At 64.4% G+C, this 56,014-nt stretch carries 56 protein-coding genes and 1 riboswitch (2 of these 57 only partly in view); of the genes, 26 read left to right on the forward strand and 30 right to left on the reverse strand.

Going from position 1 to position 56,014, the window contains the following annotated elements; all coding sequences use genetic code 11:
* Positions 1-411, forward strand: partial view of an SDR family oxidoreductase gene (locus QCE62_RS00820; RefSeq protein WP_309913209.1) — the 3' portion only. Its footprint begins 135 nt before the window's first position; 411 of the gene's 546 nt are visible here — the last part of the coding sequence; the start codon falls outside the window, past its left edge; the stop codon is at positions 409-411.
* A gap of 57 nt (positions 412-468) precedes the next feature.
* Here QCE62_RS00820 and QCE62_RS00825 read toward each other — a convergent pair whose 3' ends face one another.
* The 9 genes from QCE62_RS00825 to QCE62_RS00865 all read right to left on the reverse strand — a co-directional run bounded on the left by QCE62_RS00825 (position 469) and on the right by QCE62_RS00865 (position 9,333).
* A complete protein-coding gene (locus QCE62_RS00825; RefSeq protein WP_309913212.1) occupies positions 469-1,410 on the reverse strand; it encodes a glyoxylate/hydroxypyruvate reductase A in 942 nt (313 codons plus the stop codon).
* Between the two features lie 12 nt (positions 1,411-1,422).
* Complete coding sequence (bioB, locus tag QCE62_RS00830) at positions 1,423-2,490, reverse strand: biotin synthase BioB (protein WP_309913215.1); 1,068 nt, start codon at positions 2,488-2,490, stop codon at positions 1,423-1,425.
* Positions 2,491-2,494: 4 nt separating this feature from the next.
* Positions 2,495-3,196, reverse strand: a complete 702-nt coding sequence (gene bioD / locus QCE62_RS00835) for a dethiobiotin synthase (protein WP_309913218.1) — start codon at positions 3,194-3,196, stop codon at positions 2,495-2,497.
* On the reverse strand, positions 3,193-4,383 hold the full coding sequence (gene bioF / locus QCE62_RS00840; RefSeq protein WP_309913222.1) for an 8-amino-7-oxononanoate synthase: 1,191 nt from the start codon (positions 4,381-4,383) through the stop codon (positions 3,193-3,195). Before bioF ends, bioD begins: the two co-directional genes overlap by 4 nt.
* Positions 4,380-5,687 (reverse strand): adenosylmethionine--8-amino-7-oxononanoate transaminase, encoded by a 1,308-nt coding sequence (locus QCE62_RS00845; protein ID WP_309913225.1) that lies wholly within the window; start codon positions 5,685-5,687, stop codon positions 4,380-4,382. The genes bioF and QCE62_RS00845 overlap by 4 nt, the downstream gene beginning before the upstream one ends.
* Positions 5,688-5,984: 297 nt before the next feature.
* Positions 5,985-7,241 (reverse strand): prolyl oligopeptidase family serine peptidase, encoded by a 1,257-nt coding sequence (locus QCE62_RS00850; RefSeq protein WP_309913227.1) that lies wholly within the window; start codon positions 7,239-7,241, stop codon positions 5,985-5,987.
* A 339-nt stretch (positions 7,242-7,580) separates the two neighbouring features.
* Positions 7,581-8,015 carry a YchJ family protein gene (locus QCE62_RS00855; protein ID WP_309913229.1) on the reverse strand — a complete coding sequence of 145 codons (435 nt, stop codon included), beginning with the start codon at positions 8,013-8,015 and terminating at the stop codon, positions 7,581-7,583.
* On the reverse strand, positions 8,012-8,617 hold the full coding sequence (locus tag QCE62_RS00860; protein ID WP_309913232.1) for a glutathione S-transferase family protein: 606 nt from the start codon (positions 8,615-8,617) through the stop codon (positions 8,012-8,014). Before QCE62_RS00860 ends, QCE62_RS00855 begins: the two co-directional genes overlap by 4 nt.
* A 38-nt stretch (positions 8,618-8,655) precedes the next feature.
* A complete protein-coding gene (locus QCE62_RS00865; protein WP_309913235.1) occupies positions 8,656-9,333 on the reverse strand; it encodes an SDR family oxidoreductase in 678 nt (225 codons plus the stop codon).
* Between the two features lie 180 nt (positions 9,334-9,513).
* Between QCE62_RS00865 and QCE62_RS00870 the strand changes: the two genes are divergently transcribed.
* From QCE62_RS00870 to QCE62_RS00880, 3 genes are read left to right on the forward strand one after another with little or no spacing between them, the layout of a single operon-like run.
* Complete coding sequence (locus QCE62_RS00870) at positions 9,514-9,780, forward strand: hypothetical protein (protein WP_309913237.1); 267 nt, start codon at positions 9,514-9,516, stop codon at positions 9,778-9,780.
* Complete coding sequence (locus QCE62_RS00875; RefSeq protein ID WP_309913241.1) at positions 9,780-10,037, forward strand: hypothetical protein; 258 nt, start codon at positions 9,780-9,782, stop codon at positions 10,035-10,037. The genes QCE62_RS00870 and QCE62_RS00875 overlap by 1 nt, the downstream gene beginning before the upstream one ends.
* Positions 10,024-10,443: a type II toxin-antitoxin system VapC family toxin gene (locus tag QCE62_RS00880; RefSeq protein ID WP_309913244.1), complete on the forward strand. Its 420-nt coding sequence runs from the start codon at positions 10,024-10,026 to the stop codon at positions 10,441-10,443. The genes QCE62_RS00875 and QCE62_RS00880 overlap by 14 nt, the downstream gene beginning before the upstream one ends.
* A gap of 51 nt (positions 10,444-10,494) precedes the next feature.
* Here the strand turns inward: QCE62_RS00880 and QCE62_RS00885 are convergent, their stop codons facing one another.
* The 4 genes from QCE62_RS00885 to QCE62_RS00900 are packed head-to-tail and all read right to left on the reverse strand — an operon-like array spanning position 10,495 to position 14,757.
* Positions 10,495-11,688: an acetyl-CoA C-acetyltransferase gene (locus tag QCE62_RS00885; RefSeq protein WP_309913247.1), complete on the reverse strand. Its 1,194-nt coding sequence runs from the start codon at positions 11,686-11,688 to the stop codon at positions 10,495-10,497.
* Complete coding sequence (can, locus tag QCE62_RS00890) at positions 11,681-12,472, reverse strand: carbonate dehydratase (protein ID WP_309913249.1); 792 nt, start codon at positions 12,470-12,472, stop codon at positions 11,681-11,683. The genes QCE62_RS00885 and can overlap by 8 nt, the downstream gene beginning before the upstream one ends.
* A gap of 31 nt (positions 12,473-12,503) precedes the next feature.
* Positions 12,504-14,306: a bifunctional isocitrate dehydrogenase kinase/phosphatase gene (gene aceK / locus QCE62_RS00895; RefSeq protein ID WP_309913252.1), complete on the reverse strand. Its 1,803-nt coding sequence runs from the start codon at positions 14,304-14,306 to the stop codon at positions 12,504-12,506.
* Positions 14,307-14,334: 28 nt separating this feature from the next.
* Positions 14,335-14,757 carry a MerR family DNA-binding transcriptional regulator gene (locus QCE62_RS00900; RefSeq protein WP_309913256.1) on the reverse strand — a complete coding sequence of 141 codons (423 nt, stop codon included), beginning with the start codon at positions 14,755-14,757 and terminating at the stop codon, positions 14,335-14,337.
* Between the two features lie 104 nt (positions 14,758-14,861).
* On the opposite strand from QCE62_RS00900, the gene QCE62_RS00905 reads away from it, so the two are divergent.
* Positions 14,862-15,935, forward strand: coding sequence for an MBL fold metallo-hydrolase (locus QCE62_RS00905; RefSeq protein ID WP_309913259.1), 1,074 nt, complete (start codon positions 14,862-14,864; stop codon positions 15,933-15,935).
* Between the two features lie 7 nt (positions 15,936-15,942).
* Here the strand turns inward: QCE62_RS00905 and QCE62_RS00910 are convergent, their stop codons facing one another.
* A complete protein-coding gene (locus QCE62_RS00910; protein WP_309913263.1) occupies positions 15,943-17,538 on the reverse strand; it encodes an ABC transporter substrate-binding protein in 1,596 nt (531 codons plus the stop codon).
* A 247-nt stretch (positions 17,539-17,785) separates the two neighbouring features.
* A riboswitch (yybP-ykoY riboswitch) is annotated at positions 17,786-17,963 on the forward strand.
* 97 nt (positions 17,964-18,060) lie between these two features.
* Here QCE62_RS00910 and QCE62_RS00915 point away from each other — a divergent pair.
* Positions 18,061-19,071: a sodium:calcium antiporter gene (locus tag QCE62_RS00915; RefSeq protein WP_309913266.1), complete on the forward strand. Its 1,011-nt coding sequence runs from the start codon at positions 18,061-18,063 to the stop codon at positions 19,069-19,071.
* A 131-nt stretch (positions 19,072-19,202) separates the two neighbouring features.
* Here QCE62_RS00915 and QCE62_RS00920 read toward each other — a convergent pair whose 3' ends face one another.
* From QCE62_RS00920 to QCE62_RS00930, 3 genes are all read right to left on the reverse strand, one after another.
* Positions 19,203-19,502 (reverse strand): flagellar protein FliT, encoded by a 300-nt coding sequence (locus QCE62_RS00920; RefSeq protein WP_309913269.1) that lies wholly within the window; start codon positions 19,500-19,502, stop codon positions 19,203-19,205.
* A gap of 9 nt (positions 19,503-19,511) precedes the next feature.
* Complete coding sequence (gene fliD, locus QCE62_RS00925) at positions 19,512-21,038, reverse strand: flagellar filament capping protein FliD (protein ID WP_309913272.1); 1,527 nt, start codon at positions 21,036-21,038, stop codon at positions 19,512-19,514.
* A 182-nt stretch (positions 21,039-21,220) separates the two neighbouring features.
* The gene (locus QCE62_RS00930; protein WP_309913275.1) at positions 21,221-23,014 is read right to left on the reverse strand and encodes a flagellin; all 1,794 of its coding nucleotides are present in this window, start codon (positions 23,012-23,014) and stop codon (positions 21,221-21,223) included.
* Between the two features lie 244 nt (positions 23,015-23,258).
* On the opposite strand from QCE62_RS00930, the gene QCE62_RS00935 reads away from it, so the two are divergent.
* Together QCE62_RS00935 and rpsU are read left to right on the forward strand one after the other, a co-directional pair.
* Positions 23,259-24,209 carry an aldo/keto reductase gene (locus QCE62_RS00935; RefSeq protein ID WP_309913278.1) on the forward strand — a complete coding sequence of 317 codons (951 nt, stop codon included), beginning with the start codon at positions 23,259-23,261 and terminating at the stop codon, positions 24,207-24,209.
* 377 nt (positions 24,210-24,586) lie between these two features.
* A complete protein-coding gene (gene rpsU / locus QCE62_RS00940) occupies positions 24,587-24,799 on the forward strand; it encodes a 30S ribosomal protein S21 (RefSeq protein ID WP_309807007.1) in 213 nt (70 codons plus the stop codon).
* Positions 24,800-24,908: 109 nt separating this feature from the next.
* On the opposite strand, the gene QCE62_RS00945 is transcribed toward rpsU, so the two are convergent.
* From QCE62_RS00945 to QCE62_RS00955, 3 genes are all read right to left on the reverse strand, one after another.
* On the reverse strand, positions 24,909-25,274 hold the full coding sequence (locus QCE62_RS00945) for a hypothetical protein (RefSeq protein WP_309913280.1): 366 nt from the start codon (positions 25,272-25,274) through the stop codon (positions 24,909-24,911).
* Positions 25,275-25,303: 29 nt separating this feature from the next.
* Positions 25,304-25,729, reverse strand: coding sequence for a hypothetical protein (locus QCE62_RS00950; protein WP_309919520.1), 426 nt, complete (start codon positions 25,727-25,729; stop codon positions 25,304-25,306).
* A gap of 464 nt (positions 25,730-26,193) precedes the next feature.
* Positions 26,194-26,799 carry a DNA-3-methyladenine glycosylase I gene (locus QCE62_RS00955; RefSeq protein ID WP_309913282.1) on the reverse strand — a complete coding sequence of 202 codons (606 nt, stop codon included), beginning with the start codon at positions 26,797-26,799 and terminating at the stop codon, positions 26,194-26,196.
* 114 nt (positions 26,800-26,913) lie between these two features.
* Here QCE62_RS00955 and QCE62_RS00960 point away from each other — a divergent pair, with 114 nt between their 5' ends.
* Both QCE62_RS00960 and QCE62_RS00965 read left to right on the forward strand, forming a co-directional pair.
* The gene (locus tag QCE62_RS00960) at positions 26,914-27,843 is read left to right on the forward strand and encodes a BadF/BadG/BcrA/BcrD ATPase family protein (protein WP_309913284.1); all 930 of its coding nucleotides are present in this window, start codon (positions 26,914-26,916) and stop codon (positions 27,841-27,843) included.
* Between the two features lie 114 nt (positions 27,844-27,957).
* Positions 27,958-28,797, forward strand: a complete 840-nt coding sequence (locus QCE62_RS00965; protein ID WP_309913286.1) for a Cof-type HAD-IIB family hydrolase — start codon at positions 27,958-27,960, stop codon at positions 28,795-28,797.
* A gap of 94 nt (positions 28,798-28,891) precedes the next feature.
* Here the strand turns inward: QCE62_RS00965 and QCE62_RS00970 are convergent, their stop codons facing one another.
* From QCE62_RS00970 to QCE62_RS00980, 3 genes are all read right to left on the reverse strand, one after another.
* Positions 28,892-29,173 carry a hypothetical protein gene (locus QCE62_RS00970; RefSeq protein ID WP_309913288.1) on the reverse strand — a complete coding sequence of 94 codons (282 nt, stop codon included), beginning with the start codon at positions 29,171-29,173 and terminating at the stop codon, positions 28,892-28,894.
* A gap of 289 nt (positions 29,174-29,462) precedes the next feature.
* Positions 29,463-30,242 carry an aquaporin Z gene (aqpZ, locus tag QCE62_RS00975; RefSeq protein WP_309913291.1) on the reverse strand — a complete coding sequence of 260 codons (780 nt, stop codon included), beginning with the start codon at positions 30,240-30,242 and terminating at the stop codon, positions 29,463-29,465.
* A 253-nt stretch (positions 30,243-30,495) separates the two neighbouring features.
* On the reverse strand, positions 30,496-31,560 hold the full coding sequence (locus QCE62_RS00980; RefSeq protein ID WP_309913293.1) for a glycosyltransferase family 4 protein: 1,065 nt from the start codon (positions 31,558-31,560) through the stop codon (positions 30,496-30,498).
* Positions 31,561-32,279: 719 nt separating this feature from the next.
* Between QCE62_RS00980 and flhD the strand changes: the two genes are divergently transcribed.
* The 15 genes from flhD (at position 32,280) to QCE62_RS01055 (ending at position 46,827) form a co-directional block, all read left to right on the forward strand.
* A complete protein-coding gene (flhD, locus tag QCE62_RS00985; protein ID WP_309807015.1) occupies positions 32,280-32,603 on the forward strand; it encodes a flagellar transcriptional regulator FlhD in 324 nt (107 codons plus the stop codon).
* Positions 32,604-32,622: 19 nt separating this feature from the next.
* A complete protein-coding gene (gene flhC, locus QCE62_RS00990; protein ID WP_309913296.1) occupies positions 32,623-33,198 on the forward strand; it encodes a flagellar transcriptional regulator FlhC in 576 nt (191 codons plus the stop codon).
* A 141-nt stretch (positions 33,199-33,339) separates the two neighbouring features.
* Positions 33,340-34,200, forward strand: a complete 861-nt coding sequence (motA, locus tag QCE62_RS00995; RefSeq protein WP_309913300.1) for a flagellar motor stator protein MotA — start codon at positions 33,340-33,342, stop codon at positions 34,198-34,200.
* 40 nt (positions 34,201-34,240) lie between these two features.
* Entirely contained in the window at positions 34,241-35,239 is a 999-nt protein-coding gene (gene motB, locus QCE62_RS01000; RefSeq protein ID WP_309807018.1) for a flagellar motor protein MotB, read from the forward strand.
* A gap of 115 nt (positions 35,240-35,354) precedes the next feature.
* A complete protein-coding gene (locus QCE62_RS01005) occupies positions 35,355-35,732 on the forward strand; it encodes a response regulator (protein WP_309913303.1) in 378 nt (125 codons plus the stop codon).
* Between the two features lie 75 nt (positions 35,733-35,807).
* On the forward strand, positions 35,808-38,114 hold the full coding sequence (cheA, locus tag QCE62_RS01010; protein ID WP_309913305.1) for a chemotaxis protein CheA: 2,307 nt from the start codon (positions 35,808-35,810) through the stop codon (positions 38,112-38,114).
* Between the two features lie 78 nt (positions 38,115-38,192).
* Positions 38,193-38,675, forward strand: a complete 483-nt coding sequence (gene cheW / locus QCE62_RS01015) for a chemotaxis protein CheW (RefSeq protein WP_404987344.1) — start codon at positions 38,193-38,195, stop codon at positions 38,673-38,675.
* Positions 38,676-38,704: 29 nt separating this feature from the next.
* Positions 38,705-40,576 carry a methyl-accepting chemotaxis protein gene (locus QCE62_RS01020; RefSeq protein WP_309913311.1) on the forward strand — a complete coding sequence of 624 codons (1,872 nt, stop codon included), beginning with the start codon at positions 38,705-38,707 and terminating at the stop codon, positions 40,574-40,576.
* A gap of 201 nt (positions 40,577-40,777) precedes the next feature.
* Entirely contained in the window at positions 40,778-41,704 is a 927-nt protein-coding gene (locus QCE62_RS01025) for a CheR family methyltransferase (RefSeq protein WP_309913313.1), read from the forward strand.
* Positions 41,701-42,453 (forward strand): chemoreceptor glutamine deamidase CheD, encoded by a 753-nt coding sequence (gene cheD / locus QCE62_RS01030; protein WP_309913316.1) that lies wholly within the window; start codon positions 41,701-41,703, stop codon positions 42,451-42,453. Before QCE62_RS01025 ends, cheD begins: the two co-directional genes overlap by 4 nt.
* On the forward strand, positions 42,450-43,571 hold the full coding sequence (locus QCE62_RS01035) for a chemotaxis response regulator protein-glutamate methylesterase (protein ID WP_309913319.1): 1,122 nt from the start codon (positions 42,450-42,452) through the stop codon (positions 43,569-43,571). Before cheD ends, QCE62_RS01035 begins: the two co-directional genes overlap by 4 nt.
* A gap of 50 nt (positions 43,572-43,621) precedes the next feature.
* Positions 43,622-44,017, forward strand: a complete 396-nt coding sequence (gene cheY, locus QCE62_RS01040) for a chemotaxis response regulator CheY (protein ID WP_309913322.1) — start codon at positions 43,622-43,624, stop codon at positions 44,015-44,017.
* A 23-nt stretch (positions 44,018-44,040) separates the two neighbouring features.
* The gene (gene cheZ / locus QCE62_RS01045) at positions 44,041-44,733 is read left to right on the forward strand and encodes a protein phosphatase CheZ (protein WP_309811318.1); all 693 of its coding nucleotides are present in this window, start codon (positions 44,041-44,043) and stop codon (positions 44,731-44,733) included.
* 249 nt (positions 44,734-44,982) lie between these two features.
* Positions 44,983-45,504, forward strand: coding sequence for a DUF2844 domain-containing protein (locus QCE62_RS01050; protein ID WP_309913325.1), 522 nt, complete (start codon positions 44,983-44,985; stop codon positions 45,502-45,504).
* Positions 45,505-45,522: 18 nt separating this feature from the next.
* A complete protein-coding gene (locus tag QCE62_RS01055; RefSeq protein ID WP_309913328.1) occupies positions 45,523-46,827 on the forward strand; it encodes a DUF3443 domain-containing protein in 1,305 nt (434 codons plus the stop codon).
* A 54-nt stretch (positions 46,828-46,881) separates the two neighbouring features.
* On the opposite strand, the gene QCE62_RS01060 is transcribed toward QCE62_RS01055, so the two are convergent.
* From QCE62_RS01060 to argS, 4 genes are all read right to left on the reverse strand, one after another.
* On the reverse strand, positions 46,882-47,667 hold the full coding sequence (locus tag QCE62_RS01060) for an SDR family oxidoreductase (RefSeq protein ID WP_309913331.1): 786 nt from the start codon (positions 47,665-47,667) through the stop codon (positions 46,882-46,884).
* Between the two features lie 22 nt (positions 47,668-47,689).
* Entirely contained in the window at positions 47,690-48,337 is a 648-nt protein-coding gene (locus tag QCE62_RS01065) for a thiol:disulfide interchange protein DsbA/DsbL (protein ID WP_309913334.1), read from the reverse strand.
* A gap of 178 nt (positions 48,338-48,515) precedes the next feature.
* Positions 48,516-49,277, reverse strand: coding sequence for an SPOR domain-containing protein (locus QCE62_RS01070; protein WP_309913336.1), 762 nt, complete (start codon positions 49,275-49,277; stop codon positions 48,516-48,518).
* A 141-nt stretch (positions 49,278-49,418) separates the two neighbouring features.
* The gene (argS, locus tag QCE62_RS01075) at positions 49,419-51,203 is read right to left on the reverse strand and encodes an arginine--tRNA ligase (protein WP_309913339.1); all 1,785 of its coding nucleotides are present in this window, start codon (positions 51,201-51,203) and stop codon (positions 49,419-49,421) included.
* Positions 51,204-51,517: 314 nt separating this feature from the next.
* On the opposite strand from argS, the gene QCE62_RS01080 reads away from it, so the two are divergent.
* Positions 51,518-51,844, forward strand: a complete 327-nt coding sequence (locus QCE62_RS01080; protein WP_309913342.1) for a DUF1840 domain-containing protein — start codon at positions 51,518-51,520, stop codon at positions 51,842-51,844.
* Positions 51,845-51,981: 137 nt separating this feature from the next.
* Here the strand turns inward: QCE62_RS01080 and QCE62_RS01085 are convergent, their stop codons facing one another.
* The 3 genes from QCE62_RS01085 to QCE62_RS01095 all read right to left on the reverse strand — a co-directional run.
* Entirely contained in the window at positions 51,982-52,170 is a 189-nt protein-coding gene (locus tag QCE62_RS01085) for a hypothetical protein (RefSeq protein ID WP_309913344.1), read from the reverse strand.
* A 198-nt stretch (positions 52,171-52,368) separates the two neighbouring features.
* On the reverse strand, positions 52,369-55,086 hold the full coding sequence (metH, locus tag QCE62_RS01090; RefSeq protein WP_309913347.1) for a methionine synthase: 2,718 nt from the start codon (positions 55,084-55,086) through the stop codon (positions 52,369-52,371).
* 28 nt (positions 55,087-55,114) lie between these two features.
* Positions 55,115-56,014, reverse strand: the 3' portion of a protein-coding gene (locus tag QCE62_RS01095) for a homocysteine S-methyltransferase family protein (protein ID WP_309913349.1). Its footprint extends 159 nt past the window's final position; only the last 900 of its 1,059 coding nucleotides appear in the window; its start codon lies beyond the right edge, outside the window — the gene reads right to left on this strand; the stop codon is at positions 55,115-55,117.

Raw genomic sequence — 56,014 nt, forward strand, 5'->3', positions numbered from 1 at the left:
GAGATGACACCCGTCGACGTGCTCGCGCGAGCGCTTGGCGCGCTTGCGCTCCATCCGCGTGCCGGATTGCACGTCGCGAACCTGCAGAACCCGGCGCGGATCGGACAGCGTGAATGGTTCGACGCGTTGAGCAAACTCGGGCTCGTCGCGAAGGCGGAAGCACCCGGCGAGTGGCAACTGCGTCTTGCGGGGCAGGATGCGTCGAGTGGCCTCGCGCTGCTGCGCGAGTTCTACACCGGCGACCTGTCCTGGCACGACACGCCGGTTGAGCAGGCCGGCACGATCGCCTTGCTCGCGCAATTCGACATCGATCTGACGGCGGACTACGCGCGCCTGATTGATGTCTATACGTGCTATTTGCTGGGCGAGCGGTTCTTCACGGTGAAGGAGGCGGCTCTCGCCGCTACGTGATCATCGCCCGGGCAAGAGGGGTGGGCGCGGTCTGTTCGGCCGGTCCGCGCCCCGGTCTTAATATCCGCGCCCGATATCGACGATGCCGCTGATCGGTTCGCCGCGTGCCAGCGCCCGGATCTTGCCGGCGATCTGCACGATGCTCTCCTTCTGCAGCGTTTCCGCCGCAATGTGCGGCGTGACCGACACGCGCGGATGCGTCCAGTACGGATGATCCTGCGGCAGCGGTTCGGTGTGGAACACATCGAGCGTCGCGGCGGCGATCTGGCCGCTGTCGAGCGCGGCGAGCAGATCCGCATCGACGAGATGCGGGCCGCGCGCCAGGTTCACCACGTAGGCGCCGCGCGCGAGCCTGCCGAACGTGCGAGCGTTCAGGATACCCTCGGTGTCCGGCGTATGCGGCAACAGGTTGATGAGCACCTGTACGGTGTCGAGGAACGTGTCGAACTGCTCGTGTCCCGCGTACACCTGCACGCCTGCGATGTCCTTGGGCGAACGACTGTAGCCGCGCACCGGCACGCCGAGCGCAAGCAGGCGCCGCGCGACTTCCGCACCCAGCACGCCGAGACCCAGCACGCCGACCGTGAACGACTCGCGCGCGTGCTGCTCCAGCTTCTTCCAGCGCCCTTCGCGCTGCAGCAGATCATATTCGTCGAAGCGGCGCAGATAGCGCAGCACGCAGTAGACCGCGTACTCGATCATCTGCTGCGACATGCCCGTGTCTTCCAGGCGCACGAGCTGCGCATTCGGCGGCAGCGTGCCCGGCTGCTGGCGCTCCACGTCGAGGATCGCATCGACGCCGGCGCCGAGATTGAACACCGCCTTCAGGTCCGGACGGTTCGCGAACAGCTCGCGCGGGGCGCGCCAGACGATTGCGTAATCGGCGGGCGCGGTGTCGCCGGGCGTCCAGACGCGCAGGTCCGCGTCCGGCAACTCTCGTCGCAGGCCGCCCAGCCAGCCGTCGAGATCGGCGTTCTGCTCGTAGAAGATGATTTTCATGAGCGCGCCTGATCAGTTCGCGTGCGTGTGCGCATGCGAGTGCGCAGGCTCGTGACCGCAACCGCGTTCCGCCTGCTCCGCGCCGGCATGCTGCGCGTGCTGGGCGCGCATGCCCAGCCGCTCGATCAGCTTGCGGTCGGCTTCCGCTTGCGGATTGCTCGTGGTCAGCAACTGATCGCCGTAGAAGATTGAATTCGCGCCTGCTGCGAAGCACAGCGCCTGCAGGGCTTCGTCCATTTGTTCGCGGCCGGCGGAGAGGCGCACCATCGCCTTCGGCATCGTGATGCGCGCAACCGCGATCGTGCGCACGAACTCGAACGGATCCAGCGCTTCGGTGCCGGTGAGCGGCGTGCCCGCGACCTGCACGAGATTGTTGATCGGCACGGATTCCGGATACGGGCTCAGGTTGGCGAGCTGCGAGATCAGCCCCGCGCGTTCGCGGCGCGATTCACCCATGCCCACGATACCGCCGCAGCACACGTTGATGCCCGCGTCGCGCACGTGTTCGAGCGTATCGAGGCGGTCCTGATAGGTACGCGTCGAAATGATCTGGCCGTAGAACTCGGGCGACGTATCGAGGTTGTGGTTGTAGTAGTCGAGGCCGGCGTCGCGCAGCCCTTGCGCCTGATGCGCTTCCAGCATGCCGAGCGTCACGCAGGTTTCGAGGCCCATCGCCTTCACGCCGCGGATCATGTCCTTGATCGGTTCGAGGTGACGGTCCTTCGGATTGCGCCACGCGGCGCCCATGCAGAAGCGCGTCGCGCCGTTGGACTTGGCGATTTCGGCCGACTTCAGCACCTCGTCGACATCCATCAGCTTCTCGGCCTTGAGGCCGGTGTCGTGATGCACCGACTGCGGACAATAGGCGCAGTCTTCCTCGCAGCCGCCGGTCTTGATCGACAGCAGCGTGGACAGCTGCACGGCGTTCGGATCGAAGTGTTCGCGATGCACGGTCTGCGCGCGATACAGCAGGTCGTTGAACGGCAGGTCGTACAGCGCGACGACATCGGCGACGCGCCAGCGTTGCAGCGGTTGCGGAGTGAGCGTGGCGGTCGTCTCGGTGGCGGTGTGCTGGGTCATGAAATCAATCCTTGTGTTGAAGCGGGTGTGTCAGGGCGCCGATGTCGAGCGCGGCGGCGGCGCGGCTCGCATCTGCCGGCGCGAGATGCGGGATGACGCCGAGCAGCGGCGCGTGCAGGCGTTGTTCGAGTGTGGCGATGTTCTCGTCGGGGTAGAGCATGTCCGGGTCCACGCCGTTCGCGACCCAGCCGGCGAGCGTCAGGCCGCGCGCGGCAATCGCTTCGGCGGTCAGCAGCGCATGGCTGATGCAGCCGAGCCGCATGCCGACGACGAGCACCACCGGCAGATTCAGCGCGACGGCGAGATCGGCGGTGTCGTGCGTGTCGTCGAGCGGCACGAGAAAGCCGCCGACGCCTTCCACCACGACGACATCCGCCTGCGTCACGGCGAAGCGATGCGCCTCGACAATGCGCCCGATATCCAGCGCGATGCCTTCGCGCGCGGCGGCGATATGCGGCGCGATCGGCTCGCGCATCATGAACGGCGTGCGGATCTCGTTCGGCAACGCGACGTTCGCGGCTGCGTCCAGTTGATCGGCGTCTTCGTTGTGCAGCACGCCGTCGCGCAGGACGGCGCCCGAAGCGATCGGCTTCATCGCGGCGGCGCGCAGTCCGGCGCGCGCGAAGCCGTGCAGCAACGCGGCGGAGACGAGTGTCTTGCCGATCTCCGTATCGGTTCCGGCGACGAAAAAGGACAAGGCGGTCATAGCGTGGTCAAGGCGTGGTCGAGGCGCGCGAGATCGTCCTCGTTGTGCGCGGCGGACAGTGAAATGCGCAGGCGCGAGGTGCCGGCGGGCACGGTCGGAGGACGGATCGCGGGTACCCAGAGGCCCTGGCGGTCCAGCGCAGCGGCAATGTCGAGGGTCTCGTCGTTGCCGCCGATCACGAGCGGCTGCACGGCCGTATGGGAATCGACCGGCAGCCAGCGCGTGCGTTTCAGCATCGCGCGCGTGGTGTCGATGAGCGCGGCGAGAAGCGTGCGGCGCGCGTCGCCTTCCTCGCCCGCGATGATCTTCACGCTCGCCGACACCGCATGCGCAACCGCCGGCGGCGACGCGGTCGTGAAGATGTATGGACGCGCGCGCTGCACGAGCCATTCGATCACCGTCTCATGCGCGGCAACGAACGCGCCGGAGACGCCCGCGGCCTTGCCGAGCGTGCCGACATAGACGAGATGCGGCGAACGCAGCGCGAGTGCGGCGAGCGCGCCGCGCCCTTGCGGGCCGAGCACGCCGAAGCCGTGCGCATCGTCGACGATAAGCCACGCGCTGTAGCGTTCCGCCAGCTCGACGAGACGCGCGAGCGGGGCGATGTCGCCGTCCATGCTGAACACGGTGTCGGTCACGATGAGCCGGGTCGCGGCTTCGTCGCGCGAGGCGTCGAGCATGGCGTCGAGCGCTTCCATGTCGGCGTGCGGATAGATCTGCGTCTGCGCGCGCGCCAGCCGCACGCCGTCGATGAGTGACGCGTGGTTCAGCGCGTCCGAGAACACCAGCGTGCCGCGTCCGGCGAGCGCGGTGACGATCGCGAGATTGGCCATGTAGCCGGTGCTGAAGTACAGCGCGCGCGGGTTGTCGACGAAGCCGCCCGAGAACGCGGCAAGCTCGTCCTCCAGACGCGCGTGCGCCCGGGAATGGCCGCCGAGCAGGTGCGAGCCGCCGCTGCCCGCGCCATACAGCGCCGCGCCTTCGGCCAGCGCCGCCCGCAGCGCTTCATGCGCGGCGAGACCGAGATAGTCGTTGCTCGCAAATCCGATGATGTCGCGGCCATCCACATTCAGATGCGCCGAGCACGCGCCGTCGATGATCTTGCGGCGACGCCGCAGACCGCGCGCGTCGATGTCGGCGAGGCCTTGGTTCAGCGTGTGATAAAGCGCCTGCGAGGTGTCCTTCATGCGGCCTCTCCGGCCAGCGTGGCATCGAGCGTCTCGCGTGTGCGGCTTGCGAGCAGCAGCAGTTCGTCATCGCTCAGGATGTACGGCGGCATCAGATAGACCGTCTTGCCGATCGGCCGCATCAGCAGTTCGCGCTGCAAGCCTTGCGCGAAGAAACGGCGCGAGAACGTGGGGTCGTCGGTGCTCACGTCGAACGCGAAGATCGTGCCGCGCTCGCGCAGTTTGCTCACGCGCGGATGCGCGGCGAGCGGCTGCAAGGCTTCGCGCAGCAAAGCCGACTTGCGGCGGTTCTCCGTCAATACGGCGTCGCGCTCGAACAGGTCGAGCGTGGCGAGTGCCGCGCGGCAGGCGAGCGGATTGCCCGTGTACGAATGCGAATGCAGGAAGCCGCGCGTGACGTCGTCGTCGTAGAAGGCGGCGTAGATCTCGTCGCGGGTCAGCACGATGGACAGCGGCAGGTAACCGCCGCTGATGCCCTTCGACAGGCAGATGAAATCCGGCCATATGCCGGCCTGCTCGCACGCGAAGAACGTGCCGGTGCGGCCGCAGCCGACCGCGATTTCATCGGCGATCAGATGCACGTCGAACGCGTCGCACAGTGCGCGCAGGCGCGTGAGATAGGACGCGTCGTACATCGCCATGCCGGCGGCGCACTGCACGAGCGGCTCGACAATCACCGCCGCCAACTGCGGCGCGCGTTGTTCGAAGAGCGTGCGCATGGCGTCGAGCGCCGCGTCTTCGCCGACCGCCGCCGGCGACGCCACCACATGCGCGTGGCGGACCAGCGGGTCGTAGGCGTCCTTGAAAAGCGCGACATCGGTCACGCCGAGCGCGCCGATGGTTTCGCCGTGATAGCTGTTCGCCAGACATGCGAACTCGCGCTTCTCGCTCCGGCCGCGATTGCGCCAGGCGTGAAAGCTCATCTTCAGCGCGATCTCGACGGCCGACGCGCCGTCCGATGCGAAGAAGGCGTGGCCGAGCGTGTGCTGCGTCAGTGCCGAAAGACGCTCGGCCAGTTCGATGGCGGGCGCATGCGTGCAGCCCGCGAGCATCGCGTGTTCGAGCGTGTCGAGTTGCTCCTTGAGCGCCCGGTTGATGTCGTCGTTCGCGTGGCCGAAGAGATTGACCCACCACGAACTGATCGCATCGAGATAGCGCGTGCCCTGCGGATCGTAGAGCCACGCGCCCTTGCCGCGCGCGATCGGTACGAGCGGCACGCGCTCGTGATGTTTCATCTGGGTGCACGGATGCCACACGGCTGCGAGCGAGCGGGCAACCCAGTCCTGATTGGCTTCGATAGTCAAAAACAGCTCCAGGGCCCGCGCGCGCAGCGGGCCGGATGCGTCGCGCAGGCGTTGGGCGCCTGCGTGGCGGTTGAATTGCGGGGGAAAACTGCGCCCGTCAATTATCGCTAAAAGCGCCGCCACCTTCCGTAATCGGAAGGTTTTTGGGCCGCGCACCTGCGCGCAATGGAAATGCAAGAAAACGCTATGGCCCGTAACTTCGCCGATTTCGTCGCCTAACCGGACGATCGGGCGCTGAAGATGTGAAAACGCCGGCGCGGAGGCCGGCGTTCGAAAGACAGCAGAAGCGGTGAAGCGTCAGCGCGATGCGGTCTGCGTCTGGGCCTGCTGATCGTTCCAGACCACACGGTTGTTCACCGCGTACAGCTTGCACGGGTCGGCGCTTTGCCGTTCGCAGCTGGCAATGGCCACGGCCATCGGGTCGTCACCGCCTTCGGCCCACGACCACGCGCCGGAATCCGACACGGCGAACGCGCGGCTCGAGTACTGCGACAGGAAATTGCGATAGCCCGCACGGCCGTTTTCGTCGATGAACGGCACGGCTTGCACCGAGTCGAGGTTGGCGAAGTCGCTGGCCTTCGGCATGCTCGGCTCCGACACCTGGTACTGCACGGCAGTCGGCATGCCGATCTGCGTGAGAAAGGTCTTCACGCGCGGCCACCAGATCTGCACGCCGTCGCGGTCGCCGACCAGACGATGCGCGTCGTTCTTGTAGTTGCCGAAATCGATCAGGTTGGCGCGCGCGCCGTGCGACGTGAAGGCCGTGAACATCTGCGCCGACAGATCGCCTTGCCAGACCGAGTCGTTGTCGCCGTAGAGCCACAGCGACGGCAGGCGCACGTTCTGGCCGTAGTCGCCGAACGCGCTGACGAGATTTTTCTGCCAGCCTTCGCATTCGTCCTGGCGCAGGCCGCCGGAGAAGTTGATGAGGCCGCGCACGCCCGGGGCGGCGATGGCGTCGCGCGCGCCGTAGGCGATGGTCGTCAGGCCGCCGTGCGAGGTGCCCGCCACGACGATATGCGTCTTGTCGACGTACGACTGCGCGCTCATGTAGGCGACCGTCGCGGCGACGTCCTCGGCCTGCGCGAAGCCGTTTGCTTCGACATCGCAGCCGTGACCCGCGTAGTCGCCGCCCGAACCTGCGAAGCCGCGACGGTTCGGCACGACCACGACATAGCCGTGACGCACGAATTCACGGGCCAGCGCGACCGGCCGGTTGCGCGGCTGCGCGTGCGAGTCGCCGGGAAGCTTGCCGTGATTGAAGACGATCATCGGGAACGGGCCCGCGCCGTCCGGCTTGAACACGGTGGTCTGGAGCGCGATGTCGGCTTCGGGGATCTCGATGACGGCTTCGTTCAGGCCGCTCGCGGCGGCGGGAAGGCCGGCATCGAGGGAATCGGGAATCTGCGGAAGCGCCTGGCCAAATGCGGGAGCCTGGAGACCTTCGGACTGACGTACCCCGCCGATGGGTTCGGCGCGCGCGCCGGATGTGACGAACGACGTCGCGAGCGAGCACACCACGCTGCATCCGACTAACCAGGTTCTGATCGCCATCCGTGAACTCCGACCGCACTTTCCAAAGAGACATTGATACGGCTTGGCCCCAACGTGCGTTTTGAAGTCACAAACCTGTCGCGCTGCTCTGCTTGAGCAGTATCGGTTGCGGTGTCCGGGAGTCATGCCCTGAACAGGCATGACAAATGGTTTCAAAACAGGACTTCAGTACGGGGCTTCGCTGCGAGCGCCGGGCGCGAGAATGACTGCGCCCTGACCTGAACAGATTAACTGTTCAAAATTGCGCTGCACAATAAGCGTTACCCCGTAACTGTTTAATCTGAAAGGATTATCAGGAAATTAATACCGTGGTATGGCGCACATTTCTTAAAGGCATATTTACTTTTCACTAACCTGGCCGTCGACGTAAATCCAGTCGCCGGCGCTGTTCCGCTCGAAGCGGCTCGCCTCATGAAGACGATGCGCCCGGCCACCCGTCTTGTAGCGTGCGACGAACTCTACTTCCGCGTGCGCTTCGTCGATCTGCTGGTGGCGCCGGATCTGCAAGCCGAGCCAGCGGGTGTGGGTGGTGTCGGAGGCATCGAGGTCGGGCGGGCAGGTCGACGCAGCCCAGGTGGCGCGCAGCCAAGCCGTGTTGCCGAGCACGTAGGCGGTGTAGCGCGAACGCATTAGTTCCAGCGCGGTGGCGGGCTTTTCTCCCTGTTCGATAAAGCGGCCGCAGCAGGTTTCGTAACGCGGCGCGGGCGCCTTTGGTGCGTTAGGTCGAGCATCTGGCGCCGCGCCGCCGCAGGGGCATTCCACAGGCGCAATCATTCGACCCCCGGCATCGCAACGTAACGCGGCTGCGCGCGCACGCGTTCGAGCCACGCGCGGATGGCCGGATAGTGCGACAGGTCTACGTTCGCTTCATCGGCGACATGCGTGTAGGCGTAGAGCGCGATATCGGCGACCGTGTAGCGCTCGCCGACGAAGAACGTCCGCGTCGCGAGATGCTGTTCCATCACGTCGAGCGCGCGGTAGGAGCCGGCGATCCTGTCGGGAAGGCGCGCGTCGTCGGGCTGCTTCAGGAATTGCAGGATGAAGCGCGCGACCGCGATATACGGCTCATGGCTGTATTGCTCGAAAAACATCCACTGCAAGACCTGCGCGCGTTCCAGACGGTCATCGGGCAGGAGCGGCGTGCCATCGGCGAGATAGCACAGGATGGCGTTCGATTCGGACAGGATCGTGTGTTCGTCGATGATGAGCACCGGCACCTTGCCGTTCGGATTGATCTTGCGAAAGGCCTCGGTGCGGGTCGCGCCGTTCATCATGTCGACTTCATGCCAGACATAGGGCAGGCCCAGTTGTTCGAGCGCGAGGCGCACCTTGTGGCAATTGCCGGACGGCGAGACGCCGTGTACTTGATAGGTCACGAGCGGGTTTCCTTTCATTACCTTCGAATTTTGTCTGATCACCACTCGAGCTTCGTGCCGTCGTACTGGACGAAGGTTCCGTTGAACTGATCGCGCATGGCGCCGGCTTCGGCGATCACGGCGCGCATGCCGGACACGCTGTGCGCGACGTCGATCGCCGCGCTCGACCCGCCCATTTCCGTACGCACCCAGCCGGGATGCAGCGCGATGCAGGTCGAGTGCCGCGATTCGAGCGACGCCGTCTTCAACGCCGAATTGAGCGCCGTCTTGCTCGCGCGATAAAGCCAGCCGGTCGTGCCGCTCGCCTCGCCGATGCTGCCCATCTTGCTCGACACGACCGCGAGCACACCATGGGCGGCGTCGGTGAGCGGCAGGAGCACGGGGATCAACTGCATCGGGCCGCGGACGTTGGTGTGCATGACCTGATCGAAATCGTCGGCGCTGATCGTCTCGACGCCTTCGCTGCGCGGTCCGTAGACGCCCGAGACGAGGATCGCGACATCGATGCGCTCTTCGTCGAGCTGCCACGCCAGGGCGCCGATCTGCTCGGGCTGGGTGACGTCGACGGAGAAGGTCTGCGCGCCGAGCGCGTCGAGGGCGGAGAGCGCGGCCTTGTCGCGGGCGGTGGCGAGCACGCGCCAGCCGTCGCGGCAATACTCGCGTGCGAATTCGTGGCCGAGGCCGCGGGAAGCGCCGACGATCAGGACGGTTTTCATGGGCGAAGTTTTCCTTGGGGAGTTGGATTTTCGGAATATAGCGCGTGAGAAGCGCTTGCGCTTCGGCTAGGATGCGTCGGGGGATGAACGGGGCGGAACCTGGCCGTCCGGATGACTAGTCATGCTGATTGATTTCGCGAAAGATGAAGCGTCCGGGGCCGCTTTGGGGGGAGGAAGGTGATGGATAGAGTGGAATTCAAGGTTGTGCAGAGTGAGTGGCCGGCTCACATCAGGAAGGAATGGGTCGAGGAGTTGCGCGCGGAGGTCAAGGCCGAGCGCGAAGCGCTGGCATTGGCTCGGAAAATTCTGGGAAAGGAGGATCCGCCGGATCTGAACGAGCGCTTCATCGACCATCTCATAAATTTTCCTGGGATCGATTGTGAGGACGAGATCTTCGCGCGGTATCCGAATGAACCGTCCGTGGTTGCCACGGAAGGAGGAAAGTAATGGATAGAGTGGAATTCAAAGTTGTGAAGGGTAAGTGGCCGTCTTGGCTCAGCAAGGAATACGTTGAAGAGCTTCGCGAGCGCGGGAAGCCCAGGCGTGAAGCGCTGGCATTGGCTCGGAAAATTCTGGGCAAGGAGGATCCGCCGGATCTGAATGAGCGCTTTATCAACGCTCTTTTGAATTTTCCCGAGATCGACTGCGAAGACGACATCTTTGCAAGACATCCCGGCCGGGGAGACTCGGATGTATCTGGCTGACACGAACGTCATCAGTGAGACGGGACGACTGCATCGCGCGAACAAAGGCGTTCGCGCGTTCTTCCGGCAGGCTGAGATCGACAAACGTGACATTCACCTGTCGGTTATCACCGTTGGAGAACTTCGCCGTGGCGTGGAGCAGCTCCGTCGGCGAGTCGACTCTATGCAGGCCGGGAGGATCGAAGCCTGGGTGAAGAATGTCCTGGTCGAATACGAAGGCGAGTTTCTGTCGGTCGATCAGGAAATCGGTGACCTGTGGGGCAAGATTCGTTCGCAGCATCCGGAGCCTGCTGTGGACAAGCTCATCGCTGCGACGGCAATCTTCCATGGCCTCACCGTCGTCACGCGTAACGTCCGGGACTTCGATGTAACGGGCGTAGACGCGATCAACCCCTTCGACGACTGACGCGACTGGGGGCCGGTCCGGCACGCACTCCAACCAGACCGGCCGCGACACTCAAACCATCTCCAAGCCCATCGCCGTCGCTTCCCCGCCGCCGATACACAGACTCGCCACCCCGCGCTTCAACCCGCGCGCCTTCAACGCGCCGAGCAGCGTTACCAGAATCCGCGCCCCGGACGCACCGATCGGATGCCCCAGCGCACACGCACCGCCATTCACATTCACCTTGTCGTGCGGCAGATCGTGCTCGCGCATCGCGGCCATCGTCACCACGGCGAAGGCTTCGTTGATCTCGTACAGATCCACGTCCCCCGCGCGCCAGCCGTTCTTCTCGAACAGCGCGCGAATCGCCCCAACGGGCGCCGTCGTAAACAGCGCCGGCTGTTGTGCGAACGTGCTGTGCCCGACGACCCGCGCGAGCGGCGACACCCCCAGCCGCTCCGCCGTCGATTCACGCATCATCACGAGCGCGGCCGCGCCATCGGAGATCGACGACGAATTGGCCGCCGTCACCGTGCCGTCCTTCGCGAACGCCGGCTTGAGCGACGGGATCTTCTCCACGTTCGCCTTGAACGGCTGCTCGTCGCGCTGGATCACGACGTCGCCTTTCCTGCCCTGCACCGTCACCGGCGCGATCTCCCAGCCGAACGAACCGTCTTCGTTCGCCCGCCGCGCGCGGTTGAGCGATTCGATCGCGAACGCATCCTGCGATTCGCGCGAGAACGCATACGATGACGCACACTGCTCCGCGAACGTGCCCATCAGACGGCCTTTCTCATACGCGTCCTCGAGTCCGTCGAGGAACATGTGGTCCAGCACCTGGCCGTGTCCCATGCGCATGCCGCCGCGCGCCTTCGGCAGCAGATACGGCGCGTTGGTCATGCTCTCCATCCCGCCCGCGACGATCACCTCGGCCGAGCCCGCCAGCAGCATGTCGTGCGCGAACATCGCGGCGCGCATGCCCGAGCCGCACATCTTGTTGATGGTCGTGCAGCCGGTGGCGAGCGGCAGGCCGGCGCCGAGCGCCGCCTGACGTGCGGGCGCCTGCCCCTGTCCGGCCGGCAGCACGCAGCCCATGATCGCTTCCTGGATCTGCTCGGGCGCGATGCCGGCACGCTCGCGCGCCGCGGCGATCGCCGCCGCGCCCAGCTGCGCCGCCGTCAGCGACGCGAATTCGCCCTGAAACGCGGCCATCGGCGTACGCGCCGCTGCCACGATGACTACCGGATCCCTGCGTGTCTCACTCATGTTTGAGCTCCTTGATGACGCCTTGAATGACGGAGGGAACGTCGCCCAGACGCGCGGCCTGCGCCGCATCGGACGCGAGGACGTCGTTCTCCGCGGAATGCGCGCCGCTGCGGCTCATCGCGGCGATGCACGACTGATACACCGGATCGACCTCGGCCGGCGCGCTGATCATCATGCCCATGTTGCGCAGCCGGCCATCGTGCACGCCGTAGGTCCAGCCATGCACGGTGAGCGTCTGGCCGCGCGCCCATGCATCGCCGACGATGGTCGTGCGGCACACGTTGATGGCCTGCTCGATCGTGTTCAACTCCACCAGCCGGCGATGCCGCGCCTCGCCCATCGGCCATTCGTCGAGCAGCGCGGCGTGCTTCTCGCGCACGTCCTCGACATGACGCAGCCAGTTGTCGGCAAGGCCCACGCGCCGGCCCACCAGCGCCGCGCCCACGCCCGAGCAGCCGTAGTGACCGACGACCATGATGTGCTTCACCTTCAGCACATCGACGGCGAACTGGATCACCGACAAGGCATTGAGATCCGAGTGCACCACCACGTTCGCGATGTTCCGGTGCACGAACACCTCGCCCGGCGGCAAGCCGATGATCTGATTGGCCGGCACGCGCGAGTCCGAGCAGCCGATCCACAGATACTCGGGCGCCTGCTGATGCGCGAGGCGCTGGAAGAACTCGGCGTCTTCCGCCAGCTTGCGCTCGACCCAGCTCTGGTTATTCGAGAACAGATGGGCGAGGGGATTGGAAGCGTCGTCGTGGTCGTGATTGGAGTTCATGTTCGATAGTCGATGCAGGGATGCGCGGCCTTCAGGCGCCGGGCGCATCCGTTCGACCGGATGCGCCGAACCGTTCCGGATAGCGGACGCAGAATCGGACATCCCGGTCATAGGGAAAAAAGTCGGCGAGTTCGCCACGCAGCAACTGCTCCTTGTGACGCTGCCAGAGCGCGGGATCGAAGAAATCCGCGTGATGGCGCATGAACGCTGCGCGCACGCGCGGATCGCCGAGCAGAAACGTGCCGTACGTCTCGGGAAAGATGTCGTGCGGCCCGACGGTATACCACGGTTCGCCGGACAGCTCGTCTTCCTCGTGGCGCGGCGGCGGCACGCGGCGGACGTTGCAGTCAGTCAGGTACTCGATTTCATCGTAGTCGTAGAACACCACGCGGCCATGACGCGTCACGCCGAAGTTCTTGTACAGCATGTCGCCGGGGAAGATGTTCGCCTGGATCAGCTGCTTGATCGCGTCGCCGTATTCCTTGATGCCGTGCTCGATCGCTTCGTCGCTGCCGTTCTGCAGGAACAGGTTGAGCGGCACCATGCGGCGCTCGATATATACATGGCGGATCACCAGGTTGTTCCCTTCATATTCGATCATCGACGGCGCGTCGCGCTCCAGTTCGCGGATCAGCGCGTCGTCGAGGCGCGCGAGCGGCAGCGCGACGCTCGAATATTCGAGCGTGTCGGCCATGCGGCCGAGGCGGTCGTGCCGTTTCACGAGCTGATAGCGGTCCTGGATCTTTTCGCGCGTGGTTTCCTTCGGCGGCGGGAACGCGTCCTTGATGAGCTTGAACACATACGGAAACGAGGGCAGCGTGAAGACGATCATCACGAGGCCCTTGATGCCGGGCGCGACGATGAAGCGGTCGCTCGAATGCGACAGATGGTGCAGCAGGTCGCGATAGAAATCGTTCTTGCCCTGCTTCTGCAAGCCGACCGACGTGTAGATCTCGGCCTTCGGCTTGCGCGGCATGATGGTGCTCAGGAACTGCACGAACGCGGACGGCACTTCCATGTCAACCAGAAAATACGAGTGCGAGAAGCTGAAGATGATCAGCACCTGCTCGGGCGACAGCAGCACGGTATCGAGCGCGAGCTGCCCGGGGTGCGCATGACGGATCGCGATGGTGAACGGCAGCAGCGCATCGCCGTTGATGATGCGGCCCACGATATACGCCGCCTTGTTGCGGAAGAACAGCGACGACAGCACATGAATCTGGAAGTTGGGCGCGGGCGTGAGCGTGCCGAATGCGTCGCGCAGCGCCGCCAGGATGCACTGCACGTCGCGCGTCAGGTCCTCGAACGGCGTCTCCAGCTGGAAGTTCGTGACGATGCGTTCGAGCGTCCCGGCAAGCCCGTCCTTCTCCGGGTAATACGCGCGATACGTGGGCTTCGCGGCGGGCTCGTCGTTCTCGATGTATTCCGTCGAGATTGCGGGCCGCACGAAGATGAAGTCGTTGTTGAAGTACGAGCGATGCAGGATCTTGCAGCACACCGAGTTGAAGAAGGTCTCGGCGCACTCGGGTTGACGGTGTGTCGTCAACAGGCCGATGTAGTGCAGCTTGATCTGCTGCCAGACGTCGTCATCGATGTTCTCGGCGTCATATTCGTCCTCGAGCCGCATCACGCATTCCGCCACGCGCTCGTCGTAGGACGCGATGCGATCGCGCGCCAACTGCTGCAAGGCCGGCCAGTCGCCGCGCTCGAACAGCGGCTTGGCGCGGATGGCGGCGTCGCGGAACACGCGGTAATGGCGATCGAATCCTTCGAGCATCGTCTGCGCGACGTCGAAGCCGATTTGCGACGAGAGCAGCTTGGGGAAGTGATTCATGCCGGCGTGCGCCTCCGATGCAATCAGTTCATGCCGCCCTGGGCTTGCGCGGACGCTTTTCCGTGCCCGCCGTGAGCAGCGCGCGGCCCTGTTCCTCGTAGGCGGCGAGTTCGGCCAGCGTCGTGTTCAGGTCTTCCAGCTGACGTTCGAGCACTTCCCGGTGCGCCGCGATGGTATCGACGAAAGCCTGCAGCTGCGTGTTCGTGCCGGTGGGCGAGTCGTACAGATCGAGCAGCGTGCGGATTTCCGATAGCGTGAAGCCGAGGCGCTTGCCGCGCAACGTGAGCTTCAGACGCGTGCGGTCGCGCGGCGAATACACGCGCCGCAAGCCGTTCGACCCCGCGCGCTGCGGCGCGAGCAAGCCCTGATCTTCGTAGAAACGAATGGCGCGCGGCGTGACGTCGAACTCGCGCGCCAGGTCGGTGATGGTGTAGTGCGTCGGTTGAGTCATCGCGGCCGGCAGCGCAAAAGCGCACGCAACGTTAGAATGGACGTTTACGTTATCGTCAACTTCGCCAGATTGCAACGCGGCGCAAACCCGGAGGCAAGGACCGAATGAACGCACTCGAAAGCCAGCTCGACTATGTTTTTGCGGACGAATTGCCGGAGGCCGGCGGCGTCAAGGAAGTCGCGCCGGGTGTGTTCTGGCTGCGCATGGCGTTGCCGTTCGCACTCGATCACATCAACCTCTGGCTGCTGCGTGACGAGATCGACGGCGAGCAGGGCTGGACCGTGGTCGATTGCGGGATTTCGAACGAGACCATTCGCGCGAACTGGGAACGGGTGTTCGATACCGTGCTCGATGGCCTACCGGTGCTGCGTGTGATCGTCACGCACTGTCATCCGGACCATCTTGGCCTCGCCGACTGGATCTGCAAGGGCGGCGACAGGCAGCGCTGGAACGTGCGCTTGTGGATTTCGCTCGGCGAGTATGCGATGGGCCGCGTGATGGCCGCGGGCGACGGCTCGAATGCGGGCGGCGAGCGCGCGGCGGCGCATTTCGCGGCGCACGGCCTGACCGACGAAGCCTCGCTCGACGCGCTGCGCAAGCGCGACAGCTACTATCCGACCCTGGTCCCTTCCATTCCGCATGAATACCGCCGCATTCGCGACAACGATGTCATCCGCATCGGCGGGCGCGACTGGACGGTGGTCGCGGGCTTCGGCCATTCGCCGGAGCATAGCGCGCTGTTCTGCGCGGCGGACAAGCTGCTGATTTCAGGCGACATGGTGTTGCCGCGCATCTCGACGAACGTCTCCGTGTTCGCGCTGGAACCGGAAAGCAATCCGCTGGCGCTGTTTCTGGAATCGCTTGGCCGCTACGAGCCGATGCCCGCGGAGACGCTCGCGCTGCCGTCACACGGCAAGCCGTTTCGGGGCGTGCGGACGCGCATCGCGCAACTGCGCGACCATCATCGCGCGCGTCTGGCGGAAGTGCGCGAGGCGTGCATGGAGAAGCCGTGCAGCGCCGCCGATATCGTGCCGTTAATGTTCAAGCGCAAGCTCGACATCCATCAGATGACGTTCGCGCTCGGCGAGGCGCTTGCGCACCTGCATGTGCTCTGGCTCGATGGAACGCTCAGGCGCCAGACCGGCGATGACGGTGTGATCCGCTTCGCGCCGGCCTGACCGGCATTTACTGCACCGACACGCCACCCAGGTTCAGCCGCCCGAACGGGCTCACGTTGAAGCCGCTGACGTTGGCGCGCGTGAGTGCGGCGGCAGTCGGATAGACGAGCGGAATCCACAGCGCCTGATCGTGAATGATCTTCTGCGCGCCATCGTACGACTGCGTGCGTTTGGCGACATCCGGCGTCGCCTTGCCGTCGGCGATGAGCTTGTCGAGTTGCGGGTCGCAGTAGCGCGCGAAGTTGATGCCGGACTTCACCGCGTTGCAACTGAACAGCGGCGACAGATAGTTGTCGGGGTCGCCGTTGTCGCCCGCCCAGCCCATGAAGAGCATGTCGTGCTGGCCGAGCTTCGCCGAGCGGATCAGCTCACCCCACTCGATCACTTTCACCTGCGCCTTCACGCCGATCTTCGCCAGGTCGGCCTGCAGCAACTCGGCGCCGACCTTCGGATTCGGGTTCAGCACGCTGCCGTTCGGACGCACCCAGATGGTCGTGTCGAAGCCGTTCGGAAAGCCCGCTTCGGCGAGCAGCTTCTTCGCGGCATCGGGCGAGTATTTGTAGGCCGCGATGTTCTTGTCGTAGCTCCACGTGTTCGGCGGATACGGATTCACCGCGGCCGTGCCGGTGTTGTCGAACACGGTCTTCATGTAGGTCGTGCGATCGAACGCCATGTTGATCGCCTGCCGCACCTTGGGATTGTCGAGCGGCTTCTTCTCCGTATTGAGCGCAACGAACGCGGTCATGAAGGCCGGCGTTTCGCTCACTTTCAGCGCGTGGTCCTTCTTTGCGTCGGTGACGTCCTGCGGCTTCGGCGAAAGCGCGATCTGGCATTCACCCGCCTTGATCTTCTGCGCGCGCACGGCCGCGTCCGGCGTGATCGCGTAGATCAGCCGGTCGATCTTCGGCTTCGGTCCCCAGTAGGCCGGGTTCACGTCGTAACGGATCACCGAGTCCTTCGTATAGCTCTTCAGCGCGAACGGACCGGTGCCCACCGGCTTGCTGTTCAGGTCGGTCTGCTGGTTCGCCTTCAGCAGCTTGTCAGCGTATTCGGCCGAATAGATGGAGGCGAAACCCATCGTGAGGATCGGCACGAAGGTGGCGTTGGGCTCGTTGAGTTCGAATTTCACGGTGTGGTCATCGACCTTCGTCACGGCCTTGATGAGCTTCACGAGGCCCATCGACTGCGCATGCGGAAAACCGCTTGCGCCCGCGATCTTGTGCCACGGATTGCTGTCGTCGAGCATGCGCGAGAAGGTGAACACGACGTCGTCGGCGTCGAGCGCCCGCGTCGGCTTGAACCATTCGGTCGTCTGGAACTGCACGTTCGGACGCAGATGGAAGGTGTAGGTGAGGCCGTCGCTGCTTACGTCCCACTTCTCGGCGAGCGCGGGCGCGACCTTCTTCGCGGCTTCGTCGTAGGCGACGAGCGTGTTGAAGATGACATCGGCGGAAGCGTTGGTGGTCACGAGCGAATTGAACTGCACGACGTCGAAGCCGTCCGGGCTCGCTTCGGTGCAGATGGTGAGCGGCTTGGACAGCGCGATGCCCGGCGCGGCGAGCAGGATGGCCGCGGCAGCGGCGGCGACGAGTGTCAGGCGCATGAGATCTCCCGTGACCCGATGGTCACACGGCGTTTCGTTCTTGTTGGCGGATCAGGTCCGATGACGGTCGGCAGGCGCAGCAAGCAGCGCGCCCGGCGCGGCCGGCGCGGCCGGCGCGGCCGGCGCGGCCGGCGCGGCCAGCATAGCGAATGCTCGTTGCATCGACAACGATTCGATCCGCATACGCATATTCCTGCCATGAGCCAGGCGAGAAGGCGCGGCTTGCCGAAACCGGAGGCATCGGGCTACACTTGCGCCGTCTTTGGGGAGTAGCCTTCCTTCGTGCGCGAAGGAGAACGCGTCAACATCCTCGGCCCTGCTGCCGTGGCGCGTTCGACCGGACCGGTTTGGCGAGACCATCGATGCACTGCGTCGTTCCTGGCCGGACGGCGCGTGGTGCATCGTGGTTCGCTCAGCGTCCGGCCGTGGAAAGATCGTGTCCCTACAACTACAACGTCTCCTTCTCACGCGTCTTTCGGCGCTTCCGCCGCGTTCGTCGCATTGCTTCATGCGAGGTGCCGCATGACGATGCTCTTCATCGAACTCGCACTGATGCTCGCGATCATCCTGATCGCGTCCGAACTCTTCACCAACGCGCTCGAACATCTCGGCGAGCGGCTCGGCATTTCCGAAGGCGTGACCGGCTCGCTGTTCGCTGCCGTCGGCACCGCGCTGCCCGAAACCACGGTGCCGATCATCGCCTTGCTCGGCGGCACGCCCAGTCGCGCGGTCAACGAGGAAATCGGCGTCGGCGCGATTCTCGGTGCGCCGCTGATGCTCGCAACGCTCTCCACCTGCCTGATGACGATTGCGGTGCTCAAGTCGCGCGGCTTGCAAGGACGGATCGTGCCGGAGCGCAGCGGCTTCACGCGGGATCTCAACTTCTTCCTGTTTGCGTTTTTGATCGCGTGCGCGGCGATGTTCGTCCCGCATCACGCATGGCCCGTGCGGGCGATGTTCGCGGCGGGCCTCGTCGGGCTATACGTCTTGTATGTCATCTCGACGTTCAGGGCCTCGGCGAACCTGGTCGAAAGCGGACACGGCACCGAAGCGCCTGAGGCGCTGTTCGCTTCGCGCCTGGGATTGAAGACGTCCATGGGCAGCATCATGCTGCAGTTCCTGGTCGGCATCGTGTTGCTGGTGGGCGGCGCGAAGGGCTTCATTCACGGCGTCGAAGGGGTGTCGCAGGCGCTTGGAATCTCCGCGCTGCTGCTGTCGCTGATCATCATTCCGATCGCCACCGAATTGCCCGAGAAGGTGAACAGCATCCTGTGGGCGCGCAGAGGGAAGGACACGCTCGCGTTCGGCAACATCACGGGCGCGATGGTGTTCCAGGGCACCTTGCTGCCCGCGATCGGCATCATGCTGACGCCGTGGGAACCGCGTGTCGAAGTGCTGACCGGCGTGTTGATCACGCTGGCGGCGGCGGCGTGGCTGCGCCTCAATGCGAAGCCGAATGGCGTGGTGCTGTGGGCGCTGCTCGGGAACGGCGTGCTGTATGCGGCGTATCTGGCGCTGACGCTGGGTCGATAAAGCCCGACAGCTCAAGCCCCGCCACAAATAAGAATGCCCGCGCGAGGCGGGCATCAAGAGCGAAGCAGCGCGCCCGACATCGGCGCGTTGTTCTTGTTGTTCTTGTGTTATCGGCGCGGCAGCTGAAAACTTTAGAAGCGCGCGGCTTGTTGATAGCGGCTTGCGGCCTTGGCGCCGTCCATCGAACGGCGATAGTTCGCGGCGAGCGCCGTCTGCGCCATCTGCGCGCGCGATGCAACGGCATCGATGCTCGCCTGGATCTTGCGGATGACCGCGAGCGACTCCGCCGGCTGCTCGGCCCGCAGCGCCATGACGAGCGGTGCGCGCGCTTCGGTCAGCTCGGCGGCGCGCGCCCAGTCTTCGTTGCCCACTGCCGTTTCGATGGCCTCGGTCAGCGACCAGGCTTCCTGAATCAGTTCGTGCTGGTTCATGTCCGGTCCTTAGCTCTTGTTGGTGGCCAGCGCGCCGGCGCTGTTGGTGCCGCCGAAGAGGGCGGTCAGATAGCTCGACTGCGTGGCCATCGACGACATCAACGAGTTGAGCGCCGTGAACTGGTCGTTGTACGAGGTGGTCAGCTGCGCGGTGTACGCGGTGAGCTGCGTCTGCTGATCGGCGATGCTGGTCAGGTCGTCGTTGAGCGCGGTCGTGCGCGTGTCGATGATGCCGCCGGTCTGCAGGAACGCCGTCAGGCTCGTGTTCAACTGCGCGGCCACGCCGTCGGTCGTGTTGAAGAGCGAGGCGACCGTGCCGCTGCTGTTGGTGAGCGCGTTGGTGAGCGCGTCTTCGTCGGTCGAAAGCGTGCCGTCCGGCTGCAGCGTGATGCCGATCGACGCCAGGTTCACCTTGCCCGTGCCGACGCCGATGCCCTTGCTGATCGTGCTGGAGATCGTATTCTTGATGGTGTTCATCATCGAGTCGCCGAGCAGCGCGCCTTGCGAGCTGGCGGTCGAATCGAACGACGTCAGCGACGACGCCGTGCTGATGAAGTTGTTGTAGGCGGTGACGAAGGCATCGATGGCGGTCTTCTGGCCGGTGACGTCCTGGCCGATCGTGAGCGTCTGCGTCGTGCCGACGGAGTCCGCGGTGATGTTCATCGTGACGCCCGTCACCGCTTCCTTGATCGTGTTGCTCGAACTCGTGACCGGCGTGCCGGCCACCGTCAGGTGCGAGTCCACCCCCGCGCTGGATTGCGTCCAGCCGTTGGTGCTGCTGATGGTGGTGTGTTCGGGAACGGTGATGGTCTTGGTCGGGTCGGTCGGGTCCGGATCGGTGGTCGTGGTGGACGAGCTGACCTGAAGCTTGTTGATGGCGGAGGTGCTGCTGTCCGCGGTGACATCGACGCCGATCTGATTGCCGAGACCCGTCGACGTGGAGCGCAGCACGAGGTGCGCGCCGTCCGAGCCGTTGACGATGGTCGCGGTGACGCCGGGATTGTCGGACGCCGAGTTGATCGCCGACACGATGCCCGACAGCGTGTTGTTGCTGCTGTCGAGCTTGATGGTGCTGCTGTTGTTGCCGACCTTCAGCGTGATCGAGCCGGTGCCGAGCGCGTCGGTGGTCGAGAACGTGCCGGACGTGAGCGATTGCGCCGAAGCGATGTTCTGTACGTTGACCGCATAGCTGCCGGCGACGGCCGTGGTGTCGGCGCTGCCGGTGAGGCCCTTGCCGTCGGCGGTGGCGGTGAACGAGCCGAGCGTCTTGCCGTTGGCGAGATTCGTGATCGAGCTTTGCAGCAGCGACAGCACGGACTTGAGCGTGCCGATCGCGGTGAGCTGCGTATTGTCGGCGGTCTTCTTGTTGTTGAGCGCGTCGGTCTGGCCTGCGACCTTCGCGTTGACGATCGCGGTGACGAGCGAGTTCACGTCCATCGTCGAGTTGGTGGAACCGCTGATGATCGACTGTGCGGCCTGTTGTACGGCGCTGGTCGGATCGACAGTGGAACCCGATGTCGTGGCTACGGTGGTCATGTGTGCTCCGCTCGTATTACTTCGCGATCGTTTGGAATGAGGCGGAAGTCGTCATCTTCCGAAAACGCGCACAGGGAGACGAGCTCCCTTTGCGCTGACTGCTTTGCTGCTTTGCTGCTTTGTTGCTTCCGGCGCGCATTGTACTGGCTGATGCGCGCCGGTTACAGCGTCGGCCGTGATGCTTAGCCGAGGAGCTTCAGAACTTGCTGGGGCATCGAGTTCGCTTGAGCCAGCACCGAGATACCAGCTTGTTGCAGCACTTGAGCCTTCGACAGGTTCGCGGTTTCCTGCGCGAAGTTCGCGTCGGTGATCTGCGACTGTGCCGACGACAGGTTGGTCGACTGAGCCGTCTGCGTCGAAGCGATCGACGAGAAACGGTTCTGTGCGGCGCCGAGGTCAGCTTGAATCGAGTTGACGCTGTCGAGGGCGTTGTCGATCGATTCGATCGCCAGGTTCGCGCCGTTGGCCTTCGTCAGGTCGATGTCGGAGACCTTCGGGGGAACGTTCTGCGCATTGGCTTGAGCGATGCCGTCAGCGGCGCCCGTGGCGTTTGCGTTGTCCGCAAGCGCGCCCTTGCCGGTCAGCGTGCCGCCGGTCGTGTCGAACAGACCGGTCACCGACGCGCTGATGTCGGTTTCCGCGCCGTTTGCATCCACACCCTTGAAGGTGAAGCCGCCAGCGCCGTCGCCATAGATGTTGACGCTGCTGTAGGCCGGCGTGTCTGCCGAGCCAGCGACCGTGCCATCGGCCTTGAGCGAGATCGACACGCTGCCGAGCTTGGTCGTCGGCGAGGTCGTGGTGGCGGTGGCGACGTTAGCTGCGTCGTTCTGAACGGCCGTGATGTCCGTTTGGTCCGCGCCGCCGGTGGTCGTCGTCAGCGCCGTGCCCGTCAGGGTTGCGACACCGCCGGCATTGGGCGTTTGCGTGAAGAGCTTGCTTGCGTCGGCCGTGGACAGGTACGAGCCGCTTTCCGTGCCGTTGGCGACCGTCTTGAACTTGTAGCCGCCGTTGCCATCGGCATAGACATTGATGCCGGTGATGTCCGTGGCTGCACCCGTGCCCGCGCCCGACAGATCCGGAAGCAGACCGTTCGCATCGAGGTCGATCGTTGCGCCGAGCTTCGTGTCGGCGGCGGCATACGTCGTCGTCGTCGTTTGCACGTTCGCAGCCGAGGCGGCCTTGATTGCAGCCGTTTGGGTCGTCGAGGCGCCAACCAGCGCACCCTTTGCCGTCAGCGAGAGCGCCGTGCCCGTGCCGGTGGTCGTACCCGAGAACAGGGCGGTCGTTGCCGCGCTCGACAGCGCCTGGTTGTTCTGGTCGGTGAACGTGAAGCCGCCCTTGCCGTCAGCCAGCACGTTGATCGACGTGATGTCGGCCTTGGCCGTACCCGTCGTTGCAGCACCCGCGCTCGTCAGGCTCAGGCCCGACAGCGTGCCGATCGTCGCGCCCTTCTGCGGCAGACCGCCACCGAGTTGAGCAGCCGACACGCCGTTGCTCAGATCGATACCGATGGTCTGGCCGACGTTCGCGCCAACCTGGAACGACACGGTGCCAGCCGAGCCGTCGAGCACGTTCGTGCCGTTGTAGGTCGTTTGCGAAGCAATACGGTTCACTTCAGCGATACGCTGCGTCACTTCCTTTTGCAGCGAAGCCTGGTCGCTCGACGAGAGCGAGCCGCTCGAAGCCTGCACGGCCAGCTGGCGAATACGTTGCAGGTTGTCCGAGATCTGCGACAGGCCCGAAGCAGCCGTCTGGGTCATCGAGACGCCGTCGTTGGCGTTCGACACACCTTGGTTCAAACCGTTGATCTGCGAGGTCATGCGCGAGGCGATGGCCTGGCCTGCTGCATCGTCGGCCGCGCTGTTGATGCGCTTGCCCGACGAGAGGCGGGTGATCGCCGAAGACAGCGCGCTTTGCGTGCTGTTGAGGTTCTGCTGAGCAACCAGCGAGTTGATATTGCTATTGATACCGATCATTTGTTCTCTCCTGGGAGACTAATCTGGCTTTGGCTAATGGCACCGAGTTGTTGCCTGGCGGTCCTGCGCTCGGTGATAGCCGGCCGCCTACTTGAGGTTATCGGGCCACTCGAAAAAAACTTAAGGCCGGGCTAACCGATTTGTGTAACGAATAGTGTCGAAAGCCTTCGAAGGCCCGCCCAGCAAGCCTTCCGAATCACGCGTATGCTTTTTAGTCCCTCTTCCACGCGGATTCGGAGCATTCATGCAGACACGTAATGTCGGTATATCGGAATTGAAAGTTGCGCCTTTAGTTTTTGGCGGCAATGTATTTGGCTGGACCGCCGATGAACGCACGTCGTTTTCCATCCTCGATGCATTTGTCGACCACGGTCTCAATTTCATCGATACCGCCGACGTTTATTCCGCCTGGGTCGAAGGTCATCAGGGCGGTGAATCCGAGACGATCATCGGCAAGTGGTTCAAGGAGAGCGGCAAGCGCCACAAGATCGTGCTCGCGACGAAGGTGGGCAAGCTCAGCACGCGCCCGGGGCTGACGGCGGCGAACATCGCCGCGGCCGTCGACGATTCGCTCCGACGCCTGAAGACCGATTACATCGATGTCTATTTCTCGCATCACGATGACGAGGCCACCCCGCTCGACGAGACGCTCAACGCCTATCAGAAGCTGATCCAGGCGGGGAAGGTGAGGGTGATCGGCGCGTCGAACTATACGGGCGAGCGCCTGGAGGAAGCCTTGAAGGTCGCGAAGGATTCGGGCCTGCCCGCCTATCAGATCCTTCAGCCGGAATACAACTTGTACGATCGCGAAGGCTATGAGACCGGACTCGAGCCGGTCGTGCAGAAAAATGACGTGGCAGTCGTGCCTTACTACGCGCTCGCAAGCGGCTTTCTGTCGGGCAAGTACCGCTCGAAGGCGGATACGCAGAACAAGGCGCGCGGCTCGCGCGTCGAGAAATATCTGGATGCACGCGGCCTGAAAATCCTTGATGCACTCGACGAAGTCGCGAAGCGCAACGACACGACACCCGCGACGATCGCGCTCGCGTGGCTCATCGCGCGGCCAAGTATCACGGCGCCGATCGCGAGCGCCACGTCCGTGGCACAACTGGAAAGCCTCGCGGCCGCGACGCGCCTTGCGCTGTCGGGCGAGGATGTCGAACTCCTCGACGAAGCCAGTGCGTGGCAGAAATAATCTGTCACATCAAGGAGTTGGGCGGTGTGAAGAGTTGGCAGCGGCGCGCTGTTCTGGTAACATCGCGCCCGAATCGAGAAATGTGCCCGATTTCCTGCCTTCGCAGCCGAATGACACCGTCAACATCGACAACGTCACACTCCGGCGGCGAACGGCTCCGAAACGCGCGTTCACGTCGTTCTTTCGAATGCGCATGCCGCTTCGGCGGCTGAATCCCAACTCTCTCTGTTCCGGCCTCCGTGGCCGCTTTGCTCGTGTCCGTCGCGGCGGGCTGTCTGGTGTGATCCAGCGCCGCGTCCGGTGGACGATCGGAGTGCCGGGGCGCGGCGATTTTGTCGTCGCGCGCTTAGAAATACGTTTAGCAAACCAGGATTTACATGACCACTATCGTCCTCAAAGAAAACGAGCCGTTCGATGTCGCGATTCGGCGTTTCCGCCGCACCATCGAGCGCAACGGCACCATCGCCGAACTGCGCGAGCGCCAGTCGTACGAAAAGCCGACCACCGCGCGCAAGCGCAAGAAGGCAGCTGCCGTCGCGCGTCTGCGCAAGCGCCTGCGCAGCCAGATGCTGCCGAAGAAGATGCACTAAGCATCGCGTGCAAGTCGGGGAGCCGCAATTCCTCGGCTTGCATGGCAAAAAGGCGGTGCGACCCGTGAGGGCGCACCGCCTTGTTGCTTGTACGTGAGAGAAACCGGCGTCAGACGAACGCGTGCCGCCTGCCGAGCGCCGCCAGCAGATGCGGCCACTCTTCCACGTCGGCGTCGTCGTGAACCTGTTCGAGTTCGATCAGCAAATCAATGATGTTGGGATCGTAGGCGTTCACATTCGACGCGTAGAGCGCGCGCATCAGCTCGCCATCCTGCGCATGCCGGTAGTAGGAAATGCCGACACCTTCCAGCGCCGCCTCGTACAGATCGTCACGCACGAGCGAACCAATCGCGCACTTGCGGCCTTCCGGACTGCGCAGGCGGCAGGATCCATTGTCATCTTCGGACACCGCGCGCTGGGTCAGCAAATGCGTGCTGACGCGGTCGTAAATGTCCTTCGGGCTCAACATCTTCATCGGGCTCAACATCACTACACCTACTGTGCTCAGGCAGCCGTTTTCAGAAGTTCGGCCGAAAGCCCGAACTGACGTGCGATCGACGAAAGACGCTCGCGCCATTCCCACTTGCCGAAGACGTCGTGCACGTTCTGCAGGCAAGAGAGCAATTCGACGGTATTGGGATCGAACACGTTGATGCGCGCACGTAGCAGCGCGCGCTTGAGCGCCGCGACACCGACATCCATATAGGCCGGCACATGCTCGGGCGGTTTTGCGATGTAGCGGATGGGCACGCCTTCCATCGCCGTGATGTAGTCGCGCGGCCTGATGAACCGGCCGACAGGGCAGCCGCCGCAGTAACCGCGATAGGCGCCGCCGCCATGCGGGAGCAATGCGGCTTGTCCCTGCATGAACAGATGCTGTACGGCGCTGTTGAAAATCTCCTGATGGGTCAGGAAGTTCAAGCTTTTCATGATCTTCTCCCCTGCGCCCCTGCGCAGCGGCCATGCGTTTGAATTCGAGAACCTGCACCTGCTGCTCCGGAACGGCGGCGTTGTTGCGATGTCCAGCAACATAAAAAAACGCTGATGCCCTCCGGTCACTGCTTCGAACACGGCGCTTTTCCCGGCCTGGGCGTTCGGTCTCACTGTCGCCCTGTGTGCTCGCGTCGGATTTCTACACTCGATGAACGATCCGTACACCGTCTTTATAACGGTTCGGCCCGGTAAAAAGGTGCGCCAGCGCACGCGAGGACGCCATTTTTACACGTACCGTACGTTCGTGCAGTGCGGAAAACCCGGTCAAATGCCTTGCTGTTCGGGGTTTCGCGCGTGCTTCACTGCAAAAAAACACGCTTCCATCAGGACTTTCCCTAGCAAAGAACAATCGCCCTCGAAAATGTGGCCAAAACAGCTAAAAGTTGCCGCGCGTGTTGACTTCACTTCGACCTTGGCGACGCGCTCTTGCGTCTGGTTCTGGCAAAGGTCCGCGCGATGCATTCGGCCGCGTGATCGTTGACCATGCCGGTCGCTTGCATGAAGGCATAGCAGATGGTCGTGCCGACGAACTTGCAGCCGTACTGCTTGAGGGCGCGGCTCAGGGCATCCGACTCGGGTGTCGAGGCGGGCGTGGGATGCTTCGCGTCGCGCGGGGTATCGATGGTGACGCCGTCGACAAACGACCAGACGAACTCCGCGAACGACCCGTGCTCTTTCTGGATCTGCAGGACCGCGCGCGCGTTGAGCACCGCTGACGTCACCTTCGCGCGATTGCGCACGATGCGCGCGTCCTGCACGAGCCGCTCGATGTCCTCATCCGTGAAGCGTGCCACGCGCCCGATGTCGAAATTCGCGAACAAGGCGCGGTATCCGTCGCGCTTGTTGAGGATGGTCGACCAGGACAATCCCGCCTGCGCGCCCTCGAGTACCAGCATCTCGAACAGATGCTGGTCGTCGCGCGACGGCACGCCCCATTCATGGTCGTGGTAGTCGATCATCGCGTCGGTGGTTGCCCACGCGCAGCGGGCGGGTTGGGTGTCTGCCATGTGCGGTTCCCGGTGGTCATCAAGGTCGCGTCAGCATAGCGGAACGTTCTCGTCCCGCCACCTCGTCCATTCGGCTAATTGGCGCAGGCCGCCGCGGCCGGTAAGCTGGTGTCCATGAAATCCATTTCGACTTTGACTTCCTCCACGGCAACGGACGCATTCCTGCTCGGCATTGATGGCGGCGGCAGCGGTACACGCGTGATCCTCGCGGACGCGCATGGCGTTGAGCTCGCACGCGCCAGCGGCGGCCCGTCGGGTCTCGGGCTCGGCGTCGAGCGGGCGTGGAAATCCATCGAGGACGCATGCCGTAGCGCGTTCACCAACGCGGCGCTGCCGTTCGACTGGCGTGCCTGCGCACTGGGCTGCGGCCTCGCCGGCGTGAACAACGCCGACTGGCTCACGGCCTTTCTTGCGGCCGCGCCCGAAGTGCGCGTGTTGCGTGTCGAGAGCGACGCCTACACCACCGTGGTCGGCGCACATGGCGGCGAACCTGGCGTGATCGTCGCACTGGGCACGGGCAGCATCGCGGCTTCGCTGGATCAGGAAGGAGTGTGTCGCATAGCCGGCGGCTACGGTTTTCCGAGCGGCGACGAGGCCAGCGGTGCCTGGCTCGGGCTGCGCGCAGTGGTTCATCTGCAGCGCGTGCTCGACGGCCGTGCCGCAGAAGACGGCTGGTCTCGTGAATTGCTCGCCCGAACCGGCGCGACGGATCGCGACAGTCTCGTCGTGTGGCTGTGCAACGCGAACCAGACCGCCTACGCCACGCTCGCACCCAGCGTCTTTGCGTTTCGCGATCATCCCGCTGCCGGACGGTTGCTCGCGCAGGCCGGCCAGGAAATCGAAGCGCTCGTGGCCGCGCTCGACCCGCACGGCGCCTTGCCGATTGCCTTGTGCGGCGGGCTCGCCGTTCCATACGAACCGTTTGTTTCGCTCGATCTGCGCGAGCGGATGCGCGCGCCGCGTGCGGATTCGGCTGCGGGCGCGCTTGAACTGGCGCGCCGGGCGGCGTCCGAGTCCGGAGAAGCAGCCGGCACTGCGCGATAAAATGGCGCACTTCGCGGCAGGTTCCCTCCGCTCATCGCTCCGCACAGGGCGCGCGCAACCAGGTATGCAGTGTACGCAGCGCACCCGGCGCCTGAGCCCACGACAAAGGCAGGCATGTACTCGGCCATCGCAACCGATCTCGACGGCACGCTTCTGAACAGCGACCACCAGCTCGATCCCTTCACCGCCGAAACCGTGCGCACGCTGGCCGCGCGCGGCGTGCCCATCGTCATTGCGACGGGACGGCATTATCGCGACGTCGCCGGCATTCGCGACGTGCTCGGCGTCGACGCGTATCTGATTACGTCGAACGGCGCGCGCGTGCATGCGCCGGGCGATCAGCGCATCTACTCGCGCGATCTCGACCCGGCCGCCGTACGGCGCCTCGTGCAGCCGGATCTCACGGGCACGCATGGGCGCGTCATCGTGAACCTGTTCGCCGACGACGCCTGGCTGATCGACCGCCATGCGCCCGAACTGCTGGTCTTTCACCAGGATTCGGGATTTAAGTATGAAGTGATGGATCTGCGCGAGCACGACGGCGAGAACATCGCGAAGGTGCTGTACATCGGCGAGCCGGCGGATCTCAAGGAAGTCGCGGCGAATCTGGAGCGCGAGTTTGGCGACTCGCTGTATGTCACCTATTCGCTGCCGGATTGTCTAGAAGTCATGACCTCCGACGTCTCGAAAGGCCGCGCGCTGCGTTTCGTGCTGGAGCGGCTCGACGTCGATCCGTCGCAGTGCGTTGCTTTCGGCGACAACATGAACGACATCGATCTGCTCGAAACCGCAGGGCATCCGTTCATGATGAACAACGCCAATCCGGACCTTATCAAGCGGCTGCCCGATGTGCCGCGCATCGGCAACAATTTCGAGGCGGGGGTTGCGCACCAGTTGCGCAAGCTGTTCGGGGTTCATGACGAGCTGGCCTCGCCGGGTTACCCGCAGGACTGAGCGCCGGACCCGGCGAAATGCAAGACGGGCGGCTGGTGTGGTCCAGCCGCCCGTCGCGCTTGAGTGGTCTCCCGCGAGTGGGGCATCCGCGTGCTTAGCCGCGATGTCCCCAGTTGTTGCCATAGCCGCGATGATCCCAGCCGGTGCGATTCCAGTGACCTTGATCACGGCCGTCGTGCCAGCGCGGTGCTTCATGACGGTAGTACGGCGCGCGGTACGCCGGCGCAACCGGGCGGACATAGACGGGAGCCGGGGCCACATAGGCAGGCGCGCCGAGCGACACGCCGATGTGCAGATCGCTGTGAGCCTGAGCGGCGCCGACTGCACCCATGGCAAGACCGGCGGCGACGAGCATGTGAGTGACGATGCGCTTCATTGTGTTTCTCCTTGAAGGCGACGTGTATGTCGCATGAGTCCAATGTACGGGCGCAGCGTCTTACACGCTTCGACGACTTGTTACCGGTTGCAAGGACGAAGTAAGGAGAAAATGAAACGCTCCGATTCGGAGAGTAGGCGTGTGAGGCCCGTCAGATGGGCCTCACACGGATGTGGTCTGCAGCAGATATTTAACGCCGCGGCAAATCATAAGCATGCTTCGTAATTCGGCATTACATTTGTCGCGCCGGTTTAATCGTTCGGGTCTTCGAAGAGCGTGTCGCTCAGCCTTAATCGGCTTCGCGAGCAGTCTCCGCGAGCGGAAAACCCACCGTTTTCGGGTTGCTGCGGACCTCGGAAGGCTCCTGGCGGAATGCCTGACGCGTAAGCGAGGGATAGACCAGCCCAGCGATGATCGCGCCGACGATGGGCGCAATCCAGAACAGCCACAGCTGATCCAGCGCCCAGCCGCCGACGAAGAACGCCTGGCTGGTCGAACGCGCGGGATTGACCGACGTATTGGTCACCGGGATCGAGATCAGGTGAATGAGTGTCAGGCACAGGCCGATGGCAAGCGGCGCGAAGCCTTTGGGCGCCCGGTCGTCGGTGGCGCCGAGGATCACGAAGACAAAGAAGAAGGTCATGGCGATTTCGCAGATCAGCGCGGCGATCATCGTGAAATGTCCCGGCGAGTGCTCGCCAAAGCCATTGGCGGCGAAGCCGCTCAGCGAGAAATCGAAACTCGGGCTGCCGATGGCGATCAGGTAGAGCACCCACGCCCCCAACGTCGCGCCGATCACCTGGGCAACGATATACGGCACGAGATCGCGCACGGGGAAGCGCCCCGCGGTGGCCAGGCCGATGCTCACGGCCGGATTCAGATGGCAGCCCGACACGTGACCGATGGCATACGCCATGGTCAGCACGGTGAGGCCAAATGCCAGCGCAACCCCCGCGAACCCGATCCCGAGCTCGGGGAAGGCAGCGGCAAGCACGGCGCTTCCACAGCCGCCCAGGATCAGCCAGAACGTACCGAAGATTTCGGCCCCAAGACGTTTCGATAAATTCATGTTTCCGCCTTTGTGAAATGTGAATTGCCGCTGTTTCGAAAAGAGCACTGAATGAGCGCATCGAGCGCAGTTTAAGCGCGCTTTATTTTGCAAATTGTCAAATTTGTTTGATAAATCGGCGAATTCACCACGTCTGGAAGAATTTTAGGATTGTTCGGTTACGGCCCCCTTCGCAAGCCTGAGACGAAAAAAAACCGCCCCGAAGGGCGGTTCTCGTTGCGGTCATCGAAGACCGCATGCGTGGGAAGGCTGCTTAGCCGACGGCAACCTGGCGCAGCACCGGACGCTTCGCGGCCTGAAGCATGGCGGTGTAGCTGTCGACGTAATTCTGCGCCATCGTCTGCGCGCTGAAGCGGCGTTCGAACTGCGCGCGAATCTCGGTGCGCGAGAGTTCGTCCAGACGCTGCAACGCGCCCACGGCACCTTGCACGTCCTCGCAGATGAAGCCGGTCACGCCATGGTCGATCACCTCGGGCACCGAACCGCGATTGAACGCGATCACCGGCGTGCCGCAAGCCATCGATTCGATCATCACCAGGCCAAACGGCTCGTTCCAGTCGATCGGAAACAGCAGGGCCTTGGCGCCCGACAGGAAATCCGGCTTCTGCGCTTCGTTGATCTCACCGATGAACTCGACGTCCGCATGCGACAGCAGCGGCTCGATCGTGGTCTTGAAATACTCCTGGTCGACCTTGTCCACCTTGGCGGCGATCTTCAGCGGCAGGCCGCTTTGCGCCGCGATCTTGATGGCCAGATCAGCACGCTTTTCCGGGCAAATACGGCCGAGGAACGCCAGGTATTCCGGCTTCTTGCTCGTTTGCGGCGTCAGCAGTTCATTCGGCAGACCGTGATACACCGTGTTCAGCCAGTTGGCCTGCGGCAACGGTCCGCGCTGGTTGTCGGAGATTGAAATCACGTTCGCCTTCGTGAACGTGTTGAAGATCGGCTGCAGTTCTGGCAGGTCGAGACGGCCGTGCAGCGTCGTCACGAACGGCGTGTCCAGCTGCGTGAACAGCGGGAACGGCATGTAATCAAGGTGGAAATGCAGCACGTCGAACTCGTGCGCGCGGCGGCGGACGGTTTCGAGCAGCAGCATGTGCGGCGCGAGAGCGTCGCGGATTGTCGGATCCAGACGCAGGGCGCGCGGCCATGCGGCTTCCAGGGTCGCCTTGGTTTGCGAATCGCCGCTGGCGAACAAGGTGACGTCGTGGCCCAGATCGACGAGTGCGTCGGTCAGGTACGACACTACCCGCTCAGTGCCGCCGTAGAACTTCGGGGGAACTGCTTCGTGCAACGGTGCAATTTGTGCGATTCGCATAACGTGACTCTCCTGTTTCGGGCAGAGCAGGCGCTTTCGCGTCAGGCTCGGGTCCCATGCCGGTGAAGGCGTCATTTAAGGCATCGCAGTCACGCTCCGGTCGAGCGCTCAACACATGCCATTTCGGGCGGGCCGCGCAGGTAAGACGCCGCCCGAGATCGGCCCGGAGATGAAGATTACATCTCGACCGGGTTATCCCTTACTGCTCATTATCGGGATCGAGAGCGGCATTTCACGTCATTTTTCAATCGCTTATCGTTGTTACAGCGCGAAACAATCGCTGTTACGAAGTCAGAAATTGCAGTGTTGTCAGCAATGTAGACGAATCACACATCTGGAAAAATGACCGCGCGGCAGTATTAAGCATGCAGCGTTCCCGGGCGCCGAACCGCACGTTCGGACGCCGCTGGCACGCGCCCGCGGCGCTTAAACTTGTTGAACCTCCATTAAGTCAGACGAATCGCTGCCGATATCCGGTTCTTGCATCCACAGGTGCGTTGCGACCCGTTTCCGCGCCGTGTAGGAAAAATTCCTACACACAACCTCCTTGAAATCCTGCGATGCTTCGGACACGTTCTCCGACAGCCGCGCCTTCGAGCATCGGCGACAATCGTCTGGCACAAGAGAACACGTGCGGGGCCGGTTTCGTCGCGTCTGCAGCGAACCGAGCAAACGTTCCCCCGCCGGCCTGACCAGCCACGTAACGATTCGGGGAAAAAATGACGAACAGCGCTACGAGTACGCTCGTGGAAATCCGCGAGGTGAATCTGTCGTATGTGCTTCTCGCCCAGCGGCTTCTGCAGGAAGACCGCGTCTCGGCGATGTACCGGCTCGGCCTGTCCGAGCAGGTGGCGCAGGTGCTGTCCTCGCTGACGCTCGCGCAGGCCGTGAAAGTGGCGTCGTCGAGCCATCTGCTGTGCCGTTTCCGCTTCGACGACCACACCATCCTCTCGTCGCTGGCCGACAAGGACAAGAGCGCGGCGCTCACGCAGGCGCATGCGGCGATCCTGCTGGCCGACAGTCCTGTCGCGCAGATCGGCTGACGCACGAAGCGGACGGCCGATGGCAACCAGAAGCGTAGTGGCGGAAGTCCGCGAGATCACGCTCGCGATCGAACTGATCGAGCTGGGCGCGCGCCTGCAATTGCTCGAAGCGGAGACGACCCTGTCGCGTGACCGGCTCATCAAGCTCTACAAGGAACTGAAGGGCGCTTCGCCGCCGAAGGGCATGCTGCCGTTCTCGACCGACTGGTTCATGACCTGGCAGCCGAACATCCATTCGTCGCTGTTCCACGGCATCTATCGTTTCATCCATGAACACGGCGGCGCCGACGGCACGCAGAGCACGATCCAGGCGATCGTGAAAAGTTACCGGCTCTACCTCGAACACGCCGCCCTCTACGGCGACGAACCCGTGTTGTCGCTCACGCGCGCCTGGACCCTGGTGCGCTATTTCGAATCCGGCATGCTCCAGACCAACGCGTGCACCCGCTGCGGCGGACGTTTCGTCGCGCATGCATACGAACTGCGCGCGGGCTACGTGTGCGGCCTATGCCAGCCGCCGTCGCGCGCCGGCAAGACGCGCAAGACGCTGGCAGCGGCCGCGGCGGCGGAGCCGGCGCGGAGCCTTGCGGCCTGACGCCGCACCCGCCCGGGCCCGTTCTGCGGCGCGGATTGCAACGTTTGCCGGCGGCGCGGACATGCCATCAAAGTTTTCCAGTCGAGTGCCGTAAACCACCTAACGGCGGTCTTACCGCATCAAAAACGTGAGGACTCGACTGTGCTGATTTTTGTTGGAGCGCTCGTCACATTGCTGTCCGTGTTCGGCGGCTATGCCATCGAAGGCGGACACCTCGGCGCGCTCATGCAGCCCGTCGAGATTCTGATGATCGTGGGCGCGGGCGTCGGCGCGTTCATCCTCGGCAACAACGTCAAGACCATCAAGGCGACCATCCAGGTCCTCCCGACGCTCTTCAAGGGCGCGAAGTACAACAAGGGCATGTACATGGAGCTGATGGGCCTGCTCTACGTGCTGCTCGCGAAGGCCCGCAAGGAAGGCACGCTGGCGCTCGAGGGCGACATCGAGGATCCCTCCAAGAGCCCGGTCTTCAGCCAGTACCCGCAGATTCTCGCGGATCACCACATCGTCGAATTCCTGACCGATTACCTGCGTCTCATGGTCAGCGGCAACATGAATGCGTTCGAAATCGAAAGCCTCATGGACGAGGAAATCGAAACGCATCACGTCGAGGGCGAAGCCCCCGCGCACGCGCTGACCAAGGTCGGCGACGCGATGCCGGCGTTCGGCATCGTCGCGGCCGTCATGGGCGTGGTGCACACCATGGCCTCCGCGGACCAGCCGCCCGCCATTCTCGGCGAGATGATCGCGCAGGCGCTGGTCGGCACCTTCCTCGGCATTCTCCTTTCCTATGGTTTCATCGGGCCGCTCGCCAACGTGGCCGAGCAGCGCGTGGCCGAGCAGACCAAGATGTTCCAGTGCATCAAGGTCACGATCCTCGCGAGCCTGAACGGCTACGCGCCCGCGATCGCGGTGGAGTTCGGCCGCAAGGTGCTGTTCTCGACCGAACGTCCGTCGTTCGCCGAACTCGAGGAACACGTGCGCCGGGTCAAGGCGAAGTGATGCCTCGCTTCGCGCACGATTCCTCGGTCAGGACACAGCCATGAGCAACGACAGCGAACGTCCCATCTTCATCAAGCGCGTCGTCGGCAAGGGTGCCAAGGGTCATCACGGCGGCGCCTGGAAACTCGCCTATGCGGACTTCATGACCGCGATGATGGCGTTCTTCCTGCTCATGTGGCTGCTCTCCTCGACCTCGCCCGTGCAGCGCCGCGGCATCGCCGAATACTTCAACATGCCGCTCAAGGCGGCGATGGTCGGCGGCAAGACCGTCGGCATGGACAACAGCATCCTGATGGGCGGCGGCCGCGACATCTCCAGCGAAGAGCCGGGCGCCGCGCGCCGCTCGGAAGGCAGCACGCGGCTCGCGCAGCGCGCGTCATCCACGACCGACGAAGAACTCCTCAAGGCCGCGCAGGGCGAGCTCGAACGCCGCGAGCAGGCGCGCCTGCACGATCTGCAGGTCAAGCTGATGGCCGCCATCGAGGCCAATCCGACCTTGCGCCAGTTCAAGCAGCAGATCCGCATCGAAGCGACGCAGCAGGGCTTGCGCATCGAGATCGTCGATACGCAGAAGCGCCCGATGTTCGCGCTCTCCAGCAACGCCGTGCAGCCCTACATGCGCGACATCCTGCGCGAGATCGGCCGGACGCTGAACGACGTGCCGAACCGCATCGTCGTGCAGGGCCACACCGACGCCGTGAAATACGCCGGCGGCGAGAAGGGCTACAGCAACTGGGAGCTGTCGGCGGATCGCGCGAACGCATCGCGTCGCGAGCTGGTCGCGGGCGGCATGGACGAAGTCAAGGTGATGCGCGTGCTGGGTCTCGCGTCCACGCAAAACCTGAACAAGAAGGATCCGTTCGATCCGGAGAACCGGCGCATCAGCGTCATCGTGCTCAATCGCAAGACGGAACTGGCGATGCTGCGCGACGACGGCGGCGCGGGCGCGACGCTCGACAACGGCACGGACGCGAACGGAGCGCCGGCGACGCTCGGGCAACTGATTCCAGGCATCGCGGCGAGAAGCGCGGCGCATTGAGCGCATGAGCCCGTGACAAAGCGGCCTCAAAGAACAGCCTCAAAAAGCAGCCTCAAAAACAGCCTCAAGACCGGACCCGTTTCGACCGTCAACACGGCAACGGCAAGAGACAAACATGATCAAGAACATTCTGGCAATCGATGACTCGGCCGCGATGCGGCAAATCATCTCGGCGACGCTGGCGGTGGCCGGCTACGCAGTGACGGTCGCGTCCGACGGCGACGAAGGGTTGGAATGCGCGCTCGCCGAACGCTTCGATCTCGTGCTGACCGACCATCACATGCCGGGCAAGAGCGGGCTCGATCTCATCATGGCCCTACGCGCGAACCACGCGTACCGTGCGACGCCGATCCTGGTGCTCACGACCGAAGACGGCGAACCGTTCAAGAACGCGGCGCGCAGCGCGGGCGCGACGGGCTGGATCGAGAAGCCGCTCGATCCGGACTTGCTGACCGAACTGGTCGCCGCGCTCTCGGATGACGCGCAGCACTGAAAACGTCGCAACAAACAGCATTGAAACGCGCGCAGCACGGCGCCGATTGAACAGCATTCCAGCGGTGACTCAAGCATGACACTCGACATTACCCAGTTCTATCAGACGTTCTTCGACGAAGCCGATGAACTGCTCGCGCAGATGGAGCAACTGCTGCTCGTTCTCGACATCGCGAATCCGGATCCGGAAGACCTCGCGGCGATTTTCCGCGCGGCTCATTCCATCAAGGGCGGCGCGGCGACCTTCGGCTTCACCGCGCTCACCGAAACCACGCACATCCTCGAATCGCTGCTGGATCGCGCGCGTAACAACGAGCTCGTTCTGCGCCGCGACATGATCGACACCTTCCTGGCGACCAAGGACGTGCTCTCCGATCAGCTCGCGGCCTACCGCGCAAGCGAGGAGCCGGATGCCGCCGCGGCGTCGGCGATCTGCGCGAAGCTCGAGCGCCTGAAGAACGAGAGCGCGGAAACCAGCGTGGCGCCGGTAGCGGCCGTAGCGCCGGTAGCAGCGCACATCGAGCCGCCCGCGTTGCCGGGCGCCGAGCACAACGAGGCCGCAGCGCCGGCGTACGACGGGCCGAACGCACCGCCCGCGCACGTGCTGGCGCAGGCCATGGACATTCTCGAAGACGACGGCAACTGGGACGGCGCGTTCGAACTCGCCGACAGCAGCAACGGCGTCACACATGCAGGAACCGTCGCTGATGCGACGCCGGGACACACCGGCGCGCCGCGCGCGGAAGTTGGACCCCACCTGAAAATTACGCTACGGGGGGTGGGCGAGAAGGACCTGACGACTCTGATCGAGGAGTTGGGGAATCTGGGAAGCATCGTCGGGGAACAGAAGGCGGATGCCGAGTACGTCGTATGGCTCGACTCGGACGTTCCCGCCGACGACATCGTCGCCGTGTGCTGCTTCGTGATCGATGAAACGCAGATCACGATCGGCCGGGGCGACGGCGCGGCGCAAGCCATCGAGGCGCAGCCGGCAGCGGCCGCGCCGTACGCGGTGCAACCCACGCTACAGGAAGAGCAGAAGCAATCGCAGGCGGAACCGTCGCCTGCATCCGTGGCCGCTCACGAAGCAGTACCACAAGAAGCGGCAACGGCGGCGGGACAGCCCGCCGCCCAGCCGTCCAGGGCCGCAACGGGCGACGCCGAGAAAAAGGCGCGGCCGCAAGCCGCCGCATCGGCGGAAGGCAGCTCGATTCGCGTCGGCGTGGAAAAGGTCGATCAGCTCATCAACCTGGTGGGCGAACTCGTGATTACGCAGGCCATGCTCGCGGAAACCACCAGCACCTTCGATCCCGCATTGCACGACCGTCTGTTCAACGGCATGGCGCAGCTCGAGCGCAACGCGCGCGACCTGCAAGAGGCCGTCATGTCCATCCGCATGATGCCGATGGATTACGTATTCAGCCGCTTCCCGCGCCTCGTGCGCGACATTGCCGGCAAGCTCGGCAAGGAAGTGGAACTCGTCACGTTCGGTCAGGCGACCGAACTCGACAAGAGCCTGATCGAACGCATCATCGATCCGCTCACGCACCTCGTGCGCAACTCGCTCGACCATGGCATCGAAACCATGGAAGCGCGCCGTGCGGCGGGCAAGTCCGCGACCGGCCAGCTCGTGCTGTCGGCGGCGCATCACGGCGGCAATATCGTGATCGAAGTGAGCGACGACGGCGCCGGCCTGCGCCGCGACAAGATTCTCGCGAAGGCGCAGAAGCAGGGCATGCAAGTGTCCGAATCGATGAGCGACGAAGAAGTCTGGCAACTCATCTTCATGCCGGGCTTCTCGACCGCCGAACAGGTGACGGACATCTCCGGCCGCGGCGTCGGCATGGATGTGGTCAAGCGCAACATCCAGTCGATGGGCGGTCACGTCGAGATCAGCTCGCGCCAGGGCGCGGGCACGACGACGAAGATCGTGCTGCCGCTCACGCTCGCGATCCTCGACGGCATGTCGGTCAAGGTGGGCAACGAGATCTTCATCCTGCCGCTCAACTTCGTGATGGAGTCGCTGCAGCCGGTGGCCGAGGACATCTACACGGTCGCCAACGGCGAGCGCGTGGTGCGCGTGCGCGGCGAATACCTGCCGCTGGTCGCGCTGCACAGTGTGTTCGACGTCGAAGGCGCGCGCACCGAACCGACCCAGGGCATCGTCACCATCATGCAGACGGAAGGACGCCGCTTCGCGATGCTGATCGACGAACTCGTCGGCCAGCAGCAGGTGGTGGTCAAGAACCTCGAAACGAATTACCGCAAGGTGCACGGCATTTCCGCGGCGACCATCCTGGGCGACGGCAGCGTCGCGCTGATTGTCGACGTGGCCGCGCTCAATCGCGAGTCGCGCGTCCAGCACGGCGCGCACGCACATTAACACTACCCGACCAGACGAAAGACACAGGGAGCTCTCGTGGCAGACATTCAATCGATCAACGCAGCGCCGTCGAGCGCCATGCGCCGCGACGCGCAACAGGCCGAAGCCGCCGGACAGGAATTCCTCGTCTTCACGCTCGGCGCCGAGGAATACGGCATCGACATTCTCAAGGTGCAGGAGATCCGCGGCTACGACAACGTCACGCGCATCGCCAACGCGCCCGCCTTCATCAAGGGCGTGATCAACCTGCGCGGCATCATCGTGCCGATCGTCGACATGCGCATCAAGTTCAACCTCGGCCGGGTCGACTACGACAACCAGACCGTCGTGATCATCCTGAACGTCGCGCATCGCGTGGTGGGCATGGTGGTGGACGGCGTCTCCGACGTGCTCACGCTCACGGCAGAACAGGTGATGCCCGCGCCGGAATTCGGCGGCACGCTGGCCACCGAATACCTGACGGGCCTCGGCACCGTCGAAGGCCGCATGCTGATCCTGATGGACATCGAGAAGCTCATGACGAGCCGCGAGATGGAATTGATCGACGCCGTCGGCGCATGAAACGCACTTAGCCAAGCAGGAACGAAGCCATGCTGAAGAAGTTGTCGATCCGCACGACGCTCACGCTCGTCGGTCTCCTGTTCGCCGGCTGCGCGGCGGTGATCGGCGCGCTCGCGCTCACCGGTCTCAACGCTGCGAACTCCGCGCTCACGTCGCTCGCGCAGCAGGACATGACCGCGATGCGCGCGCTGTCCGAAACCTCGTCGTATCTGCTGCGCTCGCGCGTCACGCTCGACCGCGTGCGTTCGCTCGCTGAAGCGGGTAACGATGCGGAAGCGCAGAAGGCAATCGAACGCGGCCAGTATCTGCTGGGCAAAAGCAACGAGAACTGGAAGCTCTATCTCGACACGTCGAAGCCGACGCTGCCGAAGGACATTCTCGACGCGCTCGTCACGCAGCACGACGCGCTGCTCAAGACGGGCGTGGAGCCGGAGTTCGCCGCGATCCGCGCCAAGGACATGGCCGCGTATCACGCGATCGCCGACACGAAGATCAGCCCGATGTTCGTCGCCTTCGACCAGGCCGTGACGACTGCCGTCGCCGCGCAGCAGGATCATGCCGAAAGCGCGCGTGCGAGCACGGCGTCGCATGTCGCCGCGCTCAACGTGACGATCGGCGCGGTGCTTGCGCTGGCGGTGCTGATGCTGATCGGCACGCGCATGGCGCTGGCGAGCCTGATCGTCAAGCCGATCAACGAGGCGGTCGAGCATTTCGACCGCATCTCGAACGGCGACCTCACGCACACCGCGCACAGCGACCAGGGCAATGAGATCGGCCGCCTGTTCGCGGGCATCGAACGCATGCGCGGCAACCTGACCACGATGGTGGGCGCGGTGCATCGCGGTGCGGAATCGATCGATGTCGGCGCGCACGAGATCGCGAGCGGCAACACGGATCTTTCACAACGCACGGAAGAGCAGGCGGCATCGCTGCAGGAAACGGCGTCGAGCATGGAACAGCTCACCAGCACGGTGAAGCAGAACGCCGACAACGCACGCCAGGCGAGCCAGCTGGCGGTGAATGCATCGGATATCGCATCGCGCGGCGGCGAGGTGGTCGAGCAGGTCGTCGACACCATGCATGCGATCGCGTCAAGTTCGAGCAAGGTCGTCGACATCATCGGCGTGATCGAGGGCATCGCGTTCCAGACCAACATTCTTGCATTGAACGCGGCCGTGGAAGCGGCGCGCGCCGGCGAGGAAGGCCGCGGTTTCGCGGTGGTCGCGGGCGAAGTGCGTTCGCTCGCGCAGCGCAGCGCGGCGGCGGCCAAGGAGATCAAGGCGCTGATCGGCGACTCGTCGGCCAAGGTGGATAGCGGCACGGAACTCGTGGCGCGTGCCGGCGCCACGATGGGCGAGATCGTGCAGGCCGTGCGCCGCGTGACCGACATCATGGGCGAGATCAGCGCGGCGTCGGAGGAACAGTCCGACGGCATCGAGCAGGTCAACCGCGCCGTCACGCAGATGGACAGCGTGACTCAGCAGAACGCCGCGCTCGTCGAGCAGGCGGCGGCTGCTGCCGCGTCGCTCGAAGAGCAGACGCGTCAGTTGAAGGGCGTTGTCGCGCAATGGCGTGTCGAGGGCGCCGCGCCCGTGCGCGGCAGCGCCACGACGGCCGCCGCCCGGCTCACGCCGGCTGCGCGCATCGAGCCGACGCCGGCTCGGCCCGCTGTTGCAAAGACCGCGTTCAAGCCGTCGAAGCCGGCCCACTCCGCGAAAGTTGCGGCGGAGCCTAACGTCGTGACGGAAGCGGCCGTTATCAAGGAAGTTGCGAAGGTAGCTGCGAAGGAACCGGCGAAGAAAGTGGCCGCTCCCGCGCCGCGCAAAAGCGTACCGGCAGCAATGCCCGCGCCGCGCGTCAAGGCGACGACCGCCGACGACGGCGACTGGGAAACCTTCTAAGCCTTCATCCAAGCCTTCATTCAATCAAGTGCGAAACGGAACGACCATGCAGGCAGCGCGCGACACCATCGACGAGCAGCGTTTCTTCGGAACGCCAGGACGTCGCGCGGGCGCAGGGTCTTCGCACGCCACGCGGTTTGCGAGCGCGACGGACACGCCACATCAGGCATCGGCAGCGATGCCGGGGAAGCACGAATCATCATGACGGCCACGCGCAACCCGCGCCTCGATTTGCCTGCCCCTGTGCGCGGCGAAGTCGAGCGCGATTTCGAATTCACGGCGGCGGACTTCGCCCGCATCCGCGAGCTGATTCACCGGCGCGCGGGCATCTCGCTCTCGGACCACAAGCGCGACATGGCCTACAGCCGTCTCGCGCGCCGTCTGCGGGCGTGCGGCATCGACACCTTCAAGCATTATCTCGACCGCCTCGAAACCCACGAGGACAACGCCGAGTGGGAAGCGTTCGTCAATGCGCTGACCACGAACCTCACCGCGTTCTTCCGCGAGTCGCATCACTTTCCGATCCTGTCCGAGTTCGTCAAGCGCCGGCCGCAGCCGTTCTCGGTGTGGTGCTCGGCGGCGTCCACCGGCGAGGAGCCGTATTCGATCGCGATGACGCTGGTCGAAGCGCTGGGCGAACACGCAGCGCGCCAATGCACGGTGTTCGCAAGCGACATCGACAGCCAGGTGCTGGCCAAGGCAGATGCGGGCGTGTATTCGCTGGACCAGGTCAAGACAATGCCGGTCGAGCGCCTGAAGCGCTTCTTCCTGAAGGGCACGGGTTCGCATGTGGGCCTCGTGAAGGTGCGTCCCGAACTGCGCGCGATGGTGAACTTCGGCCGCGTGAACCTGACCGATGCGCGCTACGACGTGAAAGGCCCGTTCGACGTCATCTTCTGCCGCAACGTGATGATCTACTTCGACAAGCCGACGCAAGGCCAGGTGCTGTCGCGCTTCGAGCCCTTGATGAAACCGGGTGCGCTGCTGTTTGCGGGGCATTCGGAGAACTTCACGTATGTGTCGCAGGCCTTCAGGCTGCGCGGCCAGACCGTGTACGAACTGGCGCGCGACGCCAAACCGGGCACGGCGTCGAAGAGCGCACGCGCGCTGGCGGGAGAGGCGGCATGAGCGGACTGCCGATCGCGTCGAATCTCTATTACGACAATCACTTCAAGAAGCCGGGCGTCAAGCTGCTGCCCAACGAGTTCTACATGACGAGCGAGGACATGGTCCTCGTCACCGTGCTCGGCTCGTGCGTGGCGGCGTGCATCAACGACCGCACGGCGGGCATCGGCGGCATGAATCATTTCATGCTGCCCGACGACGGTTCCGATGCATCGCATGCGTCTTCCGATTCGATGCGTTACGGCGCCTACGCGATGGAAGTGCTCATCAACGAACTCATCAAGCGGGGCGGGCGGCGCGAGCGTTTCGAGGCGAAGGTGTTCGGCGGCGGCGCGGTGCTCGCGGGCATGACCACGATCAACATTGGCGACCGCAACTCGGAGTTCGTGCGCCGCTACCTCGCGCTGGAAAAGATCCGCATCGTGGCGGAAGACCTGCAGGGCATGCATCCGCGCAAGGTCGCGTTCATGCCGCGTTCGGGTCAGGTCATGGTCAAGAAACTGAAGACGCAGCACGACCCCGTCGTGGTCGAGCGCGAGCAGGCGCTGGTGCAGCGCACGCCGGAAGAGCGCGCCGAACGGCTCGCCCGGGCGCGTGCCCGTGTCGAACTGTTCCAGTCGAATGCCAGTGCTGCCAAACCGCGCGTCGAACTCTTTACCACTTCGGCAAGCACGCTCGCGAAGCCGCGCGTGGAACTGTTCGGCAATGCGGCCCGCAGCCTGCGCGGCGCGAAAACGCCGGAGGAAGCATGAGCCTGAATCACGCGATCCCCGCAAAAACATCCGCTGCGCCGAAGATCAAGGTGCTGTGCGTCGATGACTCCGCGCTCGTGCGCAGCCTGATGACCGAGATCATCAATTCGCAACCCGACATGCAGGTGTGCGCAACCGCGCCGGACCCGCTCGTCGCGCGCGAACTCATCAAGCTGCATAACCCGGACGTGCTGACGCTCGACGTCGAAATGCCGCGCATGGACGGTCTCGATTTCCTCGAGAAGCTGATGCGCCTGCGGCCGATGCCGGTCGTGATGGTGTCGTCGCTGACGGAGCGCGGCAACGAGATCACGCTGCGCGCACTCGAACTCGGCGCGGTCGATTTCGTCACGAAGCCGAAGGTCGGCATTCGCGACGGCATGCTCGACTATGCCGAGAAACTCGCCGACAAGATCCGCGCCGCGTCGCGGGCACGCGTCAGGCAGCACGCGCATCCGGCGAGCGCGCCGGCGCAGGCGAGCCCGCACAAGCCGGCGCCGCATTTCAACAATCCGCTCGTCTCGACGGAAAAGCTCGTGATCGTCGGCGCCTCGACGGGCGGCACCGAGGCGATCCGCGAAGTGCTGACGCCGCTGCCGCCCGACGCGCCCGCGGTCATGATCGCGCAGCACATGCCGCCGGGTTTCACGAAGTCGTTCGCGCAGCGTCTGAACGGCCTTTGCCGCATCACCGTGAAGGAAGCGGAACACGGCGAGCGCGTGTTGCCGGGCCATGCGTACATCGCACCGGGTCATGCGCACCTCGTGCTTGCGCGCAGCGGCGCGAACTACGTCGCGCATCTCTCGGATGCGCCGCCGGTGAACCGGCACCGGCCATCGGTCGACGTGCTGTTCCATTCGGCGGCGCAGCACGCGGGCAAGAACGCGATCGGCGTGATCCTGACCGGCATGGGCCGCGACGGCGCCGCCGGTCTGCTCGAGATGCAGCAGGCGGGCGCGTACACGCTGGCACAGGACGAAGCGAGTTGCGTGGTGTTCGGCATGCCGCGCGAAGCAATTGCAATGGGTGGCGCGAGCGAAGTCGCGCCGCTGACGGAAATGAGCCGCCGCGTCATGGCGCGGCTCGCCTCGATGGGCGAACGCGTGCAGCGCGTCTGAGTTTTTTGGATTGAGCGGCGCAGCCGCATTGAGAACACACGGGAGTAATGATGGACAAGAACATGAAGATCCTCGTCGTCGACGATTTTCCGACGATGCGCCGTATCGTGCGTAACCTGCTCAAGGAGCTGGGTTACGGGAACGTCGATGAAGCCGAAGACGGCGCGGCCGGTCTTGCGCGTCTGCGCGGCGGCGGCTTCGACTTCGTGATCACCGACTGGAACATGCCGAACCTCGACGGCCTGGCGATGCTGCAGCAGATCCGCGCCGACGCGGCGCTCGCGCATCTGCCGGTGCTGATGGTCACCGCCGAGTCGAAGAAGGAGAACATCATCGCGGCGGCCCAGGCCGGCGCGAACGGTTATGTGGTGAAGCCCTTCACCGCCGCGACGCTCGACGAGAAGCTGACCAAGATTCTCGAGAAGATGGCTAAAGCGGGGAGCTGATCGTGAACGATCTGACCACTGAACTGGCCGCCGCGGTCGCCTCCGCGGCCGAAGCCGAGGGCGACGCGTCGAGCGACCGCATTCTCGCGCGCATCGGCCAGCTGACGCGCACACTGCGCGACTCGATGCGCGAGCTCGGTCTCGACAAGCAGGTCGAAGCCGCGGCGCAGGCCGTGCCCGACGCGCGCGACCGCCTCAAGTACGTCGCGACGATGACCGAACAGGCCGCCGAGCGCGCGCTCAACGCCATCGAGCTCGCCAAGCCGATGCAGGAAGCGATGCAGGGCGAAGCCCAGGCGCTCGACGCGCGCTGGGCTCGCTGGTACGAGGCGCCGCTCGCCCAGGCCGAAGCGGGCGCGCTGCTCGCGGAAACCCGCACGTTCCTGCAGAGCGTGCCGGAACGCACGCAGGCAACCAACGCGCAATTGCTGGAAATCATGCTCGCGCAGGATTTCCAGGATCTCACCGGTCAGGTGATCAAGAAGATCACGGACGTCGTGTATCTGATCGAGCAACAATTGCTGGGCGTGCTGCTCGAAAACATCGCGCCCGAGCGCCGCGAGCAGTTCGCGGCATCGGCGGCGGCATTGATGTCGTCGGCGAGCGGCAGTCCGGAAGGGCTCCTCAACGGGCCGCAGATCAACCCGGAAGGGCGCAGCGACGTCGTGCAGGATCAGTCGCAAGTGGACGATCTGCTGGCCAGCCTCGGCTTCTGACGGTCTTTTGCGGGGCGTCGGTCCGACAGGCCCGGTCCTTGCGATAACGCGGAGCGCATGTCATTGCGCTCCGCGTTTTTTATTGTGCGCGTCCGCGAACGCTAGGCCTGTTCCTCCCGGCTGGCATACTGACGGTAGTCACGTCGCAAGTTTGGGCGTGAAAAAACAGTGGCGCATCAGTCACTCTATTGTCACAAGGCCAGTCGCTTCTGAGAGGGCGGCAGGCCGGAAAATCCGACAGGAGGCCCAGTGAAGGCATCGAAACAAACCCGTCATGGGCGTCTGACGAAGGTGTTGGCTGGCGCGGTCGGCGCGCTGTGCGTATGGACAGCCGCACCCGCCTATGCCGTACTCGGCGGCGCGCCGATGCCCAAGCCGCAAGGCGCCACGTCTCCCACCGCGCAGGTGGTCGCGCGCGCGGCCACCGCGAGCGGCGCATCTTCGAGTTCATCAGCCGGTTACACCGTGCGGTCCACGTTGCTCCCGAGCGGCACCACGATCGACGAATATCTGACGGCGCAAGATGTGGTGTTCGGCATCGCCTGGAAAGGGCCGCGCATGCCCGACCTCGTCTCGCTGCTCGGCAGCTACTTTCCCCAGTACCAGCAAGGCCTGAAGGCACAACGCGCCGCGCGCGGCGGCCGGGGGCCGGTGAGCGTGCAAGGCAGCGGTCTGGTCGTGGAGTCCGGCGGCCACATGGGCGCCTTCCAGGGCCGTGCGTATCTGCCGCAATCCTTGCCCGCCGGCGTCAACGCCAGCGACATCCAGTAGACGACGGGAGATACCGGCATGCAGCGCACGACACTCGGCTTTCCCGCCCTCAACCTGCAACGCGCCGGCGGCTTCGTCCGCTGGATGAGCGCGTTGTTCCTTTCGATCATGCTGGCAGCCTGCGGCGGCGGCAGCGACAACAACTCCAGCTCGAACAACGGTGGCTCGTCCGGAGGCGGCGGATCGGGCGGCGGCAGCACCCCCACCAGCACGGCGACGGCCCAGCCCATCCAGCCCAACGGCACCAACGCCGTGCCGATCAACGTCAATTCGGGCGTGGCTGGCTTCGTCAACATTCCGAATGTCTCGGTCACCGTCTGCGCACCCGGCACCACGGTGTGCCAGACGATCAACAACATCCAGGTGGATACCGCATCGTATGGCTTGCGTCTGCTCGGCTCAGCCGCGCAGTCGGTCATCACGAGCCTGCCTGGCGTGGCCGCGGCGAATGGCGGCCAGCTCGCGGAATGCGCGGGCTTCGCGGACGGCTATACCTGGGGCACGGTCCGCACGGCCGACGTGAAGATCGGCTCCGAAGTGGCGTCGAACGTGCCGGTGCAGATCATCGGCGACCTCAGCGCATCGAGCGCGCCGACGGGCGACAACGGCTGCCCGTCCGGCAACGACGAGAACTCGACGGATCAGATCGGCGCGAACGGCATTCTCGGCGTCGGGCCGCAGGCGGCGGATTGCGGCAGCCTGTGCACGACGTCGGCGCTCAACCAGATGTACTACTCGTGCAGCAACGGCGCGAACTGCACGGGCACCACGGTGCCGGTGGCGCAGCAGGTAACCAATCCCGTCACCCGGTTCGCGGCCGACAACAACGGCGTGATCGTGCAGTTGCCGCCAGTGCCCGACGGCGGCGCAACCAGCGCGACCGGCGTGCTGATATTCGGCATAGGGACGCAAAGCAACAATGCGCTCACGGGCGTGACGAAGTACGGTACCGACCAGTACGGCAACCTGACCGGCATCTACAAGGGCAACACCCTCGCGACCTTCTTCGATTCCGGATCGAACGGCAACTTCTTCCCGGACACCTACACGTTGTGCTCGAATGACAACGCGTTCTACTGTCCGGGTTCGGAGCAATCGCTGTCGGCGAAGATCGCCGGCAGCGAAGGCAATGCCGCGATCGTGCCGTTCCAGCTCGTCAGCGCGCGCACGCTGACGGCGGATGGCTCGAAGTACGCGTTCGACAGCCTCGGCGGCCAATTGGGTCTGACCAACATGTTCGACTTCGGCCTGCCGTTCTTCTTCGGCCGCCACGTCTATGTGGGGTATGAGGTGTCGAACGGCGCGGCGTTCGTGGCGTTCTGATTGCCGGCGCGCGCTTGAAGCGAAACCGGCTGCGTGTGGGCGCAGCCGGTTTTTTTATGACTCGTGGATACGCGGCGTGCGCGGCTTGCGTGGCGCGCGTTCGAAGAGCCTGTCATAGAGCCAGCGCGGCAGCGCGTGCAGCAGCATGCCGGCAACGCGCATCTGCCACGGGAAGGTCGCATAACGCACGCCGCGCTCGATTGCCCGCGCAGCCTTCCCGGCGAAGCGCTCGGCATCCATGAGGAAGGGCATCGGATAGGGATTGTGCGCGGTCATTTCGGAGCGCACGTAGCCTGGCGCGATCGTCACGACGCTCACGCCGAGCGGGCGCATCTCCACGCGCAGCGACTCCAGATACTTCGCCGCCGCGGCCTTGGAGGCGCTGTACGCGCCCGAGCCCGGCAGTCCGCGCACGCCCGCGACGCTCGCAATGCCCACGAGCGTGCCGTGTCGCGCCGCCGTCATCGAGGCGATGAACGGCTCGAAGGTCGCGACCATGCCGTAATAGTTGACGTCCATCACGGCGCGGAAGGTGTCGAGATCGCCTTCGCCGGTCAGTACGCCGCGGCTCACGCCGGCATTGGCGATGACGACGTCCGCCGGGCCGTGCTCGTCGATGAAACGGCGTGCGGCATCGGCGAGCGCGGCGGCGTCGCGCACGTCGACGGGATACAGCGAGAGGGAGGCTTGCGGGAACCTGGCGGCGAACGCCGCGAGGGAGTCGGCGCGCCGGGCGACCAGACCGACCACGGCGCCGCGCCGCACGTAATGCTCGGCCAGCGCCTGGCCGATGCCGCTCGATGCGCCGGTGATGAAGACTTTCAGACGAACTGCATTCATACCGGCGTGCTTGACGAGGGAATCAGAGCTTCTTGTCGCGAACTTGCTGGACCAGGAAGTCCATCACCTGCGTCGTGCCTTGCAGGCTGTTGGTCATGGCCGGGCCGGTTTCATACTTGCCTTGCACGACGACCGTCGGCACGCCGTCGATCTTGTAGTCCTGCAACAGCTTGTTGTCGCGCTGGATGGCGCTCTGCGTCGAGAACGAGTTGTAGGCGTCCAGATACTTCTTCTTGTCGATGCCTTGCGTGGCGAGGAAGTCCGCCTGCGCCTGCGGCGTCAGCAGGTAGTTCTTCTTCACGTGGATCTCGTTGAACACGGCGGGCGTGACCTTCTCGGCGACGCCCAGTGCGTCCAGCGCGTGGTACATCTTCGAGTGCGGGATGAAGTCGTCGCGGAACGCCACCGGCACGCGCTTGAACACGACGTCCGGCCCTTGCTTCTTCTCCCATGCCTCGATATACGGCTCGAACTCGTTGCAGTGCGGGCAGCCGTACCAGAAGAACTCGATGACTTCCACCTTGCCGGCGGGTGCGCCGACCGGCTGGGCCGCCTGCAGCACGGAGTAGTCCTTGCCGGCGGTGGGGTCGGCCATGGCCGAACTCGCGACGCTCATCGAGGCGGCAGCAATGCCGAGGGACAGGGCGAACGCGCTAAACAGTTTTTTCATGATGGGAGAGTGAAAGCAAAAGAGTCGCGGAGGCTAAAAAAAAGAGGCCCTCAAGTGGGACACACGATGCTTAAGCCGTGCTTAAACCATGCTCGGGCGAAGTCCGGCGCCGCCGATCCTCGCGTTCGCCCACGCCATGGATGAACAACGGCGCGGGCGCCCGACCCCGATGCAATGCTTACTGCCGCGAGAAACGGATCACCGCAGTGTCGACGCCGGCATCGGACAGACGCTGGCGCGCCGTGTTCATGTCCTCGAACTTCGCGAACGGACCAATCCGCACGCGATAGTACGTCACACCGCCCGCATCGCGCTGCGTGACGCGCGATTCGAAACCCTGGAAGCCAAGACGCGCGCGCTGCTGTTCGGCGTCGGCCTGAGTCTTGTACGCGCCGACCTGCAGGAAGTAGCCGGTGTTCACGTCGCCCGGCGCGGGCGGCGTGGTCTTGGCGGTGGCCGGTGCGGAACCGCCCTTCGGCGGCGTGGCGGCGGCGTTGCTGGTGGCGTTCGGCGCGTTCTCAGGCTTCTTCGCGGCGGCCGAGCTCGCGGCCTTCGGGTTCGAATCGGTCGTGCCCGAGGGCGGCACTTCGACGATCTGCGGTTCGTCGAGCATGCCCGACGACTGCGTCTGATTGTTGGTCTGGCCTGGCGCGGTATTCGGCGGCGTGGGCTGCGCGGCTTGCGGCACCGGCTGGCCCGGCGTCTTGCCTTGCAGCGGACGGTTCGGGTCATACGGCTGCGCAGCGGCGGGCGCGGAGTTGGCGTCCGAGGCCGGCGGCGCGACCTTCGCGACGAACGGCGTGGGCGCGCGGGTGATGTACAGCGCGACGATGACAGCAATGGCCAGGCCGACGATCAGCCCCAGCACGATGCCGATGAAGGTTCCCCCGGTTTGCTTCGACTGCTTGGAATGACTGGTCGTGCGACGTGGTTTTGCCATCGTTTGGATCACCTGCGAGAAAGTCTTCTGGTTTGGCCGACGATTATAGCCGTGGCTTAATACCGATCCGCGCCAGCCTCCCGTCCGCGCGCGCCGAAAAGTCCGATTTCGCAGGGCGCGCGGTGCCGGGGGCGGCAGACATCACATCTTTTGGGGAGCGGAGACGCCGATCGTCGCGAGACCGTTCTCGAGCACCTGGCGGGTGGCGGCCAGCAGCGCGATGCGCGCGCTGCGTTCTTTCTCGTCGTCCACGAGCACGCGCTCCGCATTGTAGAACGAGTGAAATTCGCCGGCGAGATCGCGCAGATAGAAGGCCACCGCGTGCGGCGCGAGTTCGAGGGCCGCGTGCTGGAGCATGTCCGGGTACTCGGCGAGCTTCTTGAGCAGGGCCATGGCGCGGTCGCTCGACAGCGGCGAGAGATCGGCTTGCGCGGCTTGCGACAGGTCGCCGGCGTAGCGTTCCTTCCAGTCGTTGAGGATCGTGCAGATGCGCGCGTGCGCGTACTGCACGTAGTAGACCGGATTCTCGTCGTTCTGCTTGAGCGCGAGATCGATGTCGAAGACGAACTCGGTGTCTGCCTTGCGCGAGATCAGGAAGAAGCGCACGGCGTCGCGGCCGCGCCGGATCGTGGCTTCGTCGATCTGGTCCGGCGCGGTCTCGTGGCCCGGCGCGAGACCGCCGGACCATTCGATCAGGTCGCGCACCGTCACATAGCTGCCCGCGCGCTTGGAGATCTTCACTTCCTCGCCGTCGCGCATGACGGTCACCATCTTGTGCAGCACGTAGTCGGGATAGCCCTTCGGAATGCCGACGCCCAGTCCCTGCAGACCCGCGCGCACGCGCGCGATGGTGCCGTGATGGTCCGAGCCCTGCACGTTGATGACCTTCGTGAACCCGCGCTGCCACTTGGTCACGTGATAGGCGACGTCCGGCACGAAGTACGTATAGGTGCCGTCGGACTTCTTCATGACGCGGTCCTTGTCGTCGCCGTCGTCGGTGGTGCGCAGCCACAGCGCGCCGTCCTGCTCGTAGGTCTTGCCGGCGTCGATGAGCGCCGCGACCGTCTGCTCGACGCGCCCTTCCTTGTACAGCGACGACTCCAGATAGAACTGGTCGAACTTCACGCCGAACGCGGTCAGATCCATGTCCTGCTCGTGACGCAGATACGCGACCGCGAAGTGACGGATGGCTTCGAGGTCTTCGACGTCGCCCTTGCCCTTCACCGGATCGCCGTCCTTCGCCGCGACGGTTTCGCCCGCCAGATAGTCGCGCGCGATGTCGGCGATGTACTCGCCGTTGTAGGCTGCGTCTGGCCATTCCGCGTCGCCCGGCTTGAGGCCGCGCGCGCGCAGCTGCGTGGAGATGGCGAGATTGTTGATCTGCACGCCCGCGTCGTTGTAGTAGAACTCGCGGTGCACGTCGTAACCCTGCGTGCCGAGCAGGTTGGAGAGCGCGTCGCCGAGCGCCGCCTGACGGCCATGGCCGACGTGCAGCGGCCCGGTGGGATTCGCCGAAACGAACTCGATCAGCACGCGCCGGCCGGCGTCGCGGGTGGAGCGGCCATAGGCGGCGGCTTCATCCAGCACGGCCGGGATCACGGCTTGCTTCGCCGTCGCGGCAAGACGCAGATTGATGAAGCCGGGACCCGCGACTTCCGCGCTCTCGACCAGCCCTTGGGCCAGCTCGGCGCCGAGCAAGGCATCGACGATCTGCTGCGCAAGCTGGCGCGGATTGGCGCGCAACGGCTTGGCGAGCTGCATCGCGACGTTCGAGGCGACGTCGCCGTGCGCGGCGACCTTCGGCCGTTCGAGCACGATGGCCGGCGCGACGAAGGCCGCTTCGCTGGCGCCCTGGGTGGCTTGCGCGACCTGCTTGACCGCGTCGGTGAGGAGCGTTTCGAGAGTGTGTTTGTGTGCGGGCAGCATGCTGAAAGTGATCCAGTGGAGCGGGTCCGGAAGGGTGCGGCGTCGTGACAATGAACCGCGGGCGAACCGCGCGTTCGCGATCCGTGATGCGGGCGGCGCCGCTTGCCATGTTCATCGCTCAGCGCAACCTTCGGTCACGCGCGGAGCGGCAGTTGGCCCGGTTTTAACCCGATGAAGTGGGGATTTTAGCAGGTGCTAATATGTCGAATCAGGGTGTTGTCACGTTGTCAGGGAGACCGGCTCATCGGCGCGCTGCTTGCAAACCGCCTTCTTGCAAACCGCCTATAACCCAACATAAAGCAAAGGACCATGCCATGCTGATCACATTCAAATCACCCGCCGCACCGGACGTCATGATGCTGGAGAACCTGGCGGAATACCTGCTCGGCATCATCGGGAAACAGCTCACGGAGCGCGGCGTCATCACGCACGAGGACTTGCCCTCGGCCATCGAGAAGCTCGAAGCCGCCGTCAGCAGCGACAGGAAAGAACGCGCCGAGCACGACGGCCACTTTCATGAAGGCGAGGAAGGCCACGAGCCGCATGAAATTCCCATCGGACTGGCGCAACGTGCGTATCCGTTCCTCGACATGATGCGGCTCGCGCAGAAGGACGGCAAAGATATTCTCTGGGGCGTCTGAACGCGCTTATCAGCGTTTGACTCAGCGCTTGTTCATGCGCTGAAAGCGAAAAACCCGCATCGCGTGATGAACGATGCGGGTTTTTTCCAACGGGTGCTTCTGCTGCGTCGAACGGTTATCGTCGCGTCGATGCCGGCTTACTGCGACTGCCCGTTGGTCGCCGACTTGGGCTTCCTCGGCTTCTTGGGCTTCTTCTTGTGCTCGGTCTGCGGCGGCGAATACGAAGATGCGGTCGTGCTGCTGGCAGGCTGCGCGAAGGCAACCGGACTCGACGCGAGAACGGCGGCTGCGATCGCTAGGGTGGCGGCGGACGTCAGCTTTTTCATGCGACTTTCTCCGAGACGAAGTATGCGTGTCCGTCGTCGTGACGGCGTATCGCAGCGACAGTCTACGGAAAGACAAAATTTCCCGCCGATAGCCTGCCGCTTTTTCGCGCCTTTTTCCCTTTATAACGCCGCGCGTATGGTTTTTCGCCACACGTTGCGTGCAAGTCCGACTGGTCAGCCGCGCGGCTGGACGCTAGTTCAGCGCTGCGGCGCGAGCGCCCGCTCGGCTTCGGTCAACGGCATGTTCATGCGCTGTGCATAGCTCGCCAGCTGATCGTCGCCGATCTTGCCGACCGAAAAATACGTGCTGTCCGGATGCGCCAGATAGAACCCGGACACGCTGGCGGCAGGCGTCATCGCCAGCGATTCGGTCAGCTCCATGCCGATCTCGTCCGCCTGCAGCACGTCGAACATGGCGCGCTTGACGAGGTGATCCGGGCACGCCGGATAGCCCGGCGCCGGCCGGATGCCGACATACTTCTCGGCGATCAGCGCGTCGTTGTCGAGCGCCTCGTTCTGCGCATAGCCCCACAGTTCACGCCGCACGCGCGCGTGCAGCGCTTCGGCGAAGGCTTCGGCGAAGCGGTCGGCGAGCGCCTTCAGCATGATCGCGCTGTAGTCGTCATGATCCGCCTCGAACTGTCGTTCCTTTTTGTCGACGCCCAGGCCCGCCGTCACCGCGAACAGGCCGATGTAGTCCTTCACGCCCGAATCCTTCGGCGCGATGAAGTCGGCAAGCGAGCGGTTCGGACGCATCACGCCGTCCACCACCGGACGCACGCTCTGCTGGCGCAGGTTGCGCCAGGTCATCGCGACCTGCGTGCGGGATTCGTCGGTGTAGATCTCGATGTCGTCGTCGTTCACCGTGTTCGCGGGCAGCAGCGAAATCACGCCGTTCGCCGTCAGCCAGCGGCCCTGGATGAGGCGCGAGAGCATCGACTTGCCGTCGGAGAACACGCGCCGCGCCGACTCGCCGACGATCTCGTCGTTCAGGATCGCCGGATACGGACCCGCGAGGTCCCAGGTCTGGAAGAACGGACCCCAGTCGATATAGTTCGCCAGCTCGGCGAGGTCGTAATTGCGAATCACGCGGCGGCCGATGAAGCTCGGCTTCTTCGGCGTGTACGCGCTCCAGTCAATCTTCGTGCGGTTGGCGCGCGCTTCGTCGTAGGTGACCATCGGCTGCGCTTTCTTGTTCGCGTGCTGGGTGCGGATGCGGTCGTAGTCGCTCTTCAAATCGTCGAGATACTTCGCCGCGCCTTCGTCCGACAACAAGCTCGACGCCACCGACACCGAGCGCGACGCGTCCGGCACATATACCACCGGGCCTTCGTAATGCGGCGCGATCTTCACGGCGGTGTGCACGCGCGACGTCGTTGCGCCGCCGATCAGAAGCGGCGTCTGCTTGCCGCGGAAATAGTCGTCGCGCTGCATTTCGGCGGCGACATAGGCCATTTCCTCGAGACTCGGCGTGATCAGCCCCGACAACCCGATGATGTCCGCGCCTTCTTCCTTGGCCTTCTGCAGGATGGTCGCGCAGGGCACCATCACGCCCATGTTGACCACTTCGAAGTTGTTGCACTGGAGCACGACGGAAACGATGTTCTTGCCGATGTCGTGCACGTCGCCCTTCACGGTCGCGATGACGATCTTGCCCTTCGAGCGCACGTCGGCGCCGGCTTCGGCGAGCCGCTGCTTCTCTTCCTCGATGAACGGAATCAGATGCGCGACGGCCTGCTTCATCACGCGCGCCGACTTCACCACTTGCGGCAGGAACATCTTGCCCTGGCCGAACAGGTCGCCGACGATGTTCATGCCGTCCATCAGCGGCCCTTCGATCACGTTGATCGGGCGGCCGCCGGCGGCGTCGATCTTCTGCCGGACTTCTTCCGTATCCTCGACGATGAAATTCGTGATGCCGTGCACCAGCGCGTGCGACAACCGCGCCTCGACCGGCTGGTTGCGCCACTCGAGGTTCTCTTCCTTCTTCGCCGCGCCGGTCTTGAACTTGTCGGCGATTTCGAGCAGCCGGTCGGTGCCGTCTTCGCGGCGGTTCAGCACCACGTCTTCCACGCGGTCGCGCAGTTCGGCGTCGAGATCGGCATACACGCCCAGCTGGCCCGCGTTGACGATGCCCATGTCCATGCCCGCCTGGATGGCGTGATACAGGAACACCGTGTGGATCGCCTCGCGCACCGGATCGTTGCCGCGGAACGAGAACGACACGTTCGACACCCCGCCGCTCACCTTCGCATACGGCAGGTTCTGCTTGATCCAGCGCGTCGCGTTGATGAAATCGACCGCGTAGTTGTTGTGCTCCTCGATGCCGGTCGCGATGGCGAAGATGTTCGGATCGAAGATGATGTCTTCCGGCTCGAAGCCCGCTTCGTTCACCAGGATGTCGTACGAGCGCTTGCAGATCTCGGTCTTGCGCTGGAAGGTGTCGGCCTGGCCGTGCTCGTCGAAGGCCATCACGACCGACGCCGCGCCGTAGCGGCGGATCAGCTTCGCGTGACGCAGAAACTGCTCCTTGCCTTCCTTGAGCGAGATGGAATTGACGATGGCCTTGCCCTGCACGCACTTGAGGCCCGCCTCGATCACCTCCCACTTCGACGAGTCGATCATGATCGGCACGCGCGCGATGTCGGGCTCCGACGCGATCAGATTCAGGAAGCGCACCATGGCGGCTTTCGAATCGAGCATCGCCTCGTCCATGTTGATGTCGATGACCTGCGCGCCGTTTTCCACCTGCTGGCGCGCGACGGCCAGCGCCTCGTCGAACTGGCCGTTCAGGATCATGCGCGCGAACGCCTTCGAGCCGGTCACGTTGGTGCGCTCGCCGACGTTGATGAAGAGCGAACCCTCGTTGACGTTGAACGGCTCGAGGCCGGAAAGACGCATCGTGTGATCGGTCATGGTGTGCGGGGTCGTATGAGTTTCGGTGTCAGGCTGCGTCGCGATACTGCGACGGGAACGCGCGCGGCTTCACGTCGGCGAGCGCCTTCGCGATCTCGGCGATGTGTTCCGGCGTCGTGCCGCAACAGCCGCCCGCGAGGTTCACGAGGCCGGCGGAAGCGAACTCCTTCAGCAGGCCGGACGTCACGTCCGGGGTTTCGTCGAAGCCGGTGTCGCTCATCGGATTCGGCAGGCCGGCGTTCGGATAGCAGGACACATAGGTATCGCACAGCTTCGAGAGCTCGGCGATATACGGCCGCATCAACGCCGCGCCGAGCGCGCAGTTCAGGCCGAAGGTCAGCGGCTTCGCATGACGCAGCGAATTCCAGAAGGCCTCGACCGTCTGGCCGGACAGGATGCGGCCCGAGGCGTCGGTGACGGTGCCCGAGATCATGACGGGCAGCAGCTCGCCGGTGTCGTCGAACAGCTGGTCCAGCGCGAACAGCGCGGCCTTGGCGTTCAGCGTGTCGAAGATGGTTTCGACCAGGAACAGGTCGCAGCCCGCGTCGAGCAGCGCCTTGGCCTGTTCGTAGTACGCGTCGCGCAGTTCGTCGAAGGTGACGTTGCGGGCGCCGGGATCGTTCACGTCCGGCGAGATGCTTGCGGTCTTGGGCGTCGGTCCGATCGCGCCCGCGACGAAGCGCGGCTTGTCCGGCGTCGAGTAACGGTTGCAGGCTTCGCGCGCAAGCTTCGCCGATTCGACGTTCATCTCGGCGGCCAGCTTTTCCATGCCGTAGTCGGCCTGCGCGACGCTCGTCGCGCCGAAGGTGTTCGTCTCGATGATGTCCGCGCCCGCCGCCAGATACTGCTCGTGAATCTCGCGGATCACCTGCGGCTGCGTGAGCGACAGCAACTCGTTGTTGCCCTTGATGTCGCGGTCGTAGTCCTT

The sequence above is a fragment of the Caballeronia sp. LZ033 genome (assembly GCF_031451265.1).
GTDB lineage: Bacteria > Pseudomonadota > Gammaproteobacteria > Burkholderiales > Burkholderiaceae > Caballeronia.

Bases quoted from the DNA above. Each gene is read 5' to 3' on its own strand.
- QCE62_RS00825 (WP_309913212.1), bottom strand. From the start codon at position 1,410: ATGAAAATCATCTTCTACGAGCAGAACGCCGATCTCGACGGCTGGCTG.
- bioB (WP_309913215.1), bottom strand. From the start codon at position 2,490: ATGACCCAGCACACCGCCACCGAGACGACCGCCACGCTCACTCCGCAA.
- bioD (WP_309913218.1), bottom strand. From the start codon at position 3,196: ATGACCGCCTTGTCCTTTTTCGTCGCCGGAACCGATACGGAGATCGGC.
- bioF (WP_309913222.1), bottom strand. From the start codon at position 4,383: ATGAAGGACACCTCGCAGGCGCTTTATCACACGCTGAACCAAGGCCTC.
- QCE62_RS00850 (WP_309913227.1), bottom strand. From the start codon at position 7,241: ATGGCGATCAGAACCTGGTTAGTCGGATGCAGCGTGGTGTGCTCGCTC.
- QCE62_RS00855 (WP_309913229.1), bottom strand. From the start codon at position 8,015: ATGATTGCGCCTGTGGAATGCCCCTGCGGCGGCGCGGCGCCAGATGCT.
- QCE62_RS00865 (WP_309913235.1), bottom strand. From the start codon at position 9,333: ATGAAAACCGTCCTGATCGTCGGCGCTTCCCGCGGCCTCGGCCACGAA.
- QCE62_RS00870 (WP_309913237.1), top strand. From the start codon at position 9,514: ATGGATAGAGTGGAATTCAAGGTTGTGCAGAGTGAGTGGCCGGCTCAC.
- QCE62_RS00875 (WP_309913241.1), top strand. From the start codon at position 9,780: ATGGATAGAGTGGAATTCAAAGTTGTGAAGGGTAAGTGGCCGTCTTGG.
- QCE62_RS00880 (WP_309913244.1), top strand. From the start codon at position 10,024: ATGTATCTGGCTGACACGAACGTCATCAGTGAGACGGGACGACTGCAT.
- QCE62_RS00885 (WP_309913247.1), bottom strand. From the start codon at position 11,688: ATGAGTGAGACACGCAGGGATCCGGTAGTCATCGTGGCAGCGGCGCGT.
- can (WP_309913249.1), bottom strand. From the start codon at position 12,472: ATGAACTCCAATCACGACCACGACGACGCTTCCAATCCCCTCGCCCAT.
- aceK (WP_309913252.1), bottom strand. From the start codon at position 14,306: ATGAATCACTTCCCCAAGCTGCTCTCGTCGCAAATCGGCTTCGACGTC.
- QCE62_RS00900 (WP_309913256.1), bottom strand. From the start codon at position 14,757: ATGACTCAACCGACGCACTACACCATCACCGACCTGGCGCGCGAGTTC.
- QCE62_RS00905 (WP_309913259.1), top strand. From the start codon at position 14,862: ATGAACGCACTCGAAAGCCAGCTCGACTATGTTTTTGCGGACGAATTG.
- QCE62_RS00910 (WP_309913263.1), bottom strand. From the start codon at position 17,538: ATGCGCCTGACACTCGTCGCCGCCGCTGCCGCGGCCATCCTGCTCGCC.
- QCE62_RS00915 (WP_309913266.1), top strand. From the start codon at position 18,061: ATGACGATGCTCTTCATCGAACTCGCACTGATGCTCGCGATCATCCTG.
- QCE62_RS00920 (WP_309913269.1), bottom strand. From the start codon at position 19,502: ATGAACCAGCACGAACTGATTCAGGAAGCCTGGTCGCTGACCGAGGCC.
- fliD (WP_309913272.1), bottom strand. From the start codon at position 21,038: ATGACCACCGTAGCCACGACATCGGGTTCCACTGTCGATCCGACCAGC.
- QCE62_RS00930 (WP_309913275.1), bottom strand. From the start codon at position 23,014: ATGATCGGTATCAATAGCAATATCAACTCGCTGGTTGCTCAGCAGAAC.
- QCE62_RS00935 (WP_309913278.1), top strand. From the start codon at position 23,259: ATGCAGACACGTAATGTCGGTATATCGGAATTGAAAGTTGCGCCTTTA.
- rpsU (WP_309807007.1), top strand. From the start codon at position 24,587: ATGACCACTATCGTCCTCAAAGAAAACGAGCCGTTCGATGTCGCGATT.
- QCE62_RS00945 (WP_309913280.1), bottom strand. From the start codon at position 25,274: ATGAAGATGTTGAGCCCGAAGGACATTTACGACCGCGTCAGCACGCAT.
- QCE62_RS00950 (WP_309919520.1), bottom strand. From the start codon at position 25,729: ATGAAAAGCTTGAACTTCCTGACCCATCAGGAGATTTTCAACAGCGCC.
- QCE62_RS00955 (WP_309913282.1), bottom strand. From the start codon at position 26,799: ATGGCAGACACCCAACCCGCCCGCTGCGCGTGGGCAACCACCGACGCG.
- QCE62_RS00960 (WP_309913284.1), top strand. From the start codon at position 26,914: ATGAAATCCATTTCGACTTTGACTTCCTCCACGGCAACGGACGCATTC.
- QCE62_RS00965 (WP_309913286.1), top strand. From the start codon at position 27,958: ATGTACTCGGCCATCGCAACCGATCTCGACGGCACGCTTCTGAACAGC.
- QCE62_RS00970 (WP_309913288.1), bottom strand. From the start codon at position 29,173: ATGAAGCGCATCGTCACTCACATGCTCGTCGCCGCCGGTCTTGCCATG.
- aqpZ (WP_309913291.1), bottom strand. From the start codon at position 30,242: ATGAATTTATCGAAACGTCTTGGGGCCGAAATCTTCGGTACGTTCTGG.
- QCE62_RS00980 (WP_309913293.1), bottom strand. From the start codon at position 31,560: ATGCGAATCGCACAAATTGCACCGTTGCACGAAGCAGTTCCCCCGAAG.
- flhD (WP_309807015.1), top strand. From the start codon at position 32,280: ATGACGAACAGCGCTACGAGTACGCTCGTGGAAATCCGCGAGGTGAAT.
- flhC (WP_309913296.1), top strand. From the start codon at position 32,623: ATGGCAACCAGAAGCGTAGTGGCGGAAGTCCGCGAGATCACGCTCGCG.
- motB (WP_309807018.1), top strand. From the start codon at position 34,241: ATGAGCAACGACAGCGAACGTCCCATCTTCATCAAGCGCGTCGTCGGC.
- QCE62_RS01005 (WP_309913303.1), top strand. From the start codon at position 35,355: ATGATCAAGAACATTCTGGCAATCGATGACTCGGCCGCGATGCGGCAA.
- cheA (WP_309913305.1), top strand. From the start codon at position 35,808: ATGACACTCGACATTACCCAGTTCTATCAGACGTTCTTCGACGAAGCC.
- cheW (WP_404987344.1), top strand. From the start codon at position 38,193: ATGCGCCGCGACGCGCAACAGGCCGAAGCCGCCGGACAGGAATTCCTC.
- QCE62_RS01020 (WP_309913311.1), top strand. From the start codon at position 38,705: ATGCTGAAGAAGTTGTCGATCCGCACGACGCTCACGCTCGTCGGTCTC.
- QCE62_RS01025 (WP_309913313.1), top strand. From the start codon at position 40,778: ATGACGGCCACGCGCAACCCGCGCCTCGATTTGCCTGCCCCTGTGCGC.
- cheD (WP_309913316.1), top strand. From the start codon at position 41,701: ATGAGCGGACTGCCGATCGCGTCGAATCTCTATTACGACAATCACTTC.
- QCE62_RS01035 (WP_309913319.1), top strand. From the start codon at position 42,450: ATGAGCCTGAATCACGCGATCCCCGCAAAAACATCCGCTGCGCCGAAG.
- cheY (WP_309913322.1), top strand. From the start codon at position 43,622: ATGGACAAGAACATGAAGATCCTCGTCGTCGACGATTTTCCGACGATG.
- QCE62_RS01055 (WP_309913328.1), top strand. From the start codon at position 45,523: ATGCAGCGCACGACACTCGGCTTTCCCGCCCTCAACCTGCAACGCGCC.
- QCE62_RS01060 (WP_309913331.1), bottom strand. From the start codon at position 47,667: ATGAATGCAGTTCGTCTGAAAGTCTTCATCACCGGCGCATCGAGCGGC.
- QCE62_RS01065 (WP_309913334.1), bottom strand. From the start codon at position 48,337: ATGAAAAAACTGTTTAGCGCGTTCGCCCTGTCCCTCGGCATTGCTGCC.
- QCE62_RS01070 (WP_309913336.1), bottom strand. From the start codon at position 49,277: ATGGCAAAACCACGTCGCACGACCAGTCATTCCAAGCAGTCGAAGCAA.
- argS (WP_309913339.1), bottom strand. From the start codon at position 51,203: ATGCTGCCCGCACACAAACACACTCTCGAAACGCTCCTCACCGACGCG.
- QCE62_RS01080 (WP_309913342.1), top strand. From the start codon at position 51,518: ATGCTGATCACATTCAAATCACCCGCCGCACCGGACGTCATGATGCTG.
- QCE62_RS01085 (WP_309913344.1), bottom strand. From the start codon at position 52,170: ATGAAAAAGCTGACGTCCGCCGCCACCCTAGCGATCGCAGCCGCCGTT.
- metH (WP_309913347.1), bottom strand. From the start codon at position 55,086: ATGACCGATCACACGATGCGTCTTTCCGGCCTCGAGCCGTTCAACGTC.